This window comes from Streptococcus oralis (assembly GCF_023109315.1).
Lineage (GTDB): Bacteria > Bacillota > Bacilli > Lactobacillales > Streptococcaceae > Streptococcus > Streptococcus oralis_BS.
The window spans coordinates 57,672-115,342 of the sequence record NZ_JALDUF010000004.1 but is presented as its reverse complement, the minus strand read 5'-3'; the positions used below and the strand labels follow the sequence as shown (position 1 = coordinate 115,342).

Annotated in this window: 46 protein-coding genes and 2 pseudogenes (2 of these 48 cut by a window edge); 14 read left to right on the top strand and 34 right to left on the bottom strand. The window is 42.2% G+C overall.

Annotated features, from left to right (window positions below; genetic code table 11):
• Nucleotides 1–421 carry the 5' portion of a ribosomal protein S18-alanine N-acetyltransferase gene (gene rimI / locus M1F74_RS06305; protein WP_247946607.1) on the bottom strand. The gene continues 17 nt to the left of window position 1, outside the view, so 421 of the gene's 438 nt are visible here — the first part of the coding sequence; it begins with the start codon at nucleotides 419–421; its stop codon lies beyond the left edge, outside the window.
• Nucleotides 418–1,101, bottom strand: a complete 684-nt coding sequence (tsaB, locus tag M1F74_RS06300) for a tRNA (adenosine(37)-N6)-threonylcarbamoyltransferase complex dimerization subunit type 1 TsaB (protein WP_247946606.1) — start codon at nucleotides 1,099–1,101, stop codon at nucleotides 418–420. The genes rimI and tsaB overlap by 4 nt, the downstream gene beginning before the upstream one ends.
• 190 nt (nucleotides 1,102–1,291) lie before the next feature.
• Here tsaB and cibA point away from each other — a divergent pair, with 190 nt between their 5' ends.
• Both cibA and M1F74_RS06290 read left to right on the top strand, forming a co-directional pair.
• Nucleotides 1,292–1,474 carry a fratricide two-peptide bacteriocin subunit CibA gene (cibA, locus tag M1F74_RS06295; protein ID WP_000180842.1) on the top strand — a complete coding sequence of 61 codons (183 nt, stop codon included), beginning with the start codon at nucleotides 1,292–1,294 and terminating at the stop codon, nucleotides 1,472–1,474.
• Nucleotide 1,475: 1 nt separating this feature from the next.
• Nucleotides 1,476–1,616, top strand: a pseudogene (locus tag M1F74_RS06290) (bacteriocin); the annotation flags it as partial.
• A 140-nt stretch (nucleotides 1,617–1,756) separates the two neighbouring features.
• Here the strand turns inward: M1F74_RS06290 and M1F74_RS06285 are convergent.
• Together M1F74_RS06285 and M1F74_RS06280 are read right to left on the bottom strand one after the other, a co-directional pair.
• Nucleotides 1,757–1,972 (bottom strand): hypothetical protein, encoded by a 216-nt coding sequence (locus tag M1F74_RS06285; protein WP_000492029.1) that lies wholly within the window; start codon nucleotides 1,970–1,972, stop codon nucleotides 1,757–1,759.
• 410 nt (nucleotides 1,973–2,382) lie between these two features.
• The gene (locus M1F74_RS06280; protein ID WP_057488856.1) at nucleotides 2,383–2,568 is read right to left on the bottom strand and encodes a hypothetical protein; all 186 of its coding nucleotides are present in this window, start codon (nucleotides 2,566–2,568) and stop codon (nucleotides 2,383–2,385) included.
• A 404-nt stretch (nucleotides 2,569–2,972) separates the two neighbouring features.
• On the opposite strand from M1F74_RS06280, the gene M1F74_RS06275 reads away from it, so the two are divergent.
• Together M1F74_RS06275 and rnjA are read left to right on the top strand one after the other, a co-directional pair.
• Nucleotides 2,973–3,206 carry a DNA-dependent RNA polymerase subunit epsilon gene (locus tag M1F74_RS06275; RefSeq protein ID WP_247946605.1) on the top strand — a complete coding sequence of 78 codons (234 nt, stop codon included), beginning with the start codon at nucleotides 2,973–2,975 and terminating at the stop codon, nucleotides 3,204–3,206.
• 1 nt (nucleotide 3,207) lies between these two features.
• Nucleotides 3,208–4,890 (top strand): ribonuclease J1, encoded by a 1,683-nt coding sequence (gene rnjA / locus M1F74_RS06270; protein WP_247946604.1) that lies wholly within the window; start codon nucleotides 3,208–3,210, stop codon nucleotides 4,888–4,890.
• A 200-nt stretch (nucleotides 4,891–5,090) separates the two neighbouring features.
• Here rnjA and mnmG read toward each other — a convergent pair whose 3' ends face one another.
• The 11 genes and pseudogenes from mnmG to M1F74_RS06215 all read right to left on the bottom strand — a co-directional run bounded on the left by mnmG (nucleotide 5,091) and on the right by M1F74_RS06215 (nucleotide 17,070).
• On the bottom strand, nucleotides 5,091–7,004 hold the full coding sequence (gene mnmG / locus M1F74_RS06265) for a tRNA uridine-5-carboxymethylaminomethyl(34) synthesis enzyme MnmG (RefSeq protein WP_247946603.1): 1,914 nt from the start codon (nucleotides 7,002–7,004) through the stop codon (nucleotides 5,091–5,093).
• The gene (locus M1F74_RS06260) at nucleotides 6,994–7,425 is read right to left on the bottom strand and encodes an NUDIX hydrolase (RefSeq protein ID WP_247946602.1); all 432 of its coding nucleotides are present in this window, start codon (nucleotides 7,423–7,425) and stop codon (nucleotides 6,994–6,996) included. Before M1F74_RS06260 ends, mnmG begins: the two co-directional genes overlap by 11 nt.
• A gap of 8 nt (nucleotides 7,426–7,433) precedes the next feature.
• The gene (locus M1F74_RS06255) at nucleotides 7,434–7,889 is read right to left on the bottom strand and encodes an NUDIX hydrolase (RefSeq protein WP_247946601.1); all 456 of its coding nucleotides are present in this window, start codon (nucleotides 7,887–7,889) and stop codon (nucleotides 7,434–7,436) included.
• A 140-nt stretch (nucleotides 7,890–8,029) separates the two neighbouring features.
• Nucleotides 8,030–9,151, bottom strand: a complete 1,122-nt coding sequence (mnmA, locus tag M1F74_RS06250; protein WP_007520866.1) for a tRNA 2-thiouridine(34) synthase MnmA — start codon at nucleotides 9,149–9,151, stop codon at nucleotides 8,030–8,032.
• Between the two features lie 370 nt (nucleotides 9,152–9,521).
• Entirely contained in the window at nucleotides 9,522–10,913 is a 1,392-nt protein-coding gene (gene argH / locus M1F74_RS06245) for an argininosuccinate lyase (RefSeq protein WP_247946600.1), read from the bottom strand.
• A 27-nt stretch (nucleotides 10,914–10,940) separates the two neighbouring features.
• Nucleotides 10,941–12,137 carry an argininosuccinate synthase gene (locus M1F74_RS06240; protein ID WP_247946599.1) on the bottom strand — a complete coding sequence of 399 codons (1,197 nt, stop codon included), beginning with the start codon at nucleotides 12,135–12,137 and terminating at the stop codon, nucleotides 10,941–10,943.
• A 15-nt stretch (nucleotides 12,138–12,152) separates the two neighbouring features.
• The gene (locus M1F74_RS06235) at nucleotides 12,153–12,959 is read right to left on the bottom strand and encodes an ABC transporter substrate-binding protein (protein WP_125328319.1); all 807 of its coding nucleotides are present in this window, start codon (nucleotides 12,957–12,959) and stop codon (nucleotides 12,153–12,155) included.
• Nucleotides 12,960–13,191: 232 nt separating this feature from the next.
• On the bottom strand, nucleotides 13,192–13,821 hold the full coding sequence (locus M1F74_RS06230; RefSeq protein WP_247946598.1) for an ABC transporter ATP-binding protein: 630 nt from the start codon (nucleotides 13,819–13,821) through the stop codon (nucleotides 13,192–13,194).
• Complete coding sequence (locus M1F74_RS06225; RefSeq protein ID WP_247946597.1) at nucleotides 13,818–15,926, bottom strand: bacteriocin-associated integral membrane family protein; 2,109 nt, start codon at nucleotides 15,924–15,926, stop codon at nucleotides 13,818–13,820. The genes M1F74_RS06230 and M1F74_RS06225 overlap by 4 nt, the downstream gene beginning before the upstream one ends.
• 54 nt (nucleotides 15,927–15,980) lie before the next feature.
• Nucleotides 15,981–16,259 (bottom strand): annotated as a pseudogene (locus tag M1F74_RS06220) (lactococcin 972 family bacteriocin); the annotation flags it as partial.
• A gap of 190 nt (nucleotides 16,260–16,449) precedes the next feature.
• Nucleotides 16,450–17,070: a hypothetical protein gene (locus M1F74_RS06215; RefSeq protein WP_061407542.1), complete on the bottom strand. Its 621-nt coding sequence runs from the start codon at nucleotides 17,068–17,070 to the stop codon at nucleotides 16,450–16,452.
• Nucleotides 17,071–17,642: 572 nt separating this feature from the next.
• Here M1F74_RS06215 and M1F74_RS06210 point away from each other — a divergent pair.
• Nucleotides 17,643–18,506 (top strand): helix-turn-helix domain-containing protein, encoded by an 864-nt coding sequence (locus M1F74_RS06210; protein WP_247946596.1) that lies wholly within the window; start codon nucleotides 17,643–17,645, stop codon nucleotides 18,504–18,506.
• A gap of 51 nt (nucleotides 18,507–18,557) precedes the next feature.
• Here the strand turns inward: M1F74_RS06210 and M1F74_RS06205 are convergent, their stop codons facing one another.
• Nucleotides 18,558–19,163, bottom strand: coding sequence for a LysM peptidoglycan-binding domain-containing protein (locus M1F74_RS06205; protein WP_000060311.1), 606 nt, complete (start codon nucleotides 19,161–19,163; stop codon nucleotides 18,558–18,560).
• Between the two features lie 241 nt (nucleotides 19,164–19,404).
• Between M1F74_RS06205 and sdaAB the strand changes: the two genes are divergently transcribed.
• From sdaAB to M1F74_RS06190, 3 genes are read left to right on the top strand one after another with little or no spacing between them, the layout of a single operon-like run.
• The gene (gene sdaAB / locus M1F74_RS06200) at nucleotides 19,405–20,076 is read left to right on the top strand and encodes an L-serine ammonia-lyase, iron-sulfur-dependent subunit beta (protein ID WP_033584754.1); all 672 of its coding nucleotides are present in this window, start codon (nucleotides 19,405–19,407) and stop codon (nucleotides 20,074–20,076) included.
• An 8-nt stretch (nucleotides 20,077–20,084) separates the two neighbouring features.
• Entirely contained in the window at nucleotides 20,085–20,957 is an 873-nt protein-coding gene (gene sdaAA / locus M1F74_RS06195; RefSeq protein ID WP_084852810.1) for an L-serine ammonia-lyase, iron-sulfur-dependent, subunit alpha, read from the top strand.
• 27 nt (nucleotides 20,958–20,984) lie between these two features.
• Nucleotides 20,985–21,614 (top strand): HAD hydrolase-like protein, encoded by a 630-nt coding sequence (locus M1F74_RS06190; RefSeq protein WP_001139311.1) that lies wholly within the window; start codon nucleotides 20,985–20,987, stop codon nucleotides 21,612–21,614.
• A gap of 91 nt (nucleotides 21,615–21,705) precedes the next feature.
• Here M1F74_RS06190 and M1F74_RS06185 read toward each other — a convergent pair whose 3' ends face one another.
• A complete protein-coding gene (locus M1F74_RS06185) occupies nucleotides 21,706–23,556 on the bottom strand; it encodes a polysaccharide biosynthesis protein (protein WP_247946595.1) in 1,851 nt (616 codons plus the stop codon).
• A gap of 75 nt (nucleotides 23,557–23,631) precedes the next feature.
• A complete protein-coding gene (locus M1F74_RS06180) occupies nucleotides 23,632–24,462 on the bottom strand; it encodes a glycosyltransferase (RefSeq protein WP_061588567.1) in 831 nt (276 codons plus the stop codon).
• A gap of 221 nt (nucleotides 24,463–24,683) precedes the next feature.
• Here M1F74_RS06180 and M1F74_RS06175 point away from each other — a divergent pair, with 221 nt between their 5' ends.
• The 5 genes from M1F74_RS06175 to M1F74_RS06155 all read left to right on the top strand — a co-directional run bounded on the left by M1F74_RS06175 (nucleotide 24,684) and on the right by M1F74_RS06155 (nucleotide 28,841).
• Nucleotides 24,684–25,850, top strand: coding sequence for a CynX/NimT family MFS transporter (locus M1F74_RS06175; RefSeq protein ID WP_061588566.1), 1,167 nt, complete (start codon nucleotides 24,684–24,686; stop codon nucleotides 25,848–25,850).
• Nucleotides 25,851–25,985: 135 nt separating this feature from the next.
• A complete protein-coding gene (locus M1F74_RS06170; protein WP_000273860.1) occupies nucleotides 25,986–26,312 on the top strand; it encodes a PadR family transcriptional regulator in 327 nt (108 codons plus the stop codon).
• Complete coding sequence (locus tag M1F74_RS06165; RefSeq protein ID WP_061588565.1) at nucleotides 26,299–26,892, top strand: DUF1700 domain-containing protein; 594 nt, start codon at nucleotides 26,299–26,301, stop codon at nucleotides 26,890–26,892. The genes M1F74_RS06170 and M1F74_RS06165 overlap by 14 nt, the downstream gene beginning before the upstream one ends.
• Nucleotides 26,885–27,817 carry a DUF4097 family beta strand repeat-containing protein gene (locus M1F74_RS06160; RefSeq protein ID WP_061588564.1) on the top strand — a complete coding sequence of 311 codons (933 nt, stop codon included), beginning with the start codon at nucleotides 26,885–26,887 and terminating at the stop codon, nucleotides 27,815–27,817. Before M1F74_RS06165 ends, M1F74_RS06160 begins: the two co-directional genes overlap by 8 nt.
• 61 nt (nucleotides 27,818–27,878) lie before the next feature.
• Nucleotides 27,879–28,841, top strand: a complete 963-nt coding sequence (locus M1F74_RS06155; protein ID WP_247946594.1) for a DUF6574 domain-containing protein — start codon at nucleotides 27,879–27,881, stop codon at nucleotides 28,839–28,841.
• Nucleotides 28,842–28,903: 62 nt separating this feature from the next.
• On the opposite strand, the gene M1F74_RS06150 is transcribed toward M1F74_RS06155, so the two are convergent.
• The 13 genes from M1F74_RS06150 to M1F74_RS06090 all read right to left on the bottom strand — a co-directional run bounded on the left by M1F74_RS06150 (nucleotide 28,904) and on the right by M1F74_RS06090 (nucleotide 51,345).
• A complete protein-coding gene (locus M1F74_RS06150; RefSeq protein WP_247946593.1) occupies nucleotides 28,904–29,764 on the bottom strand; it encodes a DUF4299 family protein in 861 nt (286 codons plus the stop codon).
• A 120-nt stretch (nucleotides 29,765–29,884) separates the two neighbouring features.
• Entirely contained in the window at nucleotides 29,885–30,871 is a 987-nt protein-coding gene (locus tag M1F74_RS06145; protein WP_001030023.1) for a rhodanese-related sulfurtransferase, read from the bottom strand.
• A gap of 131 nt (nucleotides 30,872–31,002) precedes the next feature.
• Nucleotides 31,003–31,299, bottom strand: a complete 297-nt coding sequence (locus M1F74_RS06140; RefSeq protein WP_000188103.1) for a bacteriocin immunity protein — start codon at nucleotides 31,297–31,299, stop codon at nucleotides 31,003–31,005.
• A 65-nt stretch (nucleotides 31,300–31,364) separates the two neighbouring features.
• On the bottom strand, nucleotides 31,365–32,054 hold the full coding sequence (locus M1F74_RS06135; RefSeq protein WP_247946592.1) for a CPBP family intramembrane glutamic endopeptidase: 690 nt from the start codon (nucleotides 32,052–32,054) through the stop codon (nucleotides 31,365–31,367).
• 160 nt (nucleotides 32,055–32,214) lie between these two features.
• Nucleotides 32,215–33,699 (bottom strand): ABC transporter substrate-binding protein, encoded by a 1,485-nt coding sequence (locus M1F74_RS06130; protein ID WP_033605751.1) that lies wholly within the window; start codon nucleotides 33,697–33,699, stop codon nucleotides 32,215–32,217.
• A gap of 107 nt (nucleotides 33,700–33,806) precedes the next feature.
• A complete protein-coding gene (locus M1F74_RS06125; RefSeq protein WP_000818345.1) occupies nucleotides 33,807–34,730 on the bottom strand; it encodes a carbohydrate ABC transporter permease in 924 nt (307 codons plus the stop codon).
• Nucleotides 34,731–34,743: 13 nt separating this feature from the next.
• Nucleotides 34,744–35,673, bottom strand: coding sequence for an ABC transporter permease (locus tag M1F74_RS06120; protein ID WP_000714584.1), 930 nt, complete (start codon nucleotides 35,671–35,673; stop codon nucleotides 34,744–34,746).
• A gap of 208 nt (nucleotides 35,674–35,881) precedes the next feature.
• The gene (locus tag M1F74_RS06115) at nucleotides 35,882–37,000 is read right to left on the bottom strand and encodes a DUF4767 domain-containing protein (RefSeq protein ID WP_247946591.1); all 1,119 of its coding nucleotides are present in this window, start codon (nucleotides 36,998–37,000) and stop codon (nucleotides 35,882–35,884) included.
• Between the two features lie 1,261 nt (nucleotides 37,001–38,261).
• Nucleotides 38,262–44,213, bottom strand: coding sequence for a mucin-binding protein (locus M1F74_RS06110; protein WP_247946590.1), 5,952 nt, complete (start codon nucleotides 44,211–44,213; stop codon nucleotides 38,262–38,264).
• A 309-nt stretch (nucleotides 44,214–44,522) separates the two neighbouring features.
• Nucleotides 44,523–46,403 carry a beta-N-acetylhexosaminidase gene (locus M1F74_RS06105; RefSeq protein WP_247946589.1) on the bottom strand — a complete coding sequence of 627 codons (1,881 nt, stop codon included), beginning with the start codon at nucleotides 46,401–46,403 and terminating at the stop codon, nucleotides 44,523–44,525.
• Nucleotides 46,397–47,266 carry an ROK family protein gene (locus M1F74_RS06100; protein WP_247946588.1) on the bottom strand — a complete coding sequence of 290 codons (870 nt, stop codon included), beginning with the start codon at nucleotides 47,264–47,266 and terminating at the stop codon, nucleotides 46,397–46,399. Before M1F74_RS06100 ends, M1F74_RS06105 begins: the two co-directional genes overlap by 7 nt.
• A 98-nt stretch (nucleotides 47,267–47,364) precedes the next feature.
• Nucleotides 47,365–50,010, bottom strand: a complete 2,646-nt coding sequence (locus tag M1F74_RS06095) for an alpha-mannosidase (RefSeq protein WP_247946587.1) — start codon at nucleotides 50,008–50,010, stop codon at nucleotides 47,365–47,367.
• A gap of 54 nt (nucleotides 50,011–50,064) precedes the next feature.
• Nucleotides 50,065–51,345, bottom strand: coding sequence for a glycoside hydrolase family 125 protein (locus tag M1F74_RS06090; RefSeq protein WP_247946586.1), 1,281 nt, complete (start codon nucleotides 51,343–51,345; stop codon nucleotides 50,065–50,067).
• 170 nt (nucleotides 51,346–51,515) lie between these two features.
• Between M1F74_RS06090 and M1F74_RS06085 the strand changes: the two genes are divergently transcribed.
• Entirely contained in the window at nucleotides 51,516–53,603 is a 2,088-nt protein-coding gene (locus M1F74_RS06085) for a GH92 family glycosyl hydrolase (protein WP_247946585.1), read from the top strand.
• A gap of 36 nt (nucleotides 53,604–53,639) precedes the next feature.
• Here the strand turns inward: M1F74_RS06085 and M1F74_RS06080 are convergent, their stop codons facing one another.
• The 3 genes from M1F74_RS06080 to M1F74_RS06070 all read right to left on the bottom strand — a co-directional run.
• Nucleotides 53,640–55,319 carry an alpha-L-fucosidase gene (locus tag M1F74_RS06080; protein WP_247946645.1) on the bottom strand — a complete coding sequence of 560 codons (1,680 nt, stop codon included), beginning with the start codon at nucleotides 55,317–55,319 and terminating at the stop codon, nucleotides 53,640–53,642.
• 534 nt (nucleotides 55,320–55,853) lie between these two features.
• On the bottom strand, nucleotides 55,854–57,359 hold the full coding sequence (gene adcA / locus M1F74_RS06075; protein ID WP_125413854.1) for a zinc ABC transporter substrate-binding lipoprotein AdcA: 1,506 nt from the start codon (nucleotides 57,357–57,359) through the stop codon (nucleotides 55,854–55,856).
• A 9-nt stretch (nucleotides 57,360–57,368) separates the two neighbouring features.
• On the bottom strand, nucleotides 57,369–57,671 hold the 3' portion of the coding sequence (locus tag M1F74_RS06070; RefSeq protein ID WP_000950023.1) for a metal ABC transporter permease. 504 nt of this gene lie beyond the right edge of the window; the window shows 303 of its 807 coding nt (coding positions 505–807); its start codon lies off the right edge, out of view; the stop codon is at nucleotides 57,369–57,371.

Genomic DNA, 57,671 nt, shown 5'->3' with positions numbered 1-57,671 from the left:
CTCTCTTCATGATGATGGCGTCCTCGACTGGGTCATGATAGTAAGCCTTTCGCTCAGCGATAATCGCCATCTTTTCTTTCTTGTAAAATGCTTGCGCTCGTTGGTTTGACTTTCTGACTTCAAGGAAAATCTCCTTGTCTACTGGCAATTGAGCAAACAAGGCTGACGCAATTTCCTGACCCTGATAGACTTTTTTGACAGCGATTTGTAGGACTTCTGCTTCAAAAAGATTCTCCTGAACGGCTAGAAAGCCAATCACTTCTGTCCCATCATAAGCCAGAGCGTACCAAGTCTGGTCTTGGGACAGGTCTGCTTGGATTTGCTCCAAAGTCCAAGGACTGACTGGGTAAACAGCTGCCATAACAGCATAGATAGCTTGAGCCAGGTCAGGCTGTCTTTGGATTCTTTTGATTTCTATCATAGGCGTTTAATGTAAGACTCGCCAGACTCGGTGTGGTTCTTGAGCCAGTTTTCCTCAGCCTCAACACGTTTGAGGTAATTTGGCACAAAGTCGTGCAAGGAGTCTGCTTCCTTATCCCAGGCCCAAAGAGCTAGATTAGCTGCATTTGGCAAGGTTTCTTGGTAGCTGGCTTGTGGTAGTTGTTCTTGGATTTGTTCCACAAAGGCTCCAACTTCTCCGACAAAGGTTACCTGTTCAGCATCCCTGACTTTTTCTAGCACTTCCGCAAAGGACAGGTGTGCTTCTGGCATGACAGGTTTGGCATTTTCATAAAATCCTGCATAAACATTGTTGCGACGCGCATCCATCAAGGGAACAAGTAAGCCTTCTTGTTGGCGTGGCACGAGAGCCAAGAGACTTGACATGCCAACTAACTCGATTTTTAGAGTATGAGCCAAGGTCTTGGCAGTTGCTACCGCGATTCGTAAGCCAGTATAACTACCTGGTCCTTCAGCTACCACGATTCGGTCCAAATCCTTGGGTGTCCAGTCCAAACTTGCCATCAAAAAATCGATGGCAGGCATGAGGGTAATACTGTGATTTTTCTTGATATTAATCGTCGTCTCAGCAAGAACCTGCTTGTCCTCTAAAATAGCGAGAGATAGAGCCTTGCTGGACGTATCAAAAGCTAATACTTTCATAACACATTCCTATCTTTTTGTCTGCTTACTATTATACTACAAAAGCCAGCGCATGGGAATTTTCTTTGTTTTGAAACAAAAGGATCCTACCACTTAGACAAAGAGGACAGTACAAAAATTCAAAAAAATTTTACATTTTTCCTATCTTTTCCGAATATATAAGTGAACAAGAAAAAAGGAGGAAAGTTCAATGACAAATTTTGACGTTCTTGACAATCAATTTTTATCGTTATCTGAAAACGAATTATCAGATATTGATGGTGGTCTCGCTCCCTTAGTTATCTTTGGAGTAGCAGTATCTTGGAAAGCTATTGCAGGTGGAACAGCACTTGTAGGTTCTGGTTTGGCAGCTGGTTATTTTTTAGGAGGTTAGTATGATTAAAGGTTTAGATAAGTATTGTGCAATTTCTAATAAAGAATTGCAAGGAATTAAGGGTGGTTTTGGCGTAGGTGTTGGTATAGCTTTATTTATGGCTGCTTACACTATCGGGAAAGATCTTCGTAAAAAATTTGGATCAGGCATATATGTTTCAACTCGATTTTCGATGCGAGAAATCAACATTGTAACAATAAAGATCTCATCTAAATATACAGAAATTCATCCCATCTATCAAGACGAGGTGGATTTTCTGTATATCTAGAGGAATAATTGACTTTAGGCATTTAAACCAAAGTAGAAAACGAGCCAGACAACATAGGTGACAAGGAGGAGAAAAATTGAATAAAGCGTCACAAAAGCAAGCTTCCAAAGGAATTTTGTTTTGCGGTGTTCCAGGTGCACAAACAGGGCATTCCCCCCATAGACACAAGCTACAAAGACTACAAACATCAATAGGCGAACCCCTACTGCAAATTCAAACAAACTAAACATTCTTAATCCTCCTTTTGGTATTCCCATTTTATATAGACTGTTGACAATGTTGGTCTATCAATGTTAAAATGTAATTCAACATTGGTAGGAAAATCAGGTTGAGTCGTTGACTCTTCGGGTTGCAGTGCTATCCCTGAAACTTTGGTTTCTAAAGAACTGAAATTGCGATTGAACAATTCGCCCCCAGTGTTAGATGGCTCTTGACTTCGGTCAAGGGCTTTTTGGTGCTTTTAAAGTTGATTCCTTCAGTAAGTTATAGTAAAATATAAATATTGAGAGGATAACGTAGGGCGACTGGTAACAGAGCGTTCAAAGGTACCAACTTCTGGTACGGGTGTGGGACTGCCTTCAGCTTTGAGCTGTAAAGACCCCTGACTACCATTGGTCCTCTCTTTTTGCTTACTCTTAGATTAAGGGCTTTTCTTTGCCTCTTTAGTAAACACTCCACTCCATGCTATTTCTACATCGTTATACTTATAGATTGACTTCTTAGCCTCATAGATGATAGAATTAAGTAAAAGCTGAGATCGAGTTTGATTTGGTGACAAGTCATTCAAAGGTTGCGATGCATTCGCTTCAGGTAGAGGTGCTGCCATCTGGACTGCTCCAGGAAAATCCCCGAGTTTTATCTCAGCCTTTTTGATTGCTCTCGAGATTTCTCAAGAGCTTTTTCTTTTTTCAAAGATATCATTCTGCCCCAACCATCTACTCCAACGATTAATGAAACTAGAACTGTATTCTTCCTTAAATCTACTATCTCTTTAGATTTCCCCTTTAATTATAACACCTAAGTGCTCTCCGACCAAATCCTACCTGTCTTTTTGTTCCTTCTTCCCCTCCTGACTTTCTCATTTTCCGTCTTTTACTAATCTTTCATTTTGTGGTATAATTGAAATAATTGTAACGAATCAAGGTCAATCTAGACACAAAATGGAATGAAATCAAGCAAATCTCTGCTAAAAGTTTGGAATAAGTTGACCTATAAATAGAAAGGAACTATATGATTTACAAAGTTTTTTATCAAGAAACAAAAGAACGTAGCCCACGTCGTGAAACAACACGCGCACTTTACCTAGACATCGATGCCAGCTCAGAACTTGAGGGCCGTATCGCTGCTCGCCAACTTGTCGAAGAATACCGCCCAGAGTACAACATCGAGTATATCGAACTCTTGTCTGACAAATTGCTAGATTACGAAAAAGAAACTGGCGTCTTCGAAATCACGGAGTTCTAATATGGCCTATACTCTTAAACCTGAAGAAGTCGGCGTTTTTGCCATCGGTGGTCTAGGAGAAATCGGGAAAAACACATACGGAATTGAATACCAAGACGAGATTATCATCGTCGATGCTGGGATTAAATTCCCAGAAGATGACTTGCTGGGTATCGACTATGTTATCCCCGACTACTCTTACATCGTAGACAATATTGACCGTGTCAAGGCTGTCTTGATCACACACGGGCACGAGGACCACATTGGTGGAATTCCCTTCCTGCTCAAGCAAGCAAATGTCCCTATCTACGCTGGACCTCTTGCCTTAGCTTTGATCCGTGGAAAACTCGAAGAACACGGCCTCTTGCGCAACGCCAAACTTTACGAAATCAACCACAACACTGAGTTGACCTTTAAAAATCTCAAGGCAACTTTCTTTAGAACAACTCACTCTATTCCAGAGCCTTTGGGGATTGTCATTCATACCCCTCAAGGAAAAATCGTCTGTACGGGTGACTTTAAGTTTGACTTTACTCCAGTTGGTGAACCTGCAGACTTGCACCGTATGGCAGCTCTTGGGGAAGAAGGCGTGCTCTGTCTCCTCTCTGACTCGACAAATGCAGAAGTGCCAACCTTTACCAACTCTGAAAAAGTCGTTGGCCAGTCCATCATGAAGATTATCCAAGGCATCGAAGGGCGTATCATCTTTGCATCCTTTGCCTCAAATATCTTCCGTCTCCAGCAAGCAACGGATGCCGCTGTTAAAACTGGACGCAAGATTGCGGTCTTTGGTCGCTCTATGGAAAAGGCCATTGTCAACGGTATCGAGCTTGGCTACATCAAAGCTCCTAAAGGAACCTTTATCGAGCCAAATGAAATCAAAGACTATCCTGCAGGCGAGATTTTAATCCTCTGTACAGGTAGTCAGGGCGAGCCGATGGCAGCCCTCTCTCGTATCGCTAACGGAACCCACCGTCAGGTGCAACTCCAACCCGGCGATACTGTTATCTTCTCTTCTAGCCCAATCCCTGGAAATACCACTAGCGTCAACAAATTGATTAACACTATTTCTGAAGCTGGTGTTGAAGTTATCCACGGTAAAGTGAACAATATCCATACATCTGGACACGGTGGTCAGCAAGAGCAAAAACTCATGCTCCGCTTGATTAAGCCAAAATACTTCATGCCTGTCCATGGTGAATACCGCATGCAAAAAGTCCACGCTGGACTAGCGGTGGATACGGGTGTCGAGAAGGACAATATCTTTATCATGAGCAATGGTGATGTGCTTGCCCTTACTGCTAACTCAGCTCGTATCGCAGGTCATTTCAACGCCCAAGACATCTATGTCGATGGAAATCGTATCGGTGAAATCGGTGCGGCTGTCCTCAAAGATCGTCGTGATCTATCTGAAGATGGTGTCGTTCTAGCAGTCGCAACTGTTGACTTCAAGTCACAGATGATTCTTTCTGGCCCAGATATCCTCAGCCGAGGCTTTGTCTACATGAGAGAATCTGGTGACTTGATTCGCCAAAGCCAGCGTATCCTCTTCAATGCTATTCGTATCGCACTGAAAAACAAGGATGCTAGCGTGCAATCTGTCAATGGTGCTATTGTCAACGCCATTCGTCCTTTCCTCTATGAAAATACAGAACGTGAACCGATTATCATCCCGATGATCCTCACACCAGATGAAGAAGAATAAACCAACAAAACAGCCCCGTCTTCGGAGCTGTTTTTCTCTATGCTTTCTTTTGAGATTGAAACTCAATAAAAATCGAAATCAGACTAGAAGGCTAGGCGAAAGCATAACTCAAGTTAGCTCCCATAGTTCGGGGAACTATGGGAGGTTGTAGATGAATCAAAACCAAGCTTTGAACTCATTCGTAAGAAGCCGACGACGTATCATTTTGATTTTTGAAGAGTTTTAGAAATACTACGATTTTTACCTTCCAGATACACCATCAAAATAGAAATATCTGCTGGGTTTACTCCCGAAATACGGCTGGCTTGGCCGATGGTTTCTGGATTGATAAGTTTGAACTTCTGACGGGCTTCTGTTGCAATGGAGTCAATATCATCCCAGTCAATATTGGCTGGAATGCGTTTTTCTTCCATGCGTTTCATCTTAGCAACCTGATCCATGGCCTTAGAAATATAGCCTTCGTACTTGATTTCTGTTTCAATCAATTCGATAATCTTGTCATCCAAATCCTCAGCAGCTGGCCCGATGAAGGCCACCACATCTTGGTAAGAAACTTCTGGTCGACGGAGAAATTCTTTGGCTGTCACTGCATCTGTCAATGGCTTGAAGCCCATCTCCTCAACCTTGGCATTGGTTTCCTTGACTGGCTTGAGTTTGATACTGTCTAGTCGCTTCATCTCATTGTCAAATTGATTTTTCTTGATTTCAAAACGAGCCCAGCGCTCATCATCCACAAGTCCAATCTCACGACCTATCTCTGTCAAACGCATATCAGCGTTGTCATGACGGAGTATGAGACGGTATTCAGCACGACTTGTCAAGAGACGGTAGGGTTCAATGGTCCCCTTGGTCACCAAGTCGTCAATCATCACCCCGATATAACCGTCACTGCGCTTCAAAATCAACTCAGGCTTGCCTTGGATTTTCAGAGCCGCATTGATACCAGCGATAATTCCTTGGCCAGCAGCTTCTTCGTAACCTGACGTTCCATTTGTCTGACCAGCTGTGAAAAGCCCTGAGATTTTCTTGGTTTCAAGTGTTGCACGCAACTGGTGTGGCAAGACCATGTCGTACTCAATGGCATAACCAGTACGCATCATCTCAGCATTTTCCAAACCTTTGATGGAATGAACCAGCTCACGCTGGACATCCTCAGGCAGACTGGTTGAAAGTCCCTGAACATAGACTTCCTCAGTGTCACGCCCTTCGGGTTCTAGAAAGAGTTGGTGGCGTTCCTTGTCCGCAAAGCGCACAATCTTGTCCTCAATCGACGGACAGTAACGAGGCCCCACTCCCTTGACCACACCTGTAAACATAGGCGCACGGTGGAGGTTGTTTTGGATAATCTCATGACTGATACCGTTGGTATAAGTCAACCAGCATGGCACTTGGTCCTTGACATAGTCCTCATCACGTGAAGTGTATGAGAAGTGATTAGGTGCCTCGTCTCCTGGCTGAATCTCTGTCACATCATAATTGATAGAGGAAGCCTTGACACGTGGAGGCGTTCCTGTCTTGAAACGACCGATTTCGAGTCCCAGTTCCTTGAGATTGTCAGCTAAGTTAATCGAAGCTAGGCTGTGGTTAGGACCTGACGAATACTTGAGGTCTCCGATGATGATTTCCCCACGGAGTGCAGTCCCTGTCGTCACGATAACAGCCTTGGCAGCATACTCTTGATGGGTAGCTGTACGCACACCGACAACCTTGTCATCTTCCACCAAAATCTCATCAATCATGGTTTGACGAAGGGTCAGATTCTCTTGATTTTCAACTGTCTTGCGCATCTCCTTAGAGTAAAGTTCCTTGTCAGCCTGCGCACGAAGGGCACGGACAGCAGGCCCTTTCCCTGTGTTGAGCATCTTCATCTGTATGTAAGTCTTGTCAATATTCTTGGCCATTTCCCCACCAAGGGCATCCACTTCACGCACGACAATCCCCTTGGCAGAACCACCGATCGAAGGGTTACAAGGCATGAAAGCCAGCATTTCGATATTGATGGTTGCAAGCAAGACCTTACAGCCCATACGGCTGGCAGCCAAGGAAGCCTCAACCCCAGCATGTCCCGCACCAATTACAACAATATCGTATTCTTCCGTAAAATTATAAGTCATTTCTTAACCTTTCAAAAATTTCTCGCAAATAAGGAACTAACTTCTCCTCCTCTAGAGCTTGATCCATAGTAACCCATTTAAAGTGTGTATGCTCTTCAGGATCTAATCTGATAATTGGCTTCTCCCCAACCCACTCTGCTTTATAAACTAAGCGAGTAAAGACCGTATCCTTAGAGGTATCCAGTTGACTATCTTCGTGAAGAAGTTTGAGCGAACTGCTATCTAGCCTAACTCCCGCTTCTTCAATGCATTCTCTAAGAGCTCCATCTCGCGGAAGTTCACCCTTTTCAACACTGCCACCAGGAATATCCCAGTAAGTCGGATAAACGTTGGGTTCTCCTCTTTTAATTTCCGAACGCTGAATGAGTAAGTAATCACCACCACTATGAACAAGTACATGGGCAATAAGCTTAACCATCATTTTCTCTCCTATTCCTCAAGATGAATGTGTCTTAGTTGGCCGTCCCAGTCTGGTAGAGTTGTTTTTAAAAAGGCTGGAACTAGCTGGATATTCTGGAGTTCATCCAAGTCAATCCACTCACAGGGCTGCCTTTTCTCATCTTCCTGCATGGTCAATGGGGCATCCTCAAGCAAGTCCACCAGATAATGAAACTCAATGTTGTGATAGGAAACACCGTCCTGTTCAAAACGATTTTCAACCACGAAAGCTAGCTGCCCAGCTTGAGCTTTGACACCTAGTTCTTCCTTCACTTCACGGACTACCGCGTCTTCCGTACTTTCATTGACTTGAATCGCACCGCCAATAGTGTAATACTTACCCTTATCTTTGGTAACTAGGAGCTTGCCATTTTGGAGAATCAAGGCTGTCGCTCGAACACCAAAAACCGTATTGTCCACTTTTGTCCGAAAGTCTTGTTGAGTCATTCTTGTCCTTTCCCTTAAAACGACACAAAAACAGTCAAAACTCTGAGAAGTGCAGGACAAAAAAGCCTGCAACATCCATGAGCTTTGACCATCATTTCTATTGCTTTTATTATTGTAGCAAATTGAGAAAATTTGTCAATCTAAATGTACTGACAAACTTGTCCATCGCGATAAGCATTATCAATCAAACCGCCACCTAGACACTCATCGCCATCGTAAAAGACAACTGCCTGTCCTGGTGTGATCGCGCGTTGTGGCTCTGCAAAGATGACCTCTGCCTTGTCTCCTTTGACATGTACTGTCACCTTAGAATCAGGCTGACGGTAGCGGAATTTAGCTGTACATTCTAGCGTAAATTCCTCTGGCATCTCACGAGTAAAGTGAACTTGACTGGCCTCTAGACTGGTTGACATAAGCGAATCATGGTAGAAACCTTGGCCGACATAGAGGATGTTCTTGCTTAGGTCTTTTCCAACAACGAACCACGGCGCATTGTCTCCTCCGTGTTGTCCACCGATACCGAGACCGCCACGCTGACCAATCGTATAATACATCAGACCTGCATGCTCACCCATATCGCGACCATCCACAGTCATCATGCGACCAGGCTGGGCTGGCAGGTAGTTACTGAGAAAGTTTTTAAAGTTCTTTTCTCCGATAAAGCAAATCCCTGTCGAGTCTTTCTTCTTAGCAGTCGCAAGACCTGCCTCTTCTGCTAGTCTGCGAACTTCAGGCTTTTCCAAATGCCCCAGTGGGAACATAGTTTTTTGGAGTTGTTCTTGCGAAAGTTGACTGAGGAAATAGGTCTGGTCCTTGCCATTGTCCACGCCACGAAGCATGTGAACGATGCCATCCTCATCACGCGCCACTCGAGCATAATGCCCAGTCGCTACATAGTCTGCACCCAAGGTCATAGCATAGTCCAAAAAGGCCTTGAACTTGATTTCCTTGTTACACATAACATCTGGATTTGGCGTGCGTCCCGCACGGTATTCCGCTAGGAAATACTCAAAAACGCGGTCCCAGTACTCTTTTTCAAAATTGACAGAGTAGTAAGGAATGCCGATCTGGTCTGCCACCGCAGCCACATCCTTGTAATCTTCGGTCGCCGTACAGACGCCGTTTTCATCTGTGTCATCCCAGTTCTTCATGAAGATACCGATCACATCGTAGCCCTGCTCCTTGAGCAAGAGAGCCGTCACCGACGAATCAACACCACCACTCATCCCCACAACAACACGTGTTTTAGAGTTATCACTCATGGTAAGTCTCCCATCTATTCGTTTATTCATACCCTCAAAATTCTATTTACTATGACTTTCAATAGAATTTCTTTGAGTATAGTCTTTTCGTTTGCTTTTAGGAGTAAAATGGTCTGGGAGACCATTTTAGCCTATCATCTTAAAATGAAAATATGATAGGCAACGAGTCGCAGGCATAACTCGAGTTAGGTAAGACGAGTTAACGACGTAATAAAAGATAAACGAAATGACTAGTTCACGATTGAAGGTCGTGTGTGCTTCAACGATTGAAGGTCGCTTGAGCAGTATTCATTATAACACGCTTGGTTGGAGAAGACAAGAAAGAGGCTGATAAATCATCTCAACCTCTCTTTCTTACTTTGTAAACGAATCAATTCTCCCTTTTAAGTTCTTTCTTCGCTTGTTCTATCTGGTGTTTCACTTGCTCAAAGCCGGTTCCTCCTAAGGAATTCCGTCTCTGAACAGCAGTCTCCGGACGCAAGTAGATATAAATATCCTCTTCAATCAAGGGGTGGTAGGTTTGCAACTCCTTCAAATCCCAATCTTGGATATTTTTACCATGCTTGATAGAGTCTAGAACCAGTTTTCCTACAATTTCATGCGCTTCTCTAAAAGGAAGACCTTTTTCTGCCAAATAATCTGCCAGTTCGGTCGCATTCGAAAAATCATTCTCTGTGGATTGCTGCATTTTGGCCTTATTAACCTGCATGCTCGATAGCATACCTGCCAACACATCCAGAGAATTCAAAATCGTTTCTACTGTATCAAACATGCCTTCCTTGTCCTCTTGCAAATCCTTATTATAGGCCAGAGGCAAAGACTTCATGACGGTCAATAGTCCAAGCAAGTTCCCGTAAACTCGGCCTGTCTTCCCTCGAATCAATTCCGCCATATCAGGATTTTTCTTCTGGGGCATGATAGACGAACCCGTTGAAAAGCTATCAGACAAGCTAATGTACTGATACTCAAAACTGCACCAATTGATGATTTCCTCACAAAAACGGCTCATATGCATCATCAAAATGCTGGCATTTGACAGAAATTCTAAGATGAAATCACAGTCACTCACTGCGTCCAAGGAATTGGTATAGGGTTGCTGAAAGCCCAATAAATCACTCGATAATTGACGATCGATTGGAAAAGTTGTCCCCGCTAAGGCAGCCGCACCTAGGGGAGATAGGTCCGTATGTTTCAAGTTAAATGCAAAGCGTTCGCTGTCCCTTTGAAACATATTGTAATAAGCCATGAGATGGTGGGCAAAACTAATCGGTTGGGCGTGCTGCAAATGGGTGTAGCCTGGCATGATGGTTTCCACATGTTTTTCAGCCAAATCCAGCAAAATACTGTTCAGATTCGCCAACTTATCCAAGACATGGCCAAGCTGCTCCTTTAGATATAAGTGCATATCCGTTGCGACTTGGTCATTCCGAGAACGAGCCGTGTGTAGTTTCCCAGCCAGAGGACCGATTTTCTCTGTCAGCAACACTTCCATATTCATATGAATATCTTCATTTGCAATATCAAAATGAAGCTCTCCTGCCTCTAAATCTCGCAACAAAGCTTTCAGACCATCTTGGATCTGCTCTGCCTCTTCCAAGCTTAAAATGCCAGTCTGTCCTAGCATTTGAACATGAGCTAAGGAACCCATCAAATCAAATTTTGCCAGCTGGTGGTCAAAGGAAATACTCGCACCGAACTGCTCTACCCAATCTTCCACAGTGCCTTCAAATCGACCACCCCATAATTTTGTATTTTTCGACATATCCTGTCGTCCCTTTCTATCGCGTCACTACTCAACATTTTTCTGAACTTCTGAATAAACCTTAGTCGGAAGCCCCCAAAGCTTGATAAATCCAACAGCCGCATCTTGGTCAAAAGTATCCGCACTGGTATAAGTCGCCAAATTTTCATCGTAAAGAGAATTTGGAGATTTCCGAGCCACTACCTGGGCGTTCCCCTTATAAAGTTTAACTTTTGCAGTTCCATTGACAACTTTCTGTGTCTCCTTGATATAGGCAATCAAAGCCTGAGTTGCTGGGCTAAACCACAAGGCATTATAGATGAGATTGGACAACTCATTTTCGATAATTGGTTTAAAATGAGTCACTTCTCTCACAAGAGTCAAGTCCTCAATCTCCTTATGAGCTGCCAATAAAGTCACAGCACCTGGGCACTCATAAATCTCTCTTGACTTAATACCGACTAGGCGATTTTCCACATGGTCAATACGACCAACACCGTGTTTACCCGCAATTTCATTGAGCTTTTGAATCAAAGCAGCCACTTTCATCTTCTCACCATTTAGTGAGATGGGCACCCCGCAGCTAAACTCAATGTCAATAAATTCTGGACTGTCTGGTGCCTCTTCTGGTGAAGATGTGATTCCAAATGCTTCTTCCGGCGCTTGGTTCCAAGGATTTTCCAAAACACCACATTCATTTGCACGTCCCCAAAGATTTTGATCGACAGAGTAAGGATTGTCAAGGTCAGCAGGAACTGGGACCCCATTTTCTTTGGCATATTGGATTTCTTCTTCACGAGACCATTTCCACTCACGAACAGGCGCAACTACCTTTAGATTGGGATCCAAAGCTGCAATAGAGACTTCAAACCGAACTTGGTCGTTTCCCTTGCCTGTACAACCATGGGCAATTGTGGTTGCCCCCGTCTGATGAGCTATTTCAACGAGTTTTTTTGAAATAAGAGGGCGACTCAGAGCAGATACCAAGGGATACTTCTGTTCGTAGTAGGCATGAGCCTGAAGAGCCACTAAAACATAGTCATTAGCAAATTCTTCCTTAACATCAATGACATAAGACTCAACAGCCCCAACCTTGAGAGCTTTATCATGGATGAACTCCAAGTCTTTTCCTTCACCCACATCCATACAAACAGCAATCACATCATAGTCTTTTTTTAACCATGTAATAGCAACTGATGTATCCAATCCACCTGAATAGGCTAAAATGACTTTTTCCTTACTCATTTCTCTTCCTTCTTTCTATTTTTCGATAGAGGCTTTAAAAGCATCGTCAATCAATTTGTCCAACTCCCCAGAATCCTTCAACTTCTGGATGGTTTTATCAACCGCATCTTTTAATTCTTTACTATCTTTTTTCATCGCAACAGCGTAGGAATCTTCTTTGTCATTGTCAAAATCAAACTCAGCGATGGCTAGGTCTGGATTATTCTCTACAAATCCTTTCGCCACTGGTTCCTCAAAGATAACCGCATCCAGTTGCCCTGATTTCAAATCTGTTATCAAATTTCCATTTTTAGGAAGTGAAACGAGAGAAGAATTCTGCAAGGTTTCTTTGGCTAAAGTTTCCTGGATAGAACCTTTCTGCGCTCCAACCTTTTTCTGAGCCAAATCCTTGACTGATTGGTAATTCGTTAATTCAGATTTTCTTACGATAACCTTATTTTTCGAAGTGTAGTAGGGAATTGAAAAATCGTAAACTTGACTTCTCTCCTCCGTTTTAGAAACACCTGATATGGCAAGATCGGCCTTTCCTGAATCAAGACTAGCCAGTACATTGTCAAAACTCATTGGAGAGAACTCCACTTCTACACCCAGTTCCTTTGCGATGGCTTTGGCGAGCTCAACATCTGAACCTACAATCTGATTTTTCCCATCGACCAATTTCTGGTATTCAAATGGAGCAAACTCTGGATTTAGGGCCACCACCAATTTTCCTTTAGCCTTAATGGCTTCAACACCTTGGGATTGAGTGTTACTACAAGCAAATAATAAGGGAAACATAAGCAAACCAAACATCGTCATCAACACCTTCTTCACTTTATTCATAGAAAAGCCTCCTTTTATTTTTATGCTTTATTGTTGTATAAATAATACTCTTCTCATCTTCGTTTGTCAAGCCAAAACTGAATTTTATTTCATTTTAAACAAAAAAACTTAGGGAAATTACATAAAAATGTTATCCCTAAGCGTATTTATGCTATTCATTTTTTTGGAAAAATATAATCACTCTATTAAATGTCAGACGACAGAGAGATAAACGAACTCCCTACATTCTCTTTCACAATTCAATAACTCGATGGCATTGTTGAGCCACATAGGCATCGTGGGTAACGATAATGACCGTTTTCCCTTCCTTGTTCATATCTAAGAGAAAGTTTAAAACCAAATCTCGATTTTCAGGATCTAGAGAACCGGTTGGTTCATCTGCTAAAAGGAGCTGACTGGGTTTTAAAATAGCTCTAGCAACTGCGATTCGCTGCTGCTCTCCTCCAGATAACTCTGAAACCTTTTGATGTAGAGTTGATGGCAACCCCACTCTCTCTAAAATTTTTTCTATCTTTTTGACTTTGTCTTTCTTGGACAATTTCACATACTTCAGAGCAAGCATGAGATTATACTCTACCGTTTCATTGTCAATCAGAGCAAAGTTTTGAAACAGATAAGAGATATGTTCGCGGATAATCGCTTGCGACTTAGCAGAATTGACAGGTACATTTTTCTGACCGAAAATTTCATAATGTCCACTATAATCACCATCTATCAAACCCAATAGATTTAATAAGGTTGACTTGCCACTACCACTCTTTCCAACTATCGCAACTAAATCCCCTTGGTTAATCTTTAGAGATAAGTTCTCCAAAATAACTTTTTTCCCAATGGTTTTCGTAACATTTTCCAACTTTATCATAAGATGTCCCCTTTCAATAACTGCGCTACATTTCGTTTTTCCATCTTAGAACCTAAGAAAAGTACAAACAGAATATCTAGGCATGTAAATCCTGCGAAAAGCAAGAGTGGAAAAAGAGCGTGGGCAAAGAATAACAAAACCATAAAAGGAAGGCTATAAACGGCTAATAGAAGACCCAGCAAGGAACGATACCGATCTATCAATTTCCAACCCATAAACTTCTTGGTAATAATATCTGTTCGCTTCAATAAGAAAGTTGTTACTAGTAAGAAGTAGGAAATCATCATGCTAAGGAGACCAAACAAAGCAAAGAGTAGGTTAAAATTCCGAACAGCATCTCGGTAAGAATCTACTTTCTCTTGTTGAATCGCTTGAATAGATGAAAATTTTAAATAATTCCCATCTGACAATTTCTCAACTAACGCTGTCACCTCTTTTTGATGTTGAACCGTATTTTCGATTTTAATGGGATTATTTAAGCCTGTTGTTGACAGGGAGGCTTTTTCATCCCACATCATATCAGAATCATTGACCAAGCTAATAATTGGATTGTAGAGATTTTCCTTTCGCTTATCACTATATGGAAAGAACGACCAATCACCTTCATAGTAAGCAATTTCGACGTCCATCTCCTCTATCGTTCGTTTTTGCTGCTCTTCATACTTCATCGAAAGATAGGCAATTAATTTCCCCAAGAGCTGATTTTTATCTTCTTCACCTTTTGTACTTGCTGGCATCAAAATAACTTTTTTAGTGCCGGTATCGGGTAGCTTGAATCCCTTGCTCTTTAGAAAATTGCGGTTAGCATAGTAAACAGTTAGCGTATCAGCCAGTTGATACTGCTGCACTTGTTCTGCAGTGGCAAAATTTTTGATAGGCAGGTTACTAGTTTGCACATAGCCCGCCTGCGTTTTTTCTACCAAATCCTGATAAAATCGATAGAAATAATCCACTGCTTGCCCTGAGCCTGCCAACTGCTCTTGCCACAGGGTATCATTGAGTTGGAAGGTTTCTAAGGTCAGATAATTTCCTTGACTGATCCACTGTCTCTGGTAATCCAACTCTTTGTTTTCTTGCTCCAAACTTTTTACCACCCCAATCAGTAAAACTGTCAGTAAAATGGTTGTTCCAATTTTCATCAAATAATTAAATATCAAACCCAATTTGAAAGATGAAAAACCTTTCAGCAGAGAGCTGATTGTCATTTTTTGGATTAAGAGGTAAGTCAACCAACTGATAAAGAGATAAAGTTGCAAAAGCAAAAAATGCGACAACCACAGCATAGGGAACAAATCTTTTGGCTTGTAATCAAGCAAGAGAAACACTCCTAGATTGATCACAAGCGCTCCACCTAGGAGGAGGTAAAGGTTGCCTTTTACAACATCAGCTAAAACAGCCCTATCTTGAAAACCAAGTAATTTTTGTACCCCAACTCTTTTCATTTCCATCATCGGCTGATACACTGTTACTAAGACAAGAAGCAAAATAGCCAAGACAAAAACAATGGCAGATAAGAGCAAATCTCGATTTATGACTTCCACTGCACTTTTGTAGGTTGGCTCTAGCAAGGTAGCCTGGTCGGTTTTGAAAAAATCGCTCCATTTCTTTACAATCCCATCCTTGTCCATCTCTTGTGTAGAAGTTATCGTATAGCGACCATTTAAACTACGAGATGTATCCTTGATATAGGTTTGAAAAGTCATAAGCTGAATAGGCCTGGCTTTTAGAAAGGTCGGAATCGTACCAAGTTTATTGGAAATTTCTTTATTACTGTAAACTCCCTCACCATCTGTGGTAAAATCAAGAGAAGAAATCCCAAACTCTTGGTAGGGGAAAGTATCTTTATCAAAAACACCAGACTTGATTACCTCATCACCACTGTCTGTTTTGATAATAGAGACTTTGTATTCCTTTGATACATCCTCAAAAAATCGAAGAACAGATCCTGCAGGTTCATTAATATCTTTCAAATACAAATCCAAAGAATCTACAGTCTTTCCCATTTCCCGAATCCGCACCACTTCTCGTGTGTAGTTTATATTAAAAACAAAAAAAGTGGTACACAAAAGCAGGAGTAACATACAGAAATTACTGATTTTTTTCATAAAGATACCTCCAATAAAGTTCTCCCTCTCCTAATAGGAGAGGGAAAATTCCACTTAAAATCCATAGAAATATTCTAATCCTGTTGGCGGAATCTTTGTGAGGGAAGCTTGAGCCCAAACCTAGGGAGCTTCACGCTCCTTAGAGATTCTACTACCATGTCGGACCGTTGCTGTATGAGATCGAGTAGAATGTAAATAATCAGAATATCCAAAAGTTCCTGTCCAACCTACTCCATAATTCCATTGACCACCATCAACCCATACTGCTAAAGCATTTGTAGTAGCAAGCAAACCGCATGCCATTACGGTTGCTACACCATTTTTTTCATATTTGCTTCATATTATACAGTATTTTCAGAAAAAAAGATAGAATTATTCATTTGTAAACATCGAAGTTCTGTTCTTTAAACAAGATTGATTATAACATTTTTTGAAGAATACAAGGGAGTCCCATATTGACTCCCTTGATTTGAAAAATATTTTAACTATTATCTTTATTCTTAAAACTAGAAATTGTAATATATTACCACATTCGTTTGATTTCTTCTCTATAAGCGACCTTATATCTCATTGCTGCATCATAGTAAAAATGGTAACAGTATTTGTAAAATTGATACCCTTTTCGATAGTATCTGTTTAGTTTTACATACATGCCCGGAGCTCCTTGTCCTAATAAGGCATCTAATATTGAACCAATACCAATCGCAGGGGTTAAATAAGGGATTAGAGCAGAAATAACACCTAGCAATACTGTACGACCTCTATTTTGAAAGTCAATATTATAAGTATGTGTATCAAGATAATACCAAGTAGTAGCTGATCTCGCCATAACAGGCTGTTCAGTTGACTGCTCTTCATCTTTACTTACTTGAACCATACTATCAAATTCATCTGAGGTTAGTTCTAAGACCCCATCAATAAAAACATTGTGTTCGTCATCAATATATACTTTTGACACCGTTCCATCTTCGTTTGTGATTGCTAGATTATGTGAATCTACAACACGAACATACGACGGATTGGATTGAAAATCAGACGTTGTCAAATTAGATTTGCTATTCATAGCAGATTCTAAAGCTAAAGCCGTTGGAGAGAATATATTAAGAAAAATTATGGTCAAAAGAAACAGAGAACATTTTTTCATTTTGCAAACCTACTTTCTTATAAAATATTTAATGACAACATAACTAATAGGGAATGTTAACAGTATCAAAAATATAATTTGAATCTTATAAATATCTGGTTGAAAAAATGAAATATAACAACCCGTCAACAACAATCCCATGAAAACGACACCAAAAATAAAATCAACTATATAGTCATTTTTATTTCTTTTCAAAAATATCACCTCCTAGCACTATACAAATCTAACACCAATTGGCTAATGATAGCACATTACGTCTCTATATGTCGTAAGCTCCCTCCTCTCTTGATTAAATAACTAGCGCATTATATTGGCCAATTCCACGGAAACTGTGAAGCTAAGGTGACCAAGAATGCAAAAAAGACCAAAAAGCGAAATACTTTTTTATCCATAATGTTTCTCCTATCTTTTTATAGCTATATTATAACTCTTTTTCTTAACGCCAAAGATTTTTGTTTGCTTTTTCACAAAATTATCTTAGATCTTTATTTTACTTTTTCTGTCTTTATGATACAATATTTTTAATCAATTTCTATTTTTTGTTAACTTTTTTCACAAATAAGGAGGAAATCATGCGCTACGATTTTGGAAATGTTTATAAAGAAATCCGTGAGTCAAAAGGTTTAACCCAAGAGGAGGTCTGTGAGGGTGTTCTCTCAAGAACCAGCCTATCAAAAATCGAAAGCGGGAAAACAACTCCTAAATATGAGAATATGGAGTTTCTTCTCCAGCAAATTAATATGACCTTTGAAGAGTTTGACTATATTTGCCATCTCTATCAACCTAGCCAACGAGCGGAAATCATACAAAACTACCTTAATATGAGCTCAATCCTAGGGACTAGTGAACTTATCAATTTATTTCAAAAATGTCAAGACTATCTCAAGACCCACCACGATCTCCCTATAAAAGAGATAAGAGATATGCTAAAAATTGTTATCTATATCCGCCAAAATGGGACTAAAAAACTGTCAATCGAAGTTAACAATACTGTAAAGAAGCTATGGAAGAAGATAGAAAAGCAGGACACTTGGTACGAGAATGACTTAAAAATCCTCAATACCATTCTCTTTACCTTTCCTATAGAACATATCCATCTCATCACTGGAAAAATCTTGCAACGCTTAGAAGTCTATAAAGACTATCAACATTTATATGACTTGCGAATGGCAATCCTACTCAACCTCTCTACCATTTACTTATACAATCAAGATAGAAATATGTGTAAACAAATATGCTACACTTTACTGGAGGATGCCAAGAACAAGAAAAGCTACGATAGGCTTGCTATCTGCTATGTCCGTATTGGGATTTGTACGCATGATTCTAAACTTATCCAAAAAGGATTCTCCCTTCTGGAACTAACCGATGAAACCTCCATGCTATCTCATCTCAAAAAAGAAGTAGAGACCTATCATCAACCAAAGGAAATATAAAAAAGTCGAGGGATTTCCTCGACTTTTACATATTTTTCTGTTAGCTAGTTCTTAATACCAACCGTTGTTAAGCCAGAAGTTCTTGGCAGCTGTCCATGAACCGTAACGTCCTGCAACGTAGGCATCTGCTACACGTTCTTGGTTTTCAGCTGAGTAGTCACCGTTCAAGTATGAATCTGTCAATTGGTAACGTCCGATGTATTGGCCGTTTGTAGCTGTGTAGCTACCACCTGATTCTTTTTGAGCGATCCATTCTTTGGCTTCTGCTTCAGAACCACTTACAGTAGATGTTGCTACAGTGTTGCTTTCTGCTGCTGGTGCTTCATAAGTTGTAGTTGCAGCTGGAGCTTCTTCAACTGTTTCTGTAGCTACTGGAGCTGTTTCTTCCGTTGTTGCTGCTGGAGCTGCAGTAGAAGCTGTTCCTTCGATGACCAAAACTTGGTCAACATAGATAAGGTGAATATCTTTGATGTTGTTTTTTGCTGCTAATTTTTCAGCAGTCGTGTTGTACTTCTCAGCGATTTCTGAAAGAGTATCACCTGATTTAACAGTGTAAGTTACAGTTTCTTGCGCAGAGGCAAGAGCCGGGGCAAAGAAAGCAAGCAAAGCTGCTACTCCTGCGATAGTTGTTTTGATTTTTTTAGTTGTTAATGACATATCTAAAAATTCTCCTTCCATTGAATATATCTATGATACCTTTTAAATGTTACCGTTGTTTAACGGTTATATGTAGAAATATTACAAAAATGTTTTATATTTACCGTTTTAAGGAGGTTTTTGTCACAAAAGACCTTATTTTATACCATCTTTAATCATTTTGAGCTTTTGATAAGGGAAACAAGCGCAGAGGTCCATTCTTTGATATAATAGTTATAAGAATCTTTATAAGGGGAAACAGATGCAATCACTTCGTTTTCAATCTGTCTTTGATATTATCGGACCAGTCATGATTGGCCCATCAAGTAGCCACACAGCTGGAGCTGTTCGTATCGGAAAAATTGTCTCTTCCATCTTTGACGATACGCCAACAGAAGTTGAATTCCAATTATTTAATTCATTTGCCAAGACCTACCGTGGTCATGGAACTGACCTTGCTCTCGTCGCTGGTATTTTAGGTATGGATACGGACAATCCCGATATTCCAAATAGCCTTGAGATTGCCCATAAACGCGGTATCAAGATTGTCTGGACCATTCAGAAAGACAGCAATGCCCCTCATCCTAATACCACTAAAATTACTGTGAAGAATGAACACAAATCCATCAGTGTGACAGGAATTTCCATTGGTGGGGGAAATATCCAAGTTACGGAGCTTAACGGCTTTGCTGTCTCTCTCAACATGAACACACCAACCATTATCATCGTGCATCAGGATGTCCCAGGTATGATTGCCCATGTTACTGAAGCCCTCTCTCGTTTCGATATCAACATCGCTCAGATGAATGTGACTAGGGAAAAAGCTGGAGAAAAAGCCATTATGATTATCGAAGTCGATAGTCGAAGTTGCGAAGAGGCGATTGAAGAAATTCGAAAAATCCCTCATCTCCACAATGTCAATTTCTTTAAGTAGGAGGAAACATGTTTTATTCTATCAAAGAATTGGTCGAGCAGGCGGATCTAGACTTCCAAGGAAATGTCGCAGAACTCATGATTGCGACCGAATATCAACTAACCGGTCGAGAACGTTCAGAAGTTCTCCTCCTCATGGAACGCAATCTAGAAGTCATGAAAGCCTCTGTCGAGCTCGGTCTCAGTGAAAACAAATCCCGTAGTGGCCTAACGGGTGGAGATGCGGCCAAACTAGACCGCCATCTCAAAAGTGGCAAGGCCTTGTCGGACTTTACCATCCTATCAGCCGCCCGAAATGCCATCGCGGTCAATGAACACAATGCGAAGATGGGCTTGGTCTGCGCTACTCCAACCGCAGGGAGTGCTGGTTGTTTGCCAGCCGTTCTCACTGCTGCTATCCAAAAACTAGACCTTAGTCACAAAGAACAGCTGGATTTCCTCTTTGCTGCTGGTGCCTTTGGACTAGTCATCGCAAACAACGCTTCTATCTCAGGTGCTGAAGGTGGCTGCCAGGCCGAGGTTGGCTCTGCCTCTGCCATGAGTGCCGCAGCCTTGACCTTGGCTGCAGGTGGGACCCCCTATCAGGCTAGCCAAGCCATCGCCTTTGTCATTAAAAATATGCTGGGCCTCATCTGCGATCCCGTCGCTGGTCTGGTTGAGGTTCCATGTGTCAAACGAAATGCCATGGGAGCCAGCTTTGCCTTTATCGCGGCAGACATGGCCTTGGCAGGTATCGAGTCTAAAATCCCTGTTGACGAAGTCATCGATGCCATGTACCAAGTCGGATCTAGTCTTCCAACTGCCTTTCGTGAAACGGCCGAGGGTGGACTCGCCGCCACACCTACTGGTCGCCGCCTACAAAAAGAAATCTTCGGAGAATAAGCTTATCTATATCTATTAGGAGAAACTATGCCCTCTATCTCAGCAATCTTTTTTGATCTGGACGGAACCCTGGTTGACAGTTCCATCGGGATCCACAATGCCTTTACCCATACCTTTAAAGAGCTAGGAGTTCCAAGCCCTGATGCCAAAACCATTCGTGGTTTTATGGGACCGCCACTTGAAAGTAGTTTTGCAACATGCCTTCCCAAGGAACAAATCTCAGAGGCTGTGCAGATATACCGTTCTTACTACAAGAAAAAAGGGATCCACGAAGCCCAACTCTTCCCCCGAATAACGGAATTACTCCAAGAACTTTCACAAAACTACCCTCTCTACATCACTACAACAAAGAATACTCCTACTGCTCATGATATGACTAAAAATCTGGGAATCCATCATTTCTTTGATGGCATTTACGGCTCTAGTCCGGAAACACCACACAAGGCGGATGTCATCCGTTTTGCCTTGCAAACGCATCAACTCCCTGCAGACCAAGTCCTTATCATCGGAGATACCAAGTTTGATATGATTGGAGCCCAAGAAACTAGCATCAAAAAGTTCGCTGTTACTTGGGGATTTGGAGAAGAGGCTGATTTGCTCAGCTATCAACCTGACTGGATTGCCCGTACCATTGACGATATCATTAAGCAACTATAAATAGTACAACGATTTGAAATTACAGAGTAAAAAGGCCAAGGTCCTGTACAAACAGAACCTTGGCCTTTTATTTATAATTAGTTGGGCGATCTTACTCAACGTGGGTTGTCTCATTTGCAAAGGAAATAATCGCTTCTTTGAGCTCATCTCCACTGAGTGAACGGAATTCTTCAATCTTTTGATCGATGGCTTCTAGAGGCATGACGTTAACCTTACCAACGAAAATCTTATCCATGACTTGGTTATCAACCAATTCGGTCGAAACCAAGAGTTCTTCGTAAAGTTTTTCGCCTGGACGAATACCGACTTCAACGATTGGAATTTCACTTTCTGTGTGCCCGCTTAGAAGGACCATTTTCTTAGCCAAGTCGTAGATCTTAACGGGTTTGCCCATATCAAGGATAAAGACTTCTCCGTCCTTGGCATAAGCCCCAGCATGGATGACCAGACGGCTAGCCTCTGGAATGGTCATGAAGTAACGTGTCATACGGAAGTCTGTCACCGTTACAGGACCGCCTTCAGCAATCTGACGTTCAAAGACAGGAATCACACTACCACGGCTACCAAGAACATTCCCAAAACGAACTGCACAGTAGGTTGATTTACTACGTTGGTTAAAGCCAGTGACAATCAACTCTGCCACGCGCTTAGTCGCACCCATAACATTCGGTGGATTCACCGCCTTGTCAGTCGAAATCATGACCATCTTAGGCACCTTGGCTGCATCAACAGCCTTGGCAACATTATAGGTCCCGAGGATATTGTTCTTGAAGGCTTCTTTTGGATTGCGCTCCATCATTGGAACATGTTTGTGTGCTGCAGCATGGTAGATGATAGCTGGTTTGTACTGTTCAAACACTTGTAAAAGACGATCATAATCCTGAATATCTGCAATGACAGGAACATAATCAATCCCTTGGAATTTACGAATCAACTCATGATAAATAAGGTAGATTGAATTTTCACCATGTCCAAGCAAGACGATACGCTCTGGGTTGAAGCGGCTAATCTGGCGACAAATTTCCGAACCAATCGAACCACCAGCTCCTGTCACCAAGATGGTCTTGCCTGTAATCTCAGTACCCAGACGTGATTCGTCAAGGCGAATTTCCTGACGGCCCAAAAGGTCCGTGATATCAATTTTTTGGAAACCACTACCCGATTGATGTAAACCTTGAACAACCGTCTCAACTTTAGGCATCTTGTAACATTTGACACCTAGTTTATTACACATCTGCAAGATACGTTCATACTCTGATGGATCAAGCGAAGGGATTGCTACGATAACACGCTCGATTTGGTGACGTTTGGCCAATTCAGGTAGATTATCATAAGAGCCCAAAACTGGGATTCCACCTAGTTTTTGTCCCTTTTTCTTTTCATCGTTATCCAAAATCCCCACTATCTCAAGCTCGCTAGTTGGATGTTGGTAGCTGTTCATAAAGAGGGCGCCACCATCACCAGCACCGATCAAGAAGGTACGGCGATGCTCTCCATCTCCACTACCTTGCTTGCGCTTAGAATAAATCAGCTGCCAAGTGATACGAGGAAGCAAGATGAGGAAGGTACTCAACAAAATGAAGAGTACGATGAAACGGATAGAAAACAATGGAAGAAAGGCATAGCAGATTCCATAAGAAAGAACACTGCTGAGCATCACTCCGAAAAAGATTTTCATGAAATCCGTAATCTTGCTATAACGACTGATACTAGCATTTAGCCCCCAAAATGCAATCATGATTTGATAGAGAAGGAAGGCTAAAAGAGTGTAAATCACATAGTCCACAGGCGCAGGATTTATAAGGCCATAAAACAAGATATAAGATACGATGATGGAAACCACCATACTCAGAATATCGAATATCCCCCAAAACACTTGTTTTTGCTGTTTATTTAAAATTTCAACCAGATCAATCACGTAATCTGTTAGTTTTTTATTCATAGGAATTTACTCCCCCTTAAAAGAGTCAAATGATACTATTGTTATGATAACCCGAATCGTTCAATCTATCAGGTCTTACTTGCTCTTTCTTAAAAGTTTGACAAAGATAAACTGACGTACAAAACCTGGACAAAGTGCAACAATTGCCTGAATGAACATACTTTTAGCATATTCTATGTAAGAAATTTGCCCTCGCTCAAGCATCCGTTGGCGAGCTTGACGGTAGAATTTAAGGTAACGCAAGCCACCTCGACGCTCAAACATCCCTGCACCGACACGAACCTTACACAAGATTTGATCTAGGTTGCCAGTCTTGGCACCTGACGTAATCATATTGAGCCAAAGGAGATCATCCTCCATGTAAAGCCCGTCTTCGTAGTTGCCCGCCTTGAGGACCATGTCCTTTTTGAACATGACTGTCATATGGTTAAAGGCGCTTCTCATTCTCTGATAAGCCACAATGTCTGCGTGCTGAGTTGGAACACGACGATAAGACACAATCTCATCTGGATTGTCAATGAACTCTGCAATCTGCCCACCTAAGAGATCGAGATCTTCTTTCTCCATTAGCTGAAGCTGTTTCTCAAAACGATCCGGAACGGCTAAATCGTCCGTATCCATCCGTGCAATAATGTCATACTGACACTGTAAAACACCGTATCGAAGAGCCAAGCCTAAACCTTGATTTTGCTCTAAGGGGCACCGTTTCACTGGAATGTCTGACTGAGCTTCCACTTCATCTAGCACCTGATAGAGCTCTGGCGTGAGGGGCCCATCCTCAACAAGAACAAGTTCACTCGGTTTCAAGGTTTGATTTTGAACACTTTTGATAGCATCTCTCAAAAACGTCGGGCTTTCCTTTACATAAACCGACATCAAGACGCTGATTTTTTGCTTTTCAGGCACCGTTTTTCTCCAATATATAGATTTCCTTCCACTATTTTATCACAAATTTTCTCACTTTCCTATTTTTATATCAAATCAAGGAAAATTCTAGTAAAGAAATGTATCTCCTTTCACTCTATTCTCGCTTAAATCAATCGAACTTTCTTAGCTGTCATTACTTGACATTATATAGAAAAAACCTTAAAATAAGCTGTTATTAAAATCATCTATTCGAGGTTTTTATGAAAAAACAATCGCTCTTTTTTGTTCTAGGAATTGTCTTAATCGGGACTGTTTTACGCTCTCCTTTCACTGCTCTTCCAACCATTTTAGGAGATATCGCTCAAGGATTAGGAGTGGAGGTTAGTTCTCTTGGGATTTTAACCAGTCTCCCTCTCTTGATGTTTGCTCTTTTCTCGGCTTTTGCGAGCCTCTTGGCACAAAAAATCGGTTTGGAACACCTCTTCACTTACTGTCTCCTCCTCTTAACTGTTGGCTCTGCCATTCGGATTTTCAATCTTCCCCTTCTCTATCTAGGAACTCTGATCATCGGAGCGAGCATTGCTATTTTCAATGTACTCCTCCCAAGTATGATCCAGGCAAATCAGCCTCAAAAGATTAGTTTCCTAACAACTCTCTATGTCACTGCCATGGGGGTTTCAACGGCCATCGCTTCTTATCTTTCGGTCCCTATCACCCAAGCTAGTTCTTGGAAGGGCCTCATCCTCGTTCTCAGCCTTCTATGTCTGGTCACTCTGCTAGTCTGGTTGCCAAATCATCGCCACAACCACCACCTAGAAAGCCAAAAAGAAAAGCAAGTCAAAGAAAATATTCTAAAAAGTAAAGATGTCTGGGCTATCATTATCTTTGGCGGGCTTCAGTCCTTGCTCTTTTATACAAGTATGACCTGGTTGCCAACTATGGCTATTAGTGCTGGTCTTTCTAATAGCGATGCGGCTCTTCTGGCTTCTATCTTCTCGCTGATCAGCATTCCTTTTTCAATGACTGTTCCAAGTCTGACAACTCATCTGTCAGACGGCCACCGTCGAATCATGCTAACAATTATCTCTATCGCTGGGATGACAGGAATTGCCATGCTCTTGTATCCAAGTAGCAGTTTCCTCTACTGGTTAGTCGTCCACCTCTTGATTGGAACGGCCTGTAGTGCTCTCTTTCCTTATCTCATGGTTTGCTTCTCACTTAAGACCAGCTCGCCTGAAAAGACTGCGCAACTCTCAGGCCTGGCGCAAACAGGGGGCTACATCTTGGCGGCCTTTGGTCCTACCTTGTTTGGTTATAGCTTTGACCTTTTCCAATCTTGGATTCCAGCTGTCCTTGCCCTTCTAGCCATCGATATCATCATGACCATCTCACTCTTTATGGTGGATCGGGCGGATAAAATCCTCTAAACTTCTAGTTTTTACTAGGAGTTTTTTATATATAAAATTTTTACACATATTTCTTGACAGGGCTTTCAACTTGAGATACAATATATTTGAAAAGAGTATATATAAAATTTTTATATAATATAAAGGAGGTTTCCCATGTACTTCCCAACATCCTCTGCCTTGATTGAGTTTCTCATCTTGGCTGTACTGGAGCAGGGGGATTCTTATGGTTATGAGATTAGCCAGACCATTAAACTCATCGCCAATATAAAAGAATCTACGCTCTATCCCATTCTCAAAAAATTGGAAGCCAGTGGCTTTCTAACCACCTACTCTAGAGAGTTTCAGGGGCGTATGCGCAAATACTACTCCTTGACCAATCGGGGCGTAGAGCAGCTCGTTACTCTAAAGGAAGAGTGGACGCTCTATACCGACACCGTCAACGGCATCATAGAAGGGAGTATCCGCCATGACAAGAACTGACTATCTGACTCAGTTAGAAACCTATCTCCATAAACTACCTGAAGCTGACCGCATCGAAGCCATGGACTACTTTAAGGAACTATTTGACGATGCAGGTTCAGAGGGCGAAGAGGAACTCATCGCCAGTCTAGGAACACCAAAAGAAGCAGCTCATGATATCCTCTCTGATCTTCTCGATAAAAAAGTCAATGAGGCACCTGCTCAAAAGAATGATCGCCAACTGCTACACATTGCCCTCCTGGCCCTGCTAGTAGCTCCTATCGGAATTCCGGTCGGGATCGGCATCCTCATGGCCATCATCGGTATTTTTATCGCGGCTGCCTCCGTCATTCTAGCCTTCTTTACTGTCTCTGTGACAGGTATCCTACTGGGCGGACTCTTTATCGTAGAGAGCTTTAGTGTCCTAGTCGAAGCCAAATCTGCCTTTATCTTGATTTTCGGGGCCGGTTTGCTTGCTATCGGTGCTTCTTCTCTTGTTCTACTGGGCATCTCCTATGTAGCTCGTTTCTTTGGCCTTCTGGTTGTCCGCTTGGTGCAATGGATTCTTAAAAAAGGAAAGAGAGGTGACAGACATGCGTAAATTGACGAAAGGATTTCTCATTTTTGGTGTGGTTACCACAATCCTTGGTTTTATCATGATCATTGTAGGCGCCCAGTCCAATGGTATTCAAAGTTTGCTTGCCATGTCAAAAGACCCCGTCTATGACAATCGTATCGAAGAAGTAACCTTTGGAAGCGAAGTGGAAAAACTTGATTTGACCCTTGAAGAACACAGCCTAACCATCACAGAATCTGTAGATGACAAGATTCACATCACCTATCATCCGTCAGCGTCTGGCCGTCACGATCTGACTACTGGCATGAGTGACAAAACACTGAGCGTCACTGACAAACAAGCCTCCCAACATCGTTTTCTTGGTTCAGGAATCGAAGGCCTACTTCGTATTGCTAGCAGTTATTCTAGTCGTTTTGACGAAGTCATACTCTCCCTCCCTAAAGGAAGAAGACTACAAGCTATCACCGTCTCAGCCAATCGTGGACAAACTAATATTCGCCAAGCCAATCTTGAAAATGCGACAATCAAAACAAAAGGCTACCTCTTAAGACTAATAGAAAGTTCTATCAAGAACAGCACACTAACGACACCTCATATCATCAATATCTTTGATACCGAATTGACAGATAGTCAGGTCAAAACGGAGGAGGGGCACATCTATGCTGAGAATATTAAGGTCCACGGCAAGGTAGAGCTAGACTCTCATAACGACTTAAGACTCTTTCTTTCTAAGACAGAATTCGATCGTATCAATCTAGACATTTCTTCTCAGCACGGAGGTATTTATCGTAAAGCACAAAGAGAACATCCTAAACAAAAAGAGAATGAACTTGCCAACCCCTACAAGACAGACAAAGCAGATGTCAAGGACCTGCTCATTGCAAAAGCCAACCAGGATATCTACCTACCCAAGGAAGAAGAATACTCTGCTCCACCTAGAAACCATTGACAAAAACGCTTTCATCTGCTAGTCTAAAGATAGAAAATGACCATAAAAAGGAGGTTCCACCATGACACAAGAATGGTTTGAAAGTGCCGATCTTGAGAAGAAATCACCTCAGACGAAATCGGAAAACCAGCCCAACGAGCCTGAGACTTCAGAAACTGTGGAAACTGAACCACAAGCAAGCGAAGAAACACCTGTCTCACCTAAAGAGTTGGAAACGCATGAGGAGGAAGCTCCCGAAATGATTGAGGAAACCCAAACCGAGGAAGAGGGAGAAGGGAAAGCTGAAGAGGAACACAAGCAAGAAAACTCTGCAAAAGAAAAAAGCATCCTCAGCAAGGCTTTAGAAAGTCCTTATATCCCAGATATTGATCCTCGTAAAACTGCCCGATTCAAAGAAGAAATCGCACTGTTTTGGACTTGGCTGCTGGATGCTATCCAAGAACCAACTGCTAGCAAGACTACGGACCAAAAGCATCGTTACAGTGTCTTTGGCCTGCTCACCCTGCTGTCCTCGTTCAACCTTTTCTTTAGTATCTATCATATCAAGCGCCTCTACTATGGCTATATGATTTCTATGGCTAATAGCTCTCCTAACCAGCTCCCACCTTTAGATCTCTTTGCTGGACTTTCTATCTTGGTCACTAGCGCTCTATTTTACTTTTCCATCATTTTGGGAGGCTTTACTGTCCGACGTGTACTGGACCAGGAGAGCGACTTCACTTTTCAAGAAGCTTTCGATCGTTACAGCAGACTCTTTGCTATCCCGCTTGTCCTAACAGCTCTAGCAAGTTTCTTTGCACTCTTTGGTGGCTTACGATTTGCTGGGATCCTCACTCTTCTAAGCATGGCCATCTTTGCCCTTGGCAATCTCTTTGTGATTAGCAAGCCAAGTAAGACCAGTAGCCTCGACCCATTTTATCGTTTCCTGCTAGCTGTCTTACTTGATGCTGCTATTCTCTTACCCTTCTTCATTGCAGAGCTCGCGCTGACAGTGGACTACCTTCGCATCCTGACATTCTTTTAACCAAAATCCCTGACATTTATTAATGACAGGGATTTTTATGCTTACTCTTTTTTGAACAGTGTCTACTTGATGGTTACCAATCCTTCAAAATCTTGTCCTAGGATGGCTTGTACTTCTAGTTGATTAGCATCTAGTTGGTGGTAAAATGCTTTTGGTAGCAATTCTAAAAATCTTGCATAATCCAAGCGAGCGATAGCTTCATAGTCTTCTGGTTTAGAGCCATTACCAGAAATCTTCACTAGGTCAATCTCCCAAACAAGCTCCTTGCCTGCCAGCTGCTCGGTATAAGGAGCTGGTACAAAGGGTTCCTTTGGCAAAATCGTCTTGACTCCCTGGGCTAGGTGATAGATACCGTGCACCTTACCTTGGGCGTCTGGGTAAAATTTCACACTGGCAAGGTAGGCATCAGATCCTTGAACCTTCTTGACCAACTCTTCAAAACGTGCCAATCCATCCTCAGCCAAAAAGCTCTCGAGGTATTCCTTGTTGAGATAGATAGGCGACAAGAGTCCTTGGCAATATACTAAACGAACCGCCTTATCCGCTAGATAATTCTTGACTGTTTGTCGGAAATAAGCTTCAAAGTCAAAGCCTTCTAGCCCTTCTACCGCTTTCCCCAACTTACTCGATAGGGCCTGGAGGAGAGCTTCTACAATCTCCCAGTCTGCTCTAGTAAGGAAGTCTGGAATCACCACTTGATAACCTTTTCGGCTATCCGCATAGTTGACCTTGAAGAGAAATTGCGACTGACCTACAATCCCACACTCGATATACTCGAGACGATTGAGGGGTTGACGGAGATAGACCGTATCATAACTGTGTGACTCCAAGCCCTCTACCAAGGCTAAGATGGACTTGGCAGTCAAAACCTCCTGTTGTCCTAGAATGCTTTCTTTATTTGGGATAAAAAATGTTTTCGCCATAACTGGCCTCCTTTGAAATCGTTTACATACAGTATAACCTATTTTCCTGAAAGATACAGAAACAAATTTTAGATTTTTAGATAAAAAGCATAGAAAAACAGCCCCTGAAGGCTGTTTGCTTTATACTGTAGCGACCTGATCCAAGCTTTCACCGATAGCGGCTAGGCGCTCGATTACTTCTGCTTGTGTCAATTCATTTTCTGAAACATAGCGGTTACGTGGGTGAACACGGCACTCGTGTGAGCATCCACGAAGGTACTTGTCTTCATTTTCTTCTGATGTTAGGATACGACGGTTACAGAAGGGATTTCCACAGTTGACATAGCGTTCACATGGTGTTCCATCAAACCAGTCTTTCCCTACGATGGTTGGGTTAACATGGTTGACATCGACTGCGATACGCTCGTCAAAGACGTACATTTTCCCATCCCAAAGTTCACCTTGAACTTCTGGGTCTTTACCGTAAGTTGCGATTCCTCCGTGCAATTGGCCAACATCTTTGTAGCCTTCACGAACCATCCAACCTGAGAATTTCTCACAGCGAACGCCACCTGTACAGTAAACTACGACACGTTTGTCCATGAATTTTTCCTTGTTGTCGCGGACCCATTGTGGCAACTCACGGAAGTTGCGGATGTCTGGGCGGATAGCTCCACGGAAATGTCCTAGGTCGTACTCATAATCGTTACGTGTGTCAAGGACCACTGTATCTTCGTCCAGAAGTGCTTCTTTGAACTCTTTTGGAGACAAGTAAGCACCCGTCGTTTCAAGTGGGTTAATGTCGTTGTCAAAGTCGTTGTCTTCTAAACCAAGGTGGACAATTTCTTTCTTGTAGCGAACAAACATCTTCTTAAAAGCTTGTTCACTTTCTTCGTCAATCTTGAACCAGAGGTCTTCCATGCCTGGGAGACTGTGAACGTAGTCCATATATTTTTGAGTTGTTTCGTAGTCACCTGAAACGGTTCCGTTGATTCCCTCGTCAGCGACTAGGATACGGCCTTTAAGGCCGATTGATTTACAGAAAGCCAAGTGGTCTGCCGCAAATTGCTCTGCGTTTTCAATTGGAGTATAGAGGTAGTAAAGTAAGACACGAATATCTTTTGCCATAAGATTTGTTCTCTTTTCTATTCTTAAATTTTCAGAATTTTTCATTCAACTATTCTAGTATACCCACTTGAGAAAACGAATGCAATTTATTTGACCGGAAATTATATAGAGAGACCTGCCACTGCACTTCATCAGTAACCATACCGAATAACAGATAATTCTCTCAATTTTTTGATCTGCTCGTCTTGACTTTCTGACAAACTTAGCTTGTTTTCAATCAATACACGCGAAAGGGCAACATTCATTTGGCTCAATATAAATGGAACAGAGGTCCCGTCGTCCCTTAGTCGTCTTTTATAAATCACTAACTGATTTTTCAAGGGAGTAAGTTGAGGCTCATCCTTTATATCTTCCAGTAGATGATCAATGATAGTCATGGCTTCACAACGTCTTTCACTTCCTCCAGCAAACCATTTTAATGGTGTCATACTCATTTCCCTCCTGAAATTCGCTTATAAATTGAACACTATAATTCCTAACTCGCGCCAGTATTTTACCCAAACACCCTATGTAAAAAAGTCAGCAAAAATGGTAAGGTCGCTACAATATTATTGATCACATGCACCGCATAGGAAGGATAAATGCTCTTGGTATAGCGAGTCAAACCAGCAAAGATGATTCCAAATGTTGCAAAGACAAAGATATCTAACAGACTAGGCAGGCTTGAAAAATGAGGGAGAGCAAATAAAATAGAAGGAAGGAGCAAATCAAGACCAAATCTTGAATGTTTAAAGAAGGCGTGTTGAAGTAATCCTCTATAGAGCAACTCTTCCATCAGTGGCACCAGAAAGAACAGGGATATGTAGATACCCAATTCGGCAAAATTAGTCTCACTAAAACCAATCAGTAGAGCCCAACCTTCCGCAGTTGACTGAACATATCTAGCTGTCTGAATATTAAAAGATATATGAACTACCGCTACTAGGACTGCCAGGATTGAATACCAGAACCATTTTTTTCTTGGAATGCGAAAGAGATAACCATGGCCTGTCTTAACCAGAATCCAAATCATGACTCCGCTAAATAGCAAACTCAAGATATTTCGAATCCAGAAGAAATTTCCTACCTGAGAAGAAAATTGCCAATAGTTTTGGACAATAAGCGTCAGCTGAGAAAGGCCAAATACGAAAAATAGGTAGGAGAAGACAGCACTCATTTTGAAAAGAAGGCGATATTTTTTCATAATAAATCCCCTATAGATGTATGTGTATCACATCGCATAAACCCTCAGAACCACTGTTTTCATTTTTACATCCTAAAAATCACTACCTCCCCTAGAGAACTAAGGAAGGCAGTGATCACATTTTTAGGAATTAGGAATGAATACACGAAATCAATCGTTCTTATGATTTTTTGTTTTTCAAGAATTCGTCGTATTGTTTTTGCATTTCGTTCAATACTTTTTCATAGGCACCTTCAGATTTCAATTTTTCCATCAATTCTGGAATAGCTTTATCTGGGTCTACAGTACCAGTGTTGATAGCTGTATCGAATTGTTGCATTGTGTTAGAAATTGCTGAGATTTCAGATTTCACATTGTCAGTGTTAAAGATGAATCCAAGTGCTGGAGATTCTTTAGCTTCTGCCAATTGTTTCTTAGAATCTTCGATTTGTTGGTCTGTAACGTTTTCGTTGATGTAAAGAATCCAGTTGTTACCAGTGTTCCATCCACCCATGTGAGTATTTCCTTTGTAGCCATCAAGGACGCGTACACGGTTTTCTTTACCTTCAATTTTTTCCCAGTTCTTGCCTTCTGGACCATAAACAAGACCGTTCAAGAGTTCTGGGTTCGTGTTCAAGAGGTTCAACACTTCCATTGATTTTTCTTTGTTCTTAGAGTTGTTTGAGATAACAAAGTTGGCAACTTGTGTTGTTTGGTTTTTCTTGATAAAGTTAGTGATTGGTTTGATTTGGATGTCTTTGTTCGCAACACGTGAAAGCAAGCTGTTACCGTAGTCAGCTGGTCCTACTGTTTCTTCACGAACGAACCAAGTATCTTGTTGAAGGTCAAATGAAGTGTCGCTTGTTGCTACGTCTTTTGGAATGTATCCTTCTTCATAGAATTTGTGAAGAGTCTTCAAGTGTTCTTTGAAACGAGGCACTTCGTAACGGTTTACGATCTTAGTAGTGTCTCCTTCAAGGTCGATAACAAATGGAAGTCCGTTTGGTACTGGGTAGTCAAAGTTATCAGATGGGATAAAGTTCTTCGTAACTGCAAATGGTACTACATCTGGAGCTTTTTCTTTGATTTGTTTCAAGACTGGTTCAAGTGTTTCGTATGAAGTGACACCTGAAATATCGATACCGTATTTAGCAAGAAGTGTTCCGTTGAAGGCGAAGTTTTGAGATGATGCAACGTTAGCTGCAACTGGTACTGCATAGATCTTACCGTTTACAGTGTTCCCTTTGATGTAAGCTGGGTCAAGTGCTTTGTAAAGCTCTGCTCCTTCCTTCTTGTACAAATCAGTCAAGTCAGCATAAGCACCTTTTTGAGCATTTACGACATAGTTAGATGCAAATGCGATATCATAGTTTTCACCAGATGATGTGATAACAGACATTTTCTTATCATAGTCACCCCATCCAAGGTATTGGATATCCAATTTAGCACCGACTTTTTCTTCGATGATTTTGTTTGCATTTTCTAGCAATTCATCCAAGTTGTCTGGTTTGTCACCGATTTGGTACATTTTGATTACAGGTTTTTCACCTGAAGTAGTATCTGCAGCTTTTTTGTTGTTACCTGTAAGGTTCCCACAAGCAGCGAGACCAGCAGCCAAAGCGACTACGCTAGCAGATGCAAAAGCATATTTTTTCCAGTTTTTCATGATAAAAACTCCTTTTTTTGTTTTTAAACTTATAAACGATTTAATGATTTTTACTTCAATCACTAAGATGAAGTTGGGAAGAGAGAAACGGTGTTTCTCAGCAAGTGCTATTCTTTCACACCACCGATCGTCAAACCTTTAACAAAGTAGCGTTGGAAGAATGGATACAGAATCGCGATTGGAAGGGTTGCAACAACAACCATGGCCATACGACCTGTTTCTTTCGGTAGAGCAACTCCCAGTTGGCCAGATAGGCCGACTGCTTTTGCAATGTAGTCCATATTTTGTTGGATTTGCATAAGCAAATATTGCAATGGATACAAGTTGTCACTCTTGATGTAAAGAAGGGCGTTGAACCAGTCGTTCCAGAAACCAAGAGCTGTCAAAAGCGTGATGGTTGCGATACCTGGAAGTGACAATGGCAAACAAATCTGGAAGAAGATCCGAGCTTCACTGGCACCATCGATACGAGCAGATTCGAGAATGGCTTCTGGAATGGTCTTCTTGAAGAAGGAACGCATCAAGATGATGTTAAATGGTGAGAGAAGCATTGGAACAATCAAGGCCCAAACGGTATCACCAAGTTGGAGCAAACGAGTCACCACGATATAGCCTGGCACCAAACCAGCATTGAACAACATACTAAGAAGGGCAAAGATAGTAAAGAATCTGCGATACTTAAAGGTTGTCCGTGAAATGGCGTAGGCATAAGTGGTTGTAATGAAGACGTTGGTCACTGTTCCGACTACTGTCACAAAGACTGAGATAAAGAGCGCTTGGAGGATCTTATCTTTAAACTGAGCCAAGAACTCAAAACCATCTAATCCAAACTGTGATGGGAAAAAGCTATATCCATACTGGAGGATGCTCTTTTCATCTGTCACCGAAATGATGATAACGAAGATAAAGGGCAAGATACAAGAAAGAGCGATCAAACCAGAGATGATACTAAAGAAGATATCTGCTTTCTTGCTGAAGGAGTGAATGCCGACATTATCGATTTTTTCTTTTTTAATTTTCTTTTCTGCCATATTCTCCTCCTTTCTAGAACAAAGCTGAGTTTGGATCGACTCGTCTTGCAAGCAAGTTTGATAGGATAACCAGAATCAAACCGACTACGGATTGGTAGAGACCGGCTGCTGAAGCCATACCGATATCTGCTGTCTGAGTCAAACCATTAAATACATATACGTCCAAAACGTTGGTTACATTGTAAAGCTGACCAGCATTGTGTGGGATTTGATAGAAGAGACCGAAGTCTGCGCGGAAGATATTTCCGACTGCAAGGATGGTCAAGACAGTTACAAGTGGAGTCAACTGAGGAATGGTTACGTTGCGAATACGTTGCCACTTGCTAGCCCCATCCACTGTTGCTGCTTCGTAGTAGGTTGGGTCAATTCCCATGATCGTCGCATAGTACATGACACTGCTATATCCAAAGCCTTTCCAGATACCTAGGAAAAGGAGAAGATATGGCCAAATGCCTAAGTCAGCGTAGAAGTTGACTTCCTTCATGCCAATGGATGTTAGGAAATGGTTGAAAACCCCTTTGTCAATGTTTAGGAAGGCATCTGTAAAGAAACTGATGATAACCCATGACAGGAAGTAAGGGAACAACATAGACGTTTGGAAAATCTTAACCATTCTCTTAGAGCGGAGCTCGCTGAGGATAATGGCAATCCCCACTGATACAATCAAACCGATAAAGATAAAGCCGAGATTGTAGAGAACGGTATTTCGAGTGATGATAAAGGCATCTTTTGAACTAAACAAGAATCTGAAATTATCTAACCCGACCCATTTACTATTCACAATACTATCTATGAAACCATTACTGGTCATATGGTAGTCTTTAAAGGCGACCACATTCCCAAATACTGGAATGTAAAAGAATAGAATCAACCAGAGTGCCCCTGGTAAAACCATCAAGAGAAAGATCCAGTTATCTCTTAAGGTCTTTGAAAACTTTTTCATAATTTCCTCCCTTTTTATTCCTAAAAACTGATTTCATCGAATTTTTAGGTTTGATAACGATTACATTATTAGTATACTCCTATTTGAAGATCAGTTTAAACTACTAATTATAGAAAAAACTCCACAAATTATTTTATGTGGAGAAGTTTTTTATATAAGAAGGATGTTTCACGAGAAACACTCTGCATACGATAAGTGTATTTCCGCTTTACTGATTGAAAACTTGTTCCAATACTGGATGATGAAACACAACAAAATGAACCTGAGCATTTATGATAGCCCCTGATTCGTTTTTCTCAATCTCCGGCTGTCCTTCGGTGTGTAAAAGAGCAGGATTACCATCCTTGTAGCCAAAGAGAATCACCTCTGTCTCTGCTTCATTCACATAGCAAGCTAGGATATCAAACCTCCCAGAACCAGAACCAGCAATATAGCCATACCATTTAAAAGTATAATTCATCCCATCCACTTGCCCAAATTGCATTATCTGGTCTGGCACTGCTAGTCCATAGTAGTGACCATATGTTGCTAAGTTAGTTGACTTAAATCTTTCACCTTTACTATCCGAATAGGATTCCATGGCTGTTTTTATCTTGTCTATTAAAGAACTATTATCTGTATCTGGCTCGCTCTCTGTAGTTACACTTGTTTTTAATAGAAATTCCTTAAAACGTCGCGCTAAGTCTGTATTCTCAGTCTCTTCAAAATTTGCAGTAGGGATAGTTTCCAGTGTCTTATCGGTATACAAGACCTGTGCTTGCCCATCCTTCAGTGTAAATAGGTAGAAATGTTTGTCCTGATTGTCATAGTAGGCATCCAAAACCAAGTAATCATAGGCATTGTCACTCGATACTCCAAAAACATTCCATTTGACACTTTTCTGAGAGACAGTTGTTGTTTCTAATTTTTTGATGAGGTCATTCTTTTCATCAAAGTTTGTATGCTCTAGTCTATGATAGGACTGCCCCATAGAAGAAGCCCAGCTTGCAAACTCTTTCTCCCACTTTTCAGTATTGTATTGAATTAGCTTCTGAAAATCCAAGTAATTCTTCATAATCAAGGCTTGATCAGTCGGATTAGATAACTGGAGTTCTTCCATAGCTGTAACCGTAGCAGCCATAGGTGATTGGCCGGGTGTATCCTTATGATTTTTTTCATGCGAAAAAGCCTTTTGATAGGAATCTGCTAAATAGTGAAAATAGTTAGTTGTTTCCTTGGTTTGTTGCTCCCTTGGTATTGACGGACTAGTTGCTCCATCCTCTGTCGTTTTATGACAGGCAGATAAGACTAGCATGCTAGTAGCCAGGACTAGTAGTAGCCTTTTCATGGTCAGACCTCCAAACTATCTCTGTAGCTTCATTATATCACTTCCAAGTCATTTTTTTCTATTGTACCCCCTGCTCTCAGAGATAACTCCGAAAAGAAAATGGGGGTAATAGTCAGTTCAAAATATCTTATATAGACGGCTTAGAGATAGTTTCAAGAACAGCTACTCCGTCTCTCTTAAACAAATAATATCTTGATTGACTTTTGCTTTATTTAGTGTTACTTTCAATATGAAATGGGTATTCAGTTAGAATGAGAAAGGAAAAAACTGTGCTCATCAAACTGGTTCATAAATGTCGACACTCATAATAAAATATAGCACTTTGATTCGTCTGACATAGTAACGTCTGAATATCAAAATGATGGAGGGAGTTGAAACAAATGAGAACCGTAATCGTTTCATTTATCATATTGCCAATCCTGACTAGAGGAATCCTATTACAGATTTTTCTCTCCAAAAAAGAAAGTAAGTGGCTGGGTTTCATACTGCCAGGCATAACTTATTGCTTTTCTTTATTGACAATCTTCTCTCTGGCCTTGACTAACAACATAACCTGGTGGGAGATTTTCTGTCTGATTTCCTTAACTTTTTTGCTTGCAAATATCCCTACCTTTATTCTTTTGGCAATTTACTTCGCTTGTCGAAAACATTATTGAAACAATGATTATACCGGATTTGGGACAGGAGGTTGAACACGAAACAATTGATTAAGACGCCTTTTATGCCCTCGTGCTATTGTTGGGGATTAAGTAGGATTATAGGGGAAGAGATGGGCTACAGCCTGCTTTATTTTTACCTTTTGGCTCCTAGTGTCGAATTGTCATGTGGCTTTTCTGCTGGTAAAAAAGGAGGTATCAATGGTTCCTCCCATTAACAGGGATTTTTAACTGGTTTATTCCATTTTTCCTGTTTGGTGGACGGTTTATTACAGCAGAATGAATTTCACTCACACTTATTGCAGCAGTTACAGCTATTCTCGATCTTTTAGCGGAGGCCTTTTCAGTAAAAAATACCGAATTAGTGCAAGATTTAAAATAAAAAGGAGGTGGCATCACTAAATGATGCCGCCTCTTTTCTGTTTTAGTGAACAGACTTTGTATTTTCTTTGCCTAAGTCTCATTCTGTAAAACAAGGAAAAAGCCCCACAAGTCAACTAACTGAGGTTGCCTGCGGGGCTCATTTTTCCACTAAATCATTCATCTTTAAACTATTTCTAGTATTTCTTCAATGAAAGACCTGACTTTTTACAACTTATAAAAAGTTATTCGTCCTCTTTTTTCTGACGTCCTGCCAAACCAAGAACTGATAGAAGCAAGCCTAGACCTGTCAGCGTCACAAGGCTTGAACCAACCTGAGATTCACCTGTTCGTGGGAGAGTATGTGCTGGGTGTTCTGGTGTGAACGGTGTCGTTGGTGCCCCTGGTTTAACTGGAGTATCAGGAGTATTAGGGACTTCTGGTGCTACTGGAACCGTAGTATAATGAACATCTTTAACAATGTTTTCTTGGGTAACAACTTCTGATGGAACAATCGCAACATCCACAGTGTAACCTGGAATCACTGGTGATGGAACTGCATCGTAGTTTGCCTTGTCGCTTCTCCAATCCGTCGTGCTCACAACAGAGCCAGTTACCTTGTCTGTCGTTACGGTACGTGTCCAAGTCGCTGTTTGTACCTTGTCTGCTGGGGTTTGACCACCGGCACCATGGTAGCGAACAGTCATGCTTACTTGTTTGGTTTCCTCAACTGAAACAGTTTTGTGTTTCAAGCGAATTACCACGTTTTGGTCTACGCTACTGTCGGTATCAAACTGAGCTGGCAATTCATCCTTGGAAACCACTTCGTAACCCTGTGCCAAATAACTTGCAATCACAGTGTCGTATTTCGTTTGAGCAGCAGCTGGAAGAGAAGTACCTGACTCACCGTTTGTCAATTCAACTTGATTTTCCAGAGTCTGACCGGTTGTCTCATCTACAACTGTGTAGGTAACCTTTTGGGTTTGAGCTGTATTCTGAGCAGTATAATGAACGTCTTTAACAATGTTTTCTTGGGTAACTGCTTCTGATGGAACGGTCGCAATATCCACTGTGTAACCTGGAATCACTGGCGATGGCACAGCATCATAGTTGGCTTTGTCACTTGTCCAATCTGTGGTGTTCACAACAGAGCCAGTCACCTTGTCTGTCGTCACGGTACGAGTCCAAGTCGCTATTTGTACTTGGTCAGCTGGTGTTTGGCTACCTGCACCATGGTATCGAACGGTCATGCTTACTGCCTTATTTTCTTGGCTAGAGCTTGTACCATGTTTCACATGAACCACTACATTTTGGTCATAACCACTATCGAGGTCAAACTTAGCTGGGAGCTGGTCTTTCGAAACCAATTCATAACCTTGGGCTAGGTAAGCATCCACGATTGAATCATACTTCGCTTCTGTACCATTTGGAAGAGGAGTATCAGAGTTCCCACTTGTAAGCTCTTGCTTATCTTCCAAAGTGGTATTAGTTGTATCGTCAATAATAGTATAGGTTACTTTTTGCTTGTCGGCCTTGTATTTAACAGTAACATTGATATCAGCCTGATCAGCAGTTACGTTTTCTGCGTCAACTTTAGCCTTATCTGGTGTATAGCCATCCACAACTGGAGAAACTACTTCTGGGAAGGTTCCGACCGACGGAGTCCAAGCACCTTGCGTAGTCGTTTTAGTCACTTCATCTGTTTTCACTTCTCTAGAGAAAGTCAAGGTCGATTTCTTCTCTGGAGCAGCTGGTGTGTTATCTTCTTCGTAGACGTAGTTAATCGTTTGCGTTACAGTATTGGTTTCTGTAGAAGTTGACACTTTGTGTTTCACGTGAACAACCACATTTTGATCGTGGTTACTATCAAGGTCGAACTTGGCTGGGAGCTGGTCTTTCGAAACCAATTCATAACCTTGGGCTAGGTAAGCGTCCACGATTGAATCATACTTCGCTTCTGTACCATTTGGAAGAGGGGTATCAGAGTTCCCACTTGTAAGCTCTTGTTTATCTTCCAAAGTGGTATTAGTTGTATCATCAATAATTGTATAGGTTACTTTTTGCTTGTCAGCCTTGTATTTAACCGTAACCTTGATGTCAGCCTGATCAGCAGTTACGGTTTCTGCGTCAACTTTAGCCTTATCTGGTGTGTAGCCATCAACAGTTGGAGAAACTACCTCTGGGAAGGTGCCAGTAGATGGTGCCCAAGCCCCCGGTGTAACATCCTTCGTCACTTCATCTGTTTTCACTTCTCTAGTGAAAGTCAAACTAGCTTTCTTCTCCGGAGCTGCAGGTGTATTATCATCCTCGTAGACGTAGTTAATCGTTTGCGTTACAGTCTTGGTTTCTGTAGAAGTTGACACTTTGTGTTTCAAGCGAATGACCACGTTTTGGTCCACGCTGCTGTCGGTGTCAAATTGGGCTGGCAATTCATCCTTAGAAGTCACTTCGTAACCTTGTGTTAAGTAGCCTGCGACTACGGTGTCGTATTTCGTTTGTGCTGCAGCTGGAAGAGCAGCACCAGACTCGCCTGTTGTCAATTCAACTTGATTTTCCAGAGTCTGACCTGTTGTCTCATCTACAACTGTGTAAGTAACTTTTTGCGTTTGGATTGTGTAATATACATCCTTAACAATATTCTCTTGAGTAACGGTTTCTGCTGGAACCGTTGCAATATCCACGCTATAACCAGGAATCATTGGAGACGGAACAGCATCATAGTTTACTTTGTCGCTTGTCCAAGGTGTTGTTGAAACCTCTGTGCCTGTGATCTTATCTTTTGTTACGGTACGAGTCCAAATCGCTGTTTGCACCTTATCTGCTGGTGTTTGTCCGCCAGCACCGTGGTAACGAACAGTCAAGTTTACATCCTTGCTTTCTTGGATATCAGTTGTACCATGCTTCAAGTGAACAACCACATTTTGATCGTGGCTACTGTCAAGGTCGAACTTAGCTGGAAGCTGGTCTTTAGAAACCAATTCATAACCTTGAGCTAGATAAGCATTCACCATTAAATCATATTTTTCTCGGGCACTGTCTGGAAGAGGAGTATCAGAGCCTCCGCTGGTAAGTACTTCCTTATCTTTCAGCGTTTTTTGGGCAGTGTCGTCAATGATGGTATAGGTTACTTTTTGCTTATCTGCTTTATAGGTAACCGTTTCTTCAATATCTGCGCTATCTCCCGTAATCTGTTCAACGGCTGCTACAGTTGCCTTATCTGGTGTATAACCATCAATCTTTGGAGAAACTACCTCTGGGAAGGTTCCGGTAGACGGGAACCAAGGACCCTTATAGACAATCTTATTAGTCACCAGATCCTTGTTGTTAATCCGATAGAACTTCAAAGTCTGAACCTTCGTATCCGCTGCCTCTGTGTTATCTTCATAAACATACTTGATGGTCTCTGTGACTGTCTTTGTTTCTTGAACTGCAGCTCCCTTATGATGTAGATGAACTTCAAAGGTTTGAAGATTTTCATTATAGGTTACACCAGTTGCTGGATAATTATCTGAAACGAGTCCATAATTTCGATCAGTATACGTCTTAATGGTTTCAGCTGTTCGATAAGGATCAGTCTGCCCATAAAAACCATTCAAATCCTTCGTTTCAAGCGTTTCCCCTGTTGTGTCATCAATGTAAGTGACCTTTGCACTAGCTGGATTAGCCGTATAAACGACTGTCTTTTCGATATCGGCACTGTTAGCCGTAATATTGTCAACTGCTGGAACCTCCGCTAAATCTGGAGTGTAACCTTTGATTGTTGGTGATGTTACGGCCGCAAAACTTGTTCCATTTTCTGCTGTCCAATCACCAGTTGTAACATTTGTAACAAGGTCAGTTGTTGCTGTTCTGGTGAATTTTAAGCTACTAGTGCGGTCTGGAGCTGCTGGTGCACCGCCCTCGTATGTATAATGGATAGTTTCCTTAACCGTCTTTTCTTCTGCTACTGAAGTCTTTTTGTGTTTCAAATGAACTTCAAAGGTTTGAAGATTTTCATTATAGGTTACACCATTTGTTGGATAATTGTCTGAAACAAGTTCATAATTTTTATCGGTATACGTCTTAATGGTTTCAGCTGTTCTATATGGATCAGTCTGCCCATAAAAACCATTCAAATCCTTCGTTTCAAGAACTTTTCCTCCGTTAGTATCATCGTCAATATACGTAACTTTGGCACTAGATTTTTTGGCTGAATAGACATAATAAAATTCTTGGTCGTTGCTAGTGAATGGAATTTGTTTAGTAGTCTTTAACTGTGTACCATACGACGCGATTGCCGTATCAGCTGTTACAAGTGTATAGCCTGTAATTGTTTTTGGATTAGCGTTATAATCAGGGGTTGGAGTGGCAGTTCCTCCTGCTGGATAACCATATTTATAGTCCTGAGTTTCAATTTCCTTGCCGTTTGTATCGACATAGTGTATTGTGATCTTCTTCTGACCCACAGCACGCGCAACGGATGGGGTTGTTGTGGCAGAAATCGTTTCTTCTTTAAGCTTAGTTACATTACCATTGTCATCAACGTTATAACTATAACTTCTTGACTCATTCGTTATAGTATTCTTAATTGAGGAATCTGCAAAAGTAATTCGTGTTGAATGTCCAGTTCCTTGAATGACACTAGCATCCTTTAAAATAGCACTAACTTTTTTATTGACTTCTTCTGTTCTGTTGATTTCCTGATATTGATCGCCCATTTGAGCATAGTCGTCAGTTGGCCAAATATCATGATAGGTAGTAGCACCATTTCCTGTCATTTTTCCTAAATTAATAGCAACTGTGTAGGTCCCATCTCCATTATCAATAACAACCGAAGAGTTTTTACCCGCTTGTTTTAATGCTTTAAGAATAGTATCATTTGTTGAATTTGCAGGTAGATTTATTAACTTATTATCTGGATCTGAATTGATGCTAATAGAAGTTGAAGTATCTCCTTTAACAAGATATTTTCCATCCTCACTAATTGCTAAAGTAGAAGTATATCTTTTAAGGTCTGGTTTGATACTAACAATTTTTGACCCATTACCTGGTTTTATACGATGGACAGAAATGATATCACCATTTGGAATTCCTGTTTGTCCAGGGTTGATACCATCGCTTGACAATAAATTATTATAATAATTTGCATCCCCAGTTGAAGTGCCTATTTTTATTGAATTTGCTCTATCGCTACTTGCACTATTATAAACAGCAAAAGGCGCCTGTGCTTTCTCAAATGTTCTTGGTGTTGGTTTAAAAGTAAACTTATTGCCATTTATTTCTAAAATAATATTTTCATAACTTGATTTTGCTGTAAATTTCCCAATAGTCGCTGCTTTTTGAGTAACGGATACTGTCTTTTCCGTATTTTGAGGCATATCTTGGAAGCTTTGATCTAAGGTAATTTCATAGGCCATATTATTTGGATCTGAGTGGACAAATTTAATTGTTCCAACACCCTCGATACGCTCTGATGTTCCAGAACCAAGGTTTGAATAGTAAGCACCGTAGGCATTATTTCCCAATTTGACCGGAATACGGAGAACATCACCTTTTTTCAGCGTCCCATCTTGTGTGATTTTAAAGTCCATTTGAACCTTGTCAAAGGAAACTTCTTGAGCAGGCAAAGACATTGTATCACCTGAACGCATAACAGTTCCACCTTTGGTCGTAACCGTTACTGAAAAGTTCGTGATTTGAGTTGGGTTTTGTTGCAGACTTCTGCGCGTACGTACCGGAGCAGTTGAACGAGGAGTAGCTGTTGTTTGCCCATCAGTAGACTTTTCAGCCGGCTTAGACTCAACAGGTGCTGGATTTTCTTTTGCGACTGCCGTCGAGTTTGAAGGAGCTACGGGTTTTTTGTCTGCTCCTTCCACTTCAGGGGCAGTTTTTGAAACTGACACTTTCTTTTCTGCTTGTTCAACAGTTGGTGCTGGACTAGTAGCTTTTTCTGTTTCCTTAACTCCTGTGGCTGAAGATACTTTCTCTGACTCCACCACTGCTGATTGATCACTATTATTTTCTGATTTCACATCAGTTGTCGAGCTAGTCTCTACTAGACTGCTCAGATTGTTGTTTTCATCTGCTTGTACAGTTGGTGTGCCAAGCGCTACTCCATATACCGCCAAGCTAGCGATTGCAATCGAAACAAGTCCAACATTTTTCTTTCTTAGAGAAAATTTTTCATGTCTTCCCTTGTAAATTTTAAAACTCTTCACTTTCTATATTCCTTTCTAAGTTTGACATATGATTATTTTATTAGAGATGGACTTTTACAACCTCTACGCATAGGAAACTTCTGCTCTATATTATACATTTTACTCCTTGATAATTCAACTGATGCAGTTAAAATCTACCCACCTAATTTAATAAAAATCTTGATTCATATAGCTTTTAAGCATATGTATTGCTGAATATGTTATTCTATCAAACATCCCCCACTTCCTATATTTTATCTATTTTTGAATATTATATTTAAGCAAAAACATCTTCTTTTTATACAGAAGATGTTTGTCAATATTCTACTCCTAAGTCGTATAAATCGTCGAAGCTGTCGCAATGGTGTGCCACTGATTGGCTGTAGTTGCTGCGAAGTCCCTGTCTGCGTAGAAGTCAGTAAATGGTAAGATTTCCACTTCTAACTCGTCGATGCGGTCAATCTGTCCTGCCAGATAAGCCTCGATGCGGCTTTCTGCGCGTTTGATGCGTTGCAAGAGTCCACCCATACGGATATCGACCGTATCCAAGCCAAAGACCTTGTTTTCTTTCAGCCATTGGTGGCTAAAGAGGGCATGGAAGTGTTCGATTTGGCTTCTGAGTTCTGGTAATTCTTGTCTCGAGATTTCTTCCAGACTTTCTTTATCACCCGCTTGGTAGGCCTGACGAATGCGTCGTCCCACATCCACTTTACTGCTTAAAATCTGGTTCAACTGGGCCTGAGTTTCAAAGAGATAAGCATAATTTCCTGCTTTTTCTTTGATTTCAGCAAGCGTCTCAGCTGCCTGAGCAAAGTGTGGCCCGTCCTGTTCAGGTGTCATGTGCTGGTCAAGAATCGGGCAAAGAACATCCTGATAAAAGACATAGCGGTTGGGATTGATGCCACTGAGATTGTCTGGTAGATCTGGCAAGAGGTTAGCTAGGTCAATCTGCATAAAGTCCTCAACTGATAGACCCGTATTGGTCTTGAAGTGTGCAGACAAACGGTCTAGGTCATTGCGGTAGCTGAGTTCTGCCCAGATTTGCAAGCTTGGCAGGATAGAAAATTGAGCTGTCTCACCACCATTGTCCCCCCAACCCGTTACAATCACTTCTTTGATGTCATTAGCACGACAGGCTTTGTTGGCTTCAATAGCGATGAGACGGCTGAAATGGTTGTTGGGTGTGAAACCAATCCACTTCCAAGCTCCACCTGCAAAGACAAGGTCATGACTAATCTTGTGATGATTGCGGAAGTTACGGTTGTATTTTTCCTCACTATCCTGATAATAATCCCAGTAAACCAAGGTCACACGGTCTTTGAGACGGTCTAGGTAGACACGAGTTTCCTCTGGAATCTCCACGTCACGGTCGTACTGGCCATCCGCTGACATGAGTTTAAAGAACATATCACTCCACATCTGGCAGTGGAAACCATACTTGTCTGCAATATCCAATACGCGCTCCAAGTGTTGACACATGAGAAGACTACGATCTACAACGCCGTTCAAGATAAGGTAGCGTCCTAAGCCAACCAAATGGGCCTCGTCCATCCCGATATTGACCTTGCGAGTCTGCAATTTAGACAGAGTGGCAAACATGCCATCAATCAGGTCATACACCTTTTCTTCGCCGATAAGGAGAATATCCTCTACATCACGGAGCTCCTGCACTTCCTTGACACCCCATTTGACAAAGGCTGACAAGTGGGCCAAGGTCTGGATACAGGGAACAAAGGTCATGTCAAACTGCTGGGCATAGGCTTCAATTTCCTGTAACTCTTCAGCTGAGTATGCTCCGCGGAAATAACCAAAGTAAGGTTGTCCTTCAATCTGATAGGTGTCTTCCATGTAGAGCTCAAAGGTTGAGTAGCCCATGAGAGCCAAGACTTCAATCATCTGCTTGGCAGAAGCCACATTCAGCACCGCATTGCGGGAACAGTCTGCCATGTAGGCTAACTCTTCGTAAGCAGCATGTTCTTCAATCGCTACCTTGTCACCTTCTACTAGAGCTGTTGCTAATAAAGACAAGGCGCGGTAGAGTTGATGAGGTTTGCGATAGGTCAGGTGATAATGTCCCCCCTCACCCTTAATAGAGATAGAGGCTTGATTAGACTGAGCGACAGCTACCTCTACATCTGGCAGAGAAATGTGATTTTTTAATGCTTCAATAGCTTGCGTTTGCTTGGGACTAAGTCCTGTAAATCTTACCACTGATTTTCCTCCTGTAGCCAGTTGACAAGGGCACCGTAGAGATTGGCTTCTGCATGATAGGTGCAGGCCTGGATAACTGGTGCGACCGTGTATTCTTCGTAGGTTTCGACAAAGTTATCGACAGCCTTCTTGACACCTTGGATAAAGTCTGGATTCTGACTGATGGAGCCTCCCAGACTAATGACATCTGGGTCGATGAGATACTGAATATTGAGCAAACCTTGCGCCAGATTACGATTCATGCGCTCAATCGCTTCTTGACAAAGAGCATTGCCTGCTGCAGCTTCTTGGTAAATCTTGCGACCATCCCAGTCAGTCTGACCAGATTTTTCAATTACGTAGCGAACCATGTTTCCTGTAGAGGCTAGTTGCGACCAGTTGTTGAGTTTTTCAGCTGGTGCAATGGTTGTCATGTAGCCAAACTCTCCCCCCAAGCCGTGGCGACCTCGGTGAAGTTTGCCATTGATAATCATGGCGCCGCCAATTCCTGTCCCAATCACGACACAGGCTGCATTTTCAATCTCTGGGTGAGCCAGCAGTTCACTAAGTCCAACACAGTTGGCATCATTTTCTAGATGGACAGGCAGCTGATGATGAGCAAGGGCCTCATACCAAGAAAAACCGTGAATATAAGGTACGGCACTAATTCCCTCAATCACACCTGTTTCTTGATTGACCGCGCCTGGAACGCTCATGGCAATGCCCTTATAATCTTTCTCCGACAGACGTTGGTCTAGCCATGTCAGTAAATCCTCCAAGTTTTCTGGCGTCGGAGTACTTGTCTTATCTAGTATTTTTCCATCAGAAGTCAGACTGGCAAACTTAATTCCAGTCCCTCCGATATCAATGGTTGCAATGGTCATTGTTCTTCCCATAAAAAGGGGCGAATCAGTAGTTAGTCCTTACTCTTTCGCCCCTCCTTTCTATCTCATAGTATTAATTATCAAACATTTCAAAACTGTTAAATGTCTTCTTTTTTGATCAATTCTGTGCGAATTTCTTGTGGCGCTAATAGTCCTGAATGAACGGGATATGGCCGCTCAAGCAAGTCCAAAATGGTTTGTTGGTGTTCTGATATACGCACATTTTCTTGACTCATGTTGTAGTAACGAAGTACATATCCTTCTTCATTTTCAGCTACCTTAAAGGCTGTTGGGCAGACTTGTGGCAAGCTGAGTGCTGCATGACTCAATAGGCTACCAGTCGCTGCCACACTTCCTTCTTGTTTAGCGACCTGAAGACTAGTGAATGGTGTTTGGAAGGCTTTGGCACGACGGAAAGCGGAGAAGCGCTCTTGAGCTTGGTGGCATTCGAGGGCAAACTCGACTTCAAACTCACGCAAGCACTGAGCTTCTGGTGTTGGGAAGTAACCCCAGTCACCTAACTCACCTGAGGCACGAAGAATGGTCACTGCAATAGTGTCATCTCCAAGGATTTCATACTCGTGCAATCCTTTATTGGCCACCGTCACCCCTTTTTCATCATCATAAAGGCTGACAAAGGCTTGTTGGTGTTGTGGATTTTCAGGGTTTTCCCAAGAAGCAGCTGGTTTGTTTGGTCTTGTCACCACCTCATAGATGCTTTCAGAGTCATTGCTTGGACGAGTGTTATGAGTCTTAACCAAGAGACGGATACGGTGGTCCTTGGCTGTGTTAGTAAAGCGAGTCTTAAAGCGGATTTGTGGATTGTCAACAAAGACGGTCATCTCTGTTTCAAGAAGAATGCTTGTCAATTCATCTGAGCGTCCAGCTTCACGCGTCATAAACTCGATGATACCTCTTTGTTCCTCATCCAGTTTTTCGTCTGCACTTACTGGAACTGTCAATTCATGCTTGAGCAAGATCTTAGCAAAACGTGCTGTATTTTCCAAGACTTCACAGCCTTTGAGTTCTGCGTAGATAGGCTCTGTTCCTTTTGGCTGGAAATAGATGTACTCATTTCCAATGTCACCACGGTCTTCAAAGCGAATAACATCTTCATAAGCTTCATGAGTTGTCTTGTCGTAGACCGTGATGTTTTCATCCACACTTACCGTTACAAATGGCGTATCAATCACTCCATTTTGGTAAATACCGTCACGGTGTTCTTGTTCTCCTTCGAGCAATTGGAAGGTTGTCCAAGAAAGTGGTGCCAGATGAACAGGTACTGTCACGCGCACTTGACGAGCGATACGAGCCTGGCGGAACTTGTCTTTTGGCAAATCATACTCAAAGTTAGCTCCCAGATCTTCGATTTTCGCTTCGACAGCATGCCCTTCCAAGTCTTCGACACGGTAGCTTGGCAAGGTCAAGGCTGCCATCTTCTTATAGCCTTCTGTTGGGTGCAATTCTTTGAAATCACAAGTCGCTACATCAATCACTGTGCTGACCGTATCAACTTTGTCATGCAAGCCTGTGTTAATGACGGTAAAGAGATGGTCGCTTTGGGCTTCGTGGGTTGCAATTTTACCCTTCCACTCGTTGAGAAGATTGGTCTTAACGAAGTTTCCGACTTGGTTGACCTTGGCAAAACGTGTCTCCATCTCACGGTGAACCTCGTCCACGCTACAGCCACAGATACTGTCATGTGGCGCATTTTGTAGAAGGACTTTCCAAGCATAGGTCAACTGGTCCTTATGGTTGTGCCCACCGGTGATGACGGTCAATGGTTCCACTACTTGTTCTAGCAGGTTGCTATTTTCTTGGAAGGCTTGTTTGAGGTAAATGCGGGATGAAGAAGTGTTGGCAAGCGTGTACCAGCCATCTGTTTCTTGACTGGTCAACTCACCTGTAACGGTAGATAGTTGCTCAGGTAGAGCACTTTCTACTGCATGGACATAGTCATCAAAGGAACTATGCACAAAAGTCACATCTGGGAAGAGTTCATTGGCTACACGAATAGCTTCGCTCAGATTTCGCTGTACAGGCTGGTGGTCACAGCCGTTCATCATCAACCATTGGTTGGTTGAAGCGTAGTCACGCACGTCTGACAGTTTTTGTTTCCAAAAGGCCAGGGCTTCATCCTTATCAACTGGGATTTCATTCCCATTACTATACCAGTTGGCAAAGAGGATACCGAGAACGCGACTTCCGTCCGCACCCTGCCAGTACATTTCTGAAAACTGGGAAGTAAACTGCTCATCTTCGAGAACTTGGTTGTCAAATCCAATCGGCTTCACACCACGCCCAAAAGCTGCCACGTGAATGCCTGATTTTTGAAGGATTTGAGGAGCTTGTCCCATATTTCCAAAGGTATCTGGGAAGTAACCAATCTGGGTTGATTTGCCCCATTTTGCACATTCAGCTTGACCAATCAAGGTGTTGCGGACGTTGGCTTCGCTGGAAATCAAGTAATCATCCTGCAAGATGTAAAAGGGACCAATTTTGAGTTTGCCTTCGTCAATGTAACCTTGGACTTTGTCGCGATTTTCAGGGCGAATTTCCAAGTAGTCATCAAGGACAATAGTTTGTCCGTCCAAGTGAAAACTCTTGAACTCAGGGTCATTTTCAAAAAGATCAAAAAGATTGTCAAATAACTCCACCAACTGCATCCGGTGGCTTTCAAAAGGTAGATACCACTCACGATCCCAGTGACTGTGTGAGATAATATGAACTACAACATTTTCCATGAGTAAAACCTCATTCTAACTTAAATTTTTATTTCTATCTAACTAAAGAACTGACTAGCGGATATCTAGATAATCCAAGACCAACTCACAGAACATCATGTTGGCCCAGGAGAACCATTCACGAGAGTAGAGAGTTGGGTCGTCCACGTGGAAGCTTTCGTGCATAACACCTGTACCACCATCGCAAGCAACCAGCTGATCCAGCAAGAATTTTTTCTCTGCCTTATCTCTTGTTGTCAAGCCTTGGATAGAAAGGGCAATGGGCCAGATATAGCGATAGAAGGTATGAGAACTTCCGAGACCACTAGCGTATTTCCCTTGATAGAAGTATGGATTTTCAGGACTCAGAATGGTCCGACGAGTTGCTTGGTAAACCTCATCGTCAATGTCGCAGTAGCCCAGATAAGGCGCAGCCAGCAGACTTGGTACATTTGGATCATCCATGATGCTAGCATTTCCTAGACCATCCACTTCAAAGGCGTAAATCTTTTCACCCTTGCTGTTAGTGGTGTAGGCGTAATTTTCGATTCCTTCTTGGATTTCTGCTTGCAGACGTTTAGCGTCTGCCACGATGTTTTGGCTATCAGCTAGGTTTAGTTCTGCAAAGATTTCTTGCACATAACCCAAGACAACTACAGCAAACATATTGGACGGAATCAAATAGCTATACTGACAGCAGTCATCACTTGGACGGAAGGCTGACCAAGTCATACCAGTCACTGCAAAATCAGGTCCAAAGCCATCATTTACTAAGGTGTCTTCCTTGCGGTCCGTATCCCTAACAAAACGATAAGGAGAGTTCTTGTGGTCTTGTTCCACTGTCCAAAGATGAAGAATTTCCTTGGTCGCTGCGACAAAAGTCTCATCAAACTGACTAGTCTCTCCAGTCTCTTTCCAAAGGAGATAAGCCAGTTGCAAAGGATAGCAAAGCGAGTCCACCTCGTACTTTCGTTCCCAAATCCAGCCATTAAGCTCTGTGTGATCAGTCTCATGGTGCCCCTTCCAGTTCTCCTCAATGTTAAAGGAATTGGCATAAGGATCCTTGAGAATCAAGGTCATCTGACGCTTAACCAAACCTGCAATAGTCTGACGCAGGAGGGCATCTCTTTTAGCCACATGCAAGTAGGGTCTGAGTTGGGCTGTTGAATCCCGAAGCCACATGGCAGGAATATCCCCTGTGAGTACAAAAGTTGAACCATCTTCTAGAATCTCGACCGTGTTGTCCAAGGTGTCGGTGTAGCAACGCTCAAAGACATCCACCCACTCCGGATGGTCCTTGGCACGCTCTGCTACTTCGTCTAGCCATTCTCTAACAATTTCTTTCGAATAAATCATAGTATTTTTTCCTCTTTCAAACAAGTTTCATGTTCAGTATATAGTTTTTATGCTAGAAAATATATACACAAATGATAGTCATTTTTCTACAAAATTGCTTACTTTCGAACCCCATATCTAAAGGTCTCATTTTTCTGATATAATGTAGAAAAACAGCTAAAGGAAAGACTATGAAACCACTACTTGAGACCATCGATACCCGCTTTGGGACTGCTAGCAAGCATGCCTTTTCTCGAGGAAATACCCTGCCCTACACGGGCGTTCCTTTTGGGATGAATTATTTTGTTCCCCAGACCAGCGACCAGGATGGAGCTTGGTTTTTCGATCCGCATCTGCCTATTTTTCAGGGGATTCGTTTGACCCATCAACCCAGTCCTTGGATTGGGGATTACTCTTGGCTCCTTCTGACACCTGTTACAGGCCAACTGGGCGGAGATAGCCTCTTTCACCGTCAAGCCTCCTATGATATGGATAAGGCCTCTTTCCAACCTCATTATCTGAAAATTTTCTCCCTGCGCTATCAGATTGAAACCCAGCTAACACCGACTTGCTACGGTGCCTCTATACGCTTAGAGCAAAAGCAAGGCAAAGCCCTCGCCCTCTACCTTCACGCAGCAGATGAACTGACCGTAGAGCAAGTAGATAAGAGGAATCTTGCCCTAAGACAAGACGGAAAAACAGAGACCAATAAAAGTCCTCTGATACTCTTTACTGCTCTACAAATGAATACGGATATTCTTGCTGTCAGCCAAGAAAGTGGAGACTGGCGAATTGACTTAGCAAATAGTCATGCTGAGATCCAATTAGCAACTTCTTTTATTTCTCCTTCTCAAGCGCTATTTAATCTACCTCAAACGGACTTTGATAGCTGTAAAGCAAGTGCGAAAGCGGACTGGGAAAATTTCCTCCATCGTTTTGATGTTCTTGAGATAGGGGAAGCCGACCGAACCTTCTTTGACCACTGCCTCTACAGACTCTTCCTCTTCCCACAGACATTTTATGAGGTGAACGAGTCAGGGCAGGCCATCCACATGGATTTGTCTACTGATACTGTCAAGCCTGGTGTTCTCTTTAACAACAATGGTTTCTGGGATACCTTTCGCACCACCTTCCCCCTCTTTGCCCTTATCATACCGGAACACTATCACCGCTTTCTAGAAGGTTTCCTCAATAGCTACCGCGATACTGGTTTTCTGCCTAAATGGCTAGCCCCAGATGAACGTGGCATGATGCCAGGGACTCTATTGGACGGTATTATCGCAGATAGTGCCTGCAAGGAAATGGCTCCTGACTTGGAAGAAGAACTCCTCCAAGCCATGTTGGAGACAGCCACTAAGTCCGACCCTCTCGGCATCAATGGTCGTCACGGTTTGGCACAATACCAAGAACTGGCCTACCTCTCTACCGACCACCACGAAAGCGTCAGCCACACCCTAGACTACGCCTATAGTGACTTTTGTATCGCCAGCTGTGCCGAAAAGCTTGGTCAGAATGACATCGCGGAAACTTATAGAACTGCATCACAAAATTACCGCAATCTATTTGACACTGCGACGGGCTACATGCGAGCGCGAGATAGTCAAGGAAACTTCCACCCTGACTTCTCCCCTTATAGTTGGGGGCGAGACTACGCTGAATGCTCTGCCATTCAAGCGACTTTAGGCATTCTACACGACATCCCTGGCTTAATCCAACTGATGGGTGGAAAAGAAACCTTTAGCCACTACCTTTTGAAAGCCTGTCAGGATGCTCCACTCTTTGAGACGACTGGCTATGGTTACGAGATTCATGAGATGAGCGAGATGGCTACTGCTCCTTTTGGACAAGTCGCCATTTCCAACCAGCCTAGCTTCCACATCCCTTATCTCTTTCGCTACAGCAACTACCCAGACTACACTGCTCTTCTCATAAAGTCGATACGTCAGAAAGCCTTTCACCCAAGTTGGCAAGCCTATCCTGGCGATGAGGACAACGGTAGTCTCTCTGCTTGGTACATCTGGTCGGCTCTTGGATTCTACCCGACCTGTCCAGGCAAACCCAGCTACGACCTCGGAATCCCTCTCTTTGACCATCTGCGTGTCTACCTAGCTAAGGAAAATAAATGGTTAGATATCCATGCCGAGCAAAACTACAGCCATTTTAACTTTGTCAAAGAGTGTCGATTGGACAAGACCTCTGTATCTAGCATCCAACACCAAGACCTCTTAAAAGCTGAACAACTGACCTTCACCCTCAGCTGGCTACCAAATCACTCATAACCAAAAGAACCTTTGCATCGCGCAAAGGTTCTTCTTTTATGAAACTTGGACCTGAAGCTGGTCAACAAGCTGCCCATCTATCGTCAGATTCAGATAAAAGTCCAAGCTTTTATCTCCTGCAAAATACAAGGTTGGGAGCGTCAATCTTTTTTCAGTCTCGCCAGCTTGAAACTCAATAACTTGAATCTCATCCTGATAAGCGACACCATGCACACCCGTCCCTGGTTGAATCGAAATCTTAGCTTCTAAAGGACTGCTAGATTCTCTGCGTTTCACTGTAAAGTGGATATTTTCTCCCTTGGTCACAGCGAGACTTTTTTCTGAAAACTCCAGTTGCTGAACAGCTTCTTTTTTTGACAAGCTAGGTGTTTTATAAAGTGAAATCTTAGTTAATACTGGCAAATCCTGTGCCTCTGTGATGATTACACGCACCTTCTGAGCCTCTACCATGGATCCGCGCAAAAGGCGTTTATAGCCTACTGTAAATCCTGTTCCAAACTCCTGCCAGACACCATCCAACTCTACCTGAACATGGAAAGTAGCGATGCGTTGTCCTAGCTTCAAATCTTCCCTCAGCTCGATCACATCAAAAGTTTTAGGTGACTCTAAATCGAGCTCTAACTGAATTGGCAGTTCTGCATCACTTGCCCATGAACTGGTCTTCCGTCCATCTGTCAGGTGAGAACAGGCAAAGTCTGGTGATAGAGCCGGACCAGATATCTTGGCTCCCAGAGCCAAATCTTCTTTGTAGAGCTCATCACAGTAGGCCCTAAATTCATACAATCGCTGGATATCCCTTTCATCAAAGAGACCATCTTGGTTTGGAGGAATATTGAGCAAGAGAGGGGTTCCCCGCCCCACCGAGTGAAAGTAGATTTCGACCAATTCCTCAAGAGACTTGGAATCCTGATCCTCATGGTAAAACCAACCCGGCCGAAGGGAAACATCTGCCTCACCGATTGAAAACAACGTACCCGAGGGATCACCGTGCTGTAGATAATCTAATTCCGCCTCGGTCCCCAACTGATCGGGCTTGACTTTTTGCCACAAGGGATCCCCTGCATAGCCCCGTTCATTGCCAATCCAGCGAATACTAGTTCCCTCAGTTGAGAAAATCAAACAATCGCCCTGCAAGTCACGAATGGTTTCAAACCAGGTCTCAAACTCATAGTTGACCTTCTGGGCCCCTTCCCCTCGAGCACCATCCATCCACACCTCAGAGAACTTACCGGCATTGCCATAGGCAGAATTTGACAAGATTTCCTTCAACTGAGCCAGATAGTAGGCATTGTAGTCCGCTTCTCGGTCCACATGATAGAGGGGACTGTGAGCATCCCAAGGAGACAAATACACTCCCATGTCCATGTCAAACTCAGTCGCAGCTTTGGAAACCTCAAGGAGCAAGTCCCCCTTTCCACCCCTCCAAGGGCTAGCCTTGACCGAATAGTCTGTATAAGCTGTCGGGTAGAGGACAAAACCATCATGGTGCTTGATCACCAAAATCAGTTTTTTAAAACCTGTTTCTTTGAGTACCCGAACCCATTCACGCGCATCTAACTTGGTCGGGTTAAAACGCATAGGATCCTCTTGCCCACTTCCCCATTCTTGGTCATAAAAGGTATTGGGGCCAAAATGGATAAAGGCAGCTAGTTCATCCTCTAAATAATCCAGCTGGGCCTGACTTGGTAATGGCCTATGTGGTTTTATGTTCGTCATCATCTCATATCTCTTTCTCTTGTTCACAAAGTTATCCACAACTTGTGGATAAGAAAACATACCTAAAAACTAGTCTTTTCAGACTCCAGCTTTTAGACTTGGAAGCTTTCACCCTAAACAGACCTTTATCAAATAGCTTTGTACCAGGGTTTCTGCCAGCTCTCTAGCAAGTCACTAATATACGGAACTATTATCAGGATACTTCAACACCCAGAGTTGTATGTTATTTTTCCATAGACTTATCCACAGGCTGTGAATAAACTATTGTTCCAGACCGCTCTCTCCTTGACTATAACAAAAAGCGATAGTAGCGTCAATATGACTAAGATTTCTTCCTAAATCCCCTGAAAAGATTCTATAATTTGTACAATCGTAGCTTTTGTATTTGCCAGCTAGTTAGAATCAGCCAAAGTCTACTAAGCAAAAAATGACTGCTTTATCACATTGTGAACAGCACAGCTATGTACTATAATACCTAACAACCTAATCATTTCCAGCAAAAAATCCCGCAGATTTGCGGGATCTTCTCTTGCATCAATGCGCCAACATTTCTTGGGCGATTTCTTGTCCAGATAGGTTATCTGGGTAGTAGGTTGGCCAGTTATCCATCTCTTCAAAGAGGGCTTCTTGGCTAGTACCTCCAAAGAAGATATGGAAATGTTCTGCTTTAACTGGGGCGATATTGTGGTCACTAAACTGAACATACTTGAACTGTCCAGCATCCGCATCTGTCGCTTCAAAGAGGAAGCGCACACCACGATTGCCTTTCTTATAAGTCAAGATTTTCTTGCCGACATACTTATAGGTGAATTTCTTGCTTTGACCACCTTGAACAAATTCCATAGTGTTGTCCGTGATGTTGATTTTGGTCACATCTGTCTGATAACCTTTTCTATAGTAAGCCTTGTACTCATCTTTGGTCATCTTGCCAGTCAACTTAGCCTTGTAATCAAAGACTTGATCAAAAGTTCCATCCTCAAGGAAAGGATAGACCGACTGCCAGTTGCCAACATAGTCACTCAAGGTACGATCTTTGACATCTGCATCCTCAAAGTAACCATTGTGAACTGTCTTGGTATTTTCTTCCTTCTCTGGCTCGATTTCTGGTCCTTCTTGGTCCGTTGTCTGCTTCAAAGCCTTGAGGTTTTTCTCCATCACGGAGATGTAGTCCTCACCAGCCTTGGTTGCTTCTTCTGTCAGACTTTCTAGCGGATTGAGCACGTCTAGTTTGACACCTGTTTCTTTGGAAAGGGTATTGGCGAGGGCTTGTGAGGCATTTTCTTCAAAGTAGATATAAGAAATCTTGTTTTTCTTGATATACTCGGTCAATTCTGCCAAACGTGCTGCTGATGGTTCTGCATCTGGTGAGAGACCTGAGATGGATACTTGCTTGAGACCGTAGTCCAAGGCAAGGTAGTTAAAGGCAGCGTGCTGGGTCACAAAGCTCTTTTGTTTGGCTTGAGACAAGCCATCTGTGTAGGCCTTGTCCAAGGCTTGCAATTTTTCGATATAGGCAGCCGCATTCTTCTCAAAAGTCTCTTTTTTATCAGGATAATCTGCTGACAAGCTGTCACGGATATGCTCTACCAGTTTGATGGCGCGTGCTGGTGAAAGCCAAACATGGGGATCGTAGTCGTGATGGTGACCCTCACCGCCATGATCATGCCCTTCCTCTTCTTCCTCACCACCTGGCAAGAGGAGCATATCACCTGTCGCCTTGATGGTTTTCACCTTTTTCTTATCCAAGGATTCTAACAATTTTGGAACCCAAGTTTCCATGTTTTCATTTTCATAGACAAAGGTATCTGCGTCTTGGATTTTGGCAACTGCCTTGGCAGACGGTTCGTACTCATGGGGTTCTGTACCAGCACCGATTAGAAGTTCTACATTAGCAGTATCTCCTGCGACTTGCTTGGTAAATTCGTAGACAGGGTAAAAGGTTGTCACGATATTGAGTTTCCCATCTGCCTGCTTTTGATTGGAACAAGCCACTAAAAACAAGGCACATAGACTAGCTAGTAGTAAGCTCAGTTTTTTCATTTCATTCTCCTATTTGATAAAACGTTTCAGTAGACTGACTAACAAAAAGACAGCTACAAAGATAATGGTGATACTAGCGCTAGCAGGTGTTTCCGCATAGTAGGAAATATAAAGTCCTGCCACCATTCCCAAAAAGCCAATAGCACTGGCTAGCAACATAACGGATTTGAAGTTTTTCCCCAGACGAAGGGCAATACTAGCTGGCAAGACCATAATGGTCGACACCAAAAGGGCTCCTGCTGCTGGAATCATAAGGGCAATGGCCACCCCTGTCACCATGTTAAAGAGGATGGACATAGTACGAACGGGCAA

Excerpts from the sequence above, each read along its gene's own strand:
- tsaB (WP_247946606.1), bottom strand. The coding sequence starts at position 1,101 with ATGAAAGTATTAGCTTTTGATACGTCCAGCAAGGCTCTATCTCTCGCT.
- cibA (WP_000180842.1), top strand. The coding sequence starts at position 1,292 with ATGACAAATTTTGACGTTCTTGACAATCAATTTTTATCGTTATCTGAA.
- M1F74_RS06285 (WP_000492029.1), bottom strand. The coding sequence starts at position 1,972 with ATGTTTAGTTTGTTTGAATTTGCAGTAGGGGTTCGCCTATTGATGTTT.
- M1F74_RS06280 (WP_057488856.1), bottom strand. The coding sequence starts at position 2,568 with ATGGCAGCACCTCTACCTGAAGCGAATGCATCGCAACCTTTGAATGAC.
- M1F74_RS06275 (WP_247946605.1), top strand. The coding sequence starts at position 2,973 with ATGATTTACAAAGTTTTTTATCAAGAAACAAAAGAACGTAGCCCACGT.
- rnjA (WP_247946604.1), top strand. The coding sequence starts at position 3,208 with ATGGCCTATACTCTTAAACCTGAAGAAGTCGGCGTTTTTGCCATCGGT.
- mnmG (WP_247946603.1), bottom strand. The coding sequence starts at position 7,004 with ATGACTTATAATTTTACGGAAGAATACGATATTGTTGTAATTGGTGCG.
- M1F74_RS06260 (WP_247946602.1), bottom strand. The coding sequence starts at position 7,425 with ATGATGGTTAAGCTTATTGCCCATGTACTTGTTCATAGTGGTGGTGAT.
- M1F74_RS06255 (WP_247946601.1), bottom strand. The coding sequence starts at position 7,889 with ATGACTCAACAAGACTTTCGGACAAAAGTGGACAATACGGTTTTTGGT.
- mnmA (WP_007520866.1), bottom strand. The coding sequence starts at position 9,151 with ATGAGTGATAACTCTAAAACACGTGTTGTTGTGGGGATGAGTGGTGGT.
- argH (WP_247946600.1), bottom strand. The coding sequence starts at position 10,913 with ATGTCGAAAAATACAAAATTATGGGGTGGTCGATTTGAAGGCACTGTG.
- M1F74_RS06240 (WP_247946599.1), bottom strand. The coding sequence starts at position 12,137 with ATGAGTAAGGAAAAAGTCATTTTAGCCTATTCAGGTGGATTGGATACA.
- M1F74_RS06235 (WP_125328319.1), bottom strand. The coding sequence starts at position 12,959 with ATGAATAAAGTGAAGAAGGTGTTGATGACGATGTTTGGTTTGCTTATG.
- M1F74_RS06230 (WP_247946598.1), bottom strand. The coding sequence starts at position 13,821 with ATGATAAAGTTGGAAAATGTTACGAAAACCATTGGGAAAAAAGTTATT.
- M1F74_RS06225 (WP_247946597.1), bottom strand. The coding sequence starts at position 15,926 with ATGAAAAAAATCAGTAATTTCTGTATGTTACTCCTGCTTTTGTGTACC.
- M1F74_RS06215 (WP_061407542.1), bottom strand. The coding sequence starts at position 17,070 with ATGAAAAAATGTTCTCTGTTTCTTTTGACCATAATTTTTCTTAATATA.
- M1F74_RS06210 (WP_247946596.1), top strand. The coding sequence starts at position 17,643 with ATGCGCTACGATTTTGGAAATGTTTATAAAGAAATCCGTGAGTCAAAA.
- M1F74_RS06205 (WP_000060311.1), bottom strand. The coding sequence starts at position 19,163 with ATGTCATTAACAACTAAAAAAATCAAAACAACTATCGCAGGAGTAGCA.
- sdaAB (WP_033584754.1), top strand. The coding sequence starts at position 19,405 with ATGCAATCACTTCGTTTTCAATCTGTCTTTGATATTATCGGACCAGTC.
- sdaAA (WP_084852810.1), top strand. The coding sequence starts at position 20,085 with ATGTTTTATTCTATCAAAGAATTGGTCGAGCAGGCGGATCTAGACTTC.
- M1F74_RS06190 (WP_001139311.1), top strand. The coding sequence starts at position 20,985 with ATGCCCTCTATCTCAGCAATCTTTTTTGATCTGGACGGAACCCTGGTT.
- M1F74_RS06185 (WP_247946595.1), bottom strand. The coding sequence starts at position 23,556 with ATGAATAAAAAACTAACAGATTACGTGATTGATCTGGTTGAAATTTTA.
- M1F74_RS06175 (WP_061588566.1), top strand. The coding sequence starts at position 24,684 with ATGAAAAAACAATCGCTCTTTTTTGTTCTAGGAATTGTCTTAATCGGG.
- M1F74_RS06170 (WP_000273860.1), top strand. The coding sequence starts at position 25,986 with ATGTACTTCCCAACATCCTCTGCCTTGATTGAGTTTCTCATCTTGGCT.
- M1F74_RS06165 (WP_061588565.1), top strand. The coding sequence starts at position 26,299 with ATGACAAGAACTGACTATCTGACTCAGTTAGAAACCTATCTCCATAAA.
- M1F74_RS06160 (WP_061588564.1), top strand. The coding sequence starts at position 26,885 with ATGCGTAAATTGACGAAAGGATTTCTCATTTTTGGTGTGGTTACCACA.
- M1F74_RS06155 (WP_247946594.1), top strand. The coding sequence starts at position 27,879 with ATGACACAAGAATGGTTTGAAAGTGCCGATCTTGAGAAGAAATCACCT.
- M1F74_RS06150 (WP_247946593.1), bottom strand. The coding sequence starts at position 29,764 with ATGGCGAAAACATTTTTTATCCCAAATAAAGAAAGCATTCTAGGACAA.
- M1F74_RS06145 (WP_001030023.1), bottom strand. The coding sequence starts at position 30,871 with ATGGCAAAAGATATTCGTGTCTTACTTTACTACCTCTATACTCCAATT.
- M1F74_RS06140 (WP_000188103.1), bottom strand. The coding sequence starts at position 31,299 with ATGACACCATTAAAATGGTTTGCTGGAGGAAGTGAAAGACGTTGTGAA.
- M1F74_RS06135 (WP_247946592.1), bottom strand. The coding sequence starts at position 32,054 with ATGAAAAAATATCGCCTTCTTTTCAAAATGAGTGCTGTCTTCTCCTAC.
- M1F74_RS06130 (WP_033605751.1), bottom strand. The coding sequence starts at position 33,699 with ATGAAAAACTGGAAAAAATATGCTTTTGCATCTGCTAGCGTAGTCGCT.
- M1F74_RS06125 (WP_000818345.1), bottom strand. The coding sequence starts at position 34,730 with ATGGCAGAAAAGAAAATTAAAAAAGAAAAAATCGATAATGTCGGCATT.
- M1F74_RS06120 (WP_000714584.1), bottom strand. The coding sequence starts at position 35,673 with ATGAAAAAGTTTTCAAAGACCTTAAGAGATAACTGGATCTTTCTCTTG.
- M1F74_RS06115 (WP_247946591.1), bottom strand. The coding sequence starts at position 37,000 with ATGAAAAGGCTACTACTAGTCCTGGCTACTAGCATGCTAGTCTTATCT.
- M1F74_RS06100 (WP_247946588.1), bottom strand. The coding sequence starts at position 47,266 with ATGACCATTGCAACCATTGATATCGGAGGGACTGGAATTAAGTTTGCC.
- M1F74_RS06095 (WP_247946587.1), bottom strand. The coding sequence starts at position 50,010 with ATGGAAAATGTTGTAGTTCATATTATCTCACACAGTCACTGGGATCGT.
- M1F74_RS06090 (WP_247946586.1), bottom strand. The coding sequence starts at position 51,345 with ATGATTTATTCGAAAGAAATTGTTAGAGAATGGCTAGACGAAGTAGCA.
- M1F74_RS06085 (WP_247946585.1), top strand. The coding sequence starts at position 51,516 with ATGAAACCACTACTTGAGACCATCGATACCCGCTTTGGGACTGCTAGC.
- M1F74_RS06080 (WP_247946645.1), bottom strand. The coding sequence starts at position 55,319 with ATGACGAACATAAAACCACATAGGCCATTACCAAGTCAGGCCCAGCTG.
- adcA (WP_125413854.1), bottom strand. The coding sequence starts at position 57,359 with ATGAAAAAACTGAGCTTACTACTAGCTAGTCTATGTGCCTTGTTTTTA.